The following is a 54,645-nucleotide window of genomic DNA, read 5'->3' as shown; positions in this document are numbered from 1 at the left end:
CAGGCGAGATACGAGCGGGCGGTCGACCTCGGCCCGCTCGGGTCCCAGCGCGCCGCAGTGTTCGTCACCTTCGCCAGCCCGGAGGTCAACGTCGTGGGCCAGACCTTCAACCCCATCTCGGACATGTCCACGCGGGAGGTCCTCCGGCAGTTCGAGTCCCAGTACGAGGGCCTAACTGTCGGCGACCGCGTCGAGAACCGCAGCGTCCGGGCGCTCGGGAGCCAACGCACCCTCCAGAAGTTCGAGGGCACCGCCACCCTGGCCGGCAGCGAGGTCGACGTGTACGTCCACGCCACGAAGTTCCAGCACGGCGAGGACTACCTCGTCGCGGTCGGGATCTATCCCCAGCAGATCGACGGCGAGGAGGAGAACGTCGTCGCGCTCGTAGAGGGGATGGAGCACGACACCGGGGAGTGACTTTCGGCCGGATCGTGCCGCCGTCGCCGAGCGACTCAGAGGAGTACTGACAGCACGACGAGCGCGGCGATCAACAGCAGTAATCCAAGCAACAGTCCGCCGCCGCTGACAGAGTTGGGCCTGGGATTCTGCGTGGTTTCGGTGGAGAGCGGGCCGTTGGAACCGGGGTCCATGTGATAAGTGTGCGTGCGAATACAGATAAGCTTTCCTCGGGGGTGCCGCGTTGGGTCGACAGCGTCACCGTCATACCGCCTACCGCGACGGCAACGCCATCACCGTCATACCGCTTACCGCGACAGCAACGCCATCACCGCCCCGCCACCGCCGACGCTCACTCACGACGGCGCTGGCGGTCACCGCCTACCGCGACAGCAACGCCATCACCGCCCCGCCACCGCCGACGCTCATCCCCACCACGCCGTAGTCGTGGTCCTCCCGGACCATCGCGTGGGCGATCGTCGTCGCCAGGATACCCCCGCTGGCGCCGATGGGATGGCCGAGCGCCACCGCGCCGCCGAGTGGATTGAGCCGCTCCTCCGGAATGTCGAGTCTCTCGCGGACGTAGACCGTCTGGGCGGCGAAGGCCTCGTTGACCTCGTAGTGGTCCACGTCGTCGACGGCCAGATCGTTCCGGTCGAGGAGTCGCTCGATGGCGTCGCCGACGGCCTGCGAGAACTCGGCAGGGTCCCGGTAGGCGACGGCGTAGTCCTCGACGTGGACCATCGGCCCCAGCCCGCGTTCCTCCGCGGCCTCGGCGCTGGCGAGCAAGACGCCGCCGGCACCGTCCGCGAGTTTCGACGCGTTCCCGGGCGTGATCGTCCCGTCCTCGCGGAACGCCGCCGGGAGCTGGGCGAGCCTGTCGAGGGAGGTGTCGGCGCGCGGGCCCTCGTCTTCGGTGACGAGGTGATCGTCCACTTCGACGGGGACGAGCTCCTCGCCGAATCGCCCCTCCGCGATGGACTCGGCGGCCCGGCGGTTGCTCCTGAGCGCGTACCGGTCCTGGGCCTCGCGGGAGACGCCGTGCTCGTCGACCAGCGCCTCGGTGAGTTCGCCCATGTGCGCGTCGTAGCCCACGTCCCAGAGCGCGTCGAAGATCATCGAGTCGACCAGTTCCGTGTTGCCGTGGCGTCGCCCCTCGCGCAGCTCCCGGACGAGGTACGGCGCGTTGGACATCGACTCCATGCCGCCCGCGACGGCGAGGTCGACCCGGCCGGCGTCGATGCGGTCCGCCGCGAGCATGATCGCCCGCAGTCCGGAGCCAGAAGCCTCGTTGACGGTCGTCGCGGGCGTGTCGTCTGGCAACCCGGCCTCGACGACGGCCTGGCGCGCCGGGACCTGTCCCACGCCCGCCTGGACGGCGTTGCCCAGGCCGACCCAGTCCAGTTCGTCGGGGTCGACTCCCGAGCGGTCGACGAGGTCTTCGAGTACCGTCGCGCCGAGTTCCGGTGCGCGCACGTCCGAGAGCGACCCGAGCATCGCCCCGTGAGCGGTCCGCGCCCCGTCGACTATCACAACGTCTGTCATGTGTCGAGCGGTTCGGCCGCCCGCACTATCGGTCTTCCCCCGGAATGGCGGGGGTCACTCCTCGGCGGCGTCGCGCAGGTCCGAGATGTGGTCGCGCAACACGGTCAGCGTCGCGTCAGCGTCGGCGTAGCCCTGGTCGTACTCCCCGAGCGTCGTGTCGGTCTTGTCGAGGAACTGCTCCACCGCCGTCTGCAGGTCGTCGGTCATACGCCTCCGTCGGCGCTCCGCCGGTAAAATACCCCCGCGTCGATGGATACTGCGACGGGGCCTCACCCCCGACAACGGGTCTCACGGACGGGAAAGCGCTTTTCCGCTGGCCCGTGCGGGTATGCGTATGTCCGATCTCTTCCCCGACCGCATCGAGACCGACCGTCTCGTCCTCGAAGCGGCGACGACGGAGACGCTCGACCCGCTCGAACTGTACGAACACGTCCGTGAGGGCGCACCGCACATCGACGAGGTGACGGAGTACGTCACGTGGGACCCCCACGAGACGCCCAGAGAGACGGAGGAGTTCCTCGAACTGATCACCGAAAATCGCGAGGCCGGCGAGGGTGCGACCTACGCGATCCGTCCCAAGCCGGGCGAAGACAGCGAGGCGCGGAGCGCCTCGGAAGATTCGAGCGGTGACCAGCGGGAACCGCGAGACGGCGCTGGCGAATTCGCCGGCCTCGCCGGGATGAGCGTCGACTGGGACCGGCAGACGGCGACGTTCGGCGCGTGGCTCCGCAAACGTTTCTGGGGCCGCGGCTACTCCGGCGAGCGCGCGGCGGCGTTCATGGAGGTGGCCTTCGACCGACTCGACCTCGACGCCGTCGTCGTCACCGTCCACGAGGGCAACGAGAAATCCCGCAAAGCGGTCTCGCGGTACGTCGAAGCCCACGGCGGCCACCGCGAGGGGCTCCTCCGGAACTTCGAGGTGAACATGGACGGCTCGGTCGTCGACGTCCATCGGTTCACCGTCACGGAAGAAGAGTATCGCGACGCAACCGGGGAGTGATCCGGTACGGCGCAGGTCGGTACCCCGACGAACTCGCCCGCCGTCGGTCGACGACGCCGGCGGGTGCGTCAGGTCTTTGCCCGACCGTCTCCGAGTGACGCTCGATGGACCCCGAGTACCGGGACCGAGCGGTGTACATCGATGGGACGCTCGTCCTCGCGGATCTCCACTTCGGCAAAGCCGCGGCCTCGACGGTCGAGTTCCCCATCGGCGCCGGCGAGGACTGCGTAGACCGACTGGAGGGGCTGCTCGACCACTTCGACCCCGAGGAGGTCGTCCTCGCCGGCGACGTGTTCCACTCGTTTCGCACCGTCCCGGACAGCGCCGACGCCGCGCTCTCGGGGATCTCCCGCGCGGTCCGCGACTCGGGGGCTCGCCTCGTCGTCGTCGAGGGGAACCACGACACGATGCTCGGCGACGCGTACGCGGGCGACCTGCGCGACGAGTACGTCCTCGACACCGACGGCGACGAGACCGTCGTCGTGTGTCACGGTCACGAGGAACCCGAGACGCCTGCGGACGCCTACGTCGTCGGCCACGACCACCCCGCGATCGAGATCCAGGGACAGAAGCGACCCTGTTTCCTCGTCGGCGACGGCGCCTATCGCCGCTCGGACGTGCTCGTGGTCCCCCCGTTCAACCGACTGGTCGAAGGCATGTCCGTGAACGGCCGTATCGGCACCTCTCGCCCGGAGCTATCGCCGATGGTCACTCGCGTCGCGCAGTTCCGCCCCGTCGTGTTCGACGCCGAGAGCGAGGAAGTGCTGACGTTCCCCCCGCTCGGCCAGTTCTCGCGGATGTTGTAGGTTTGGTGTCAGAAGTTCAGGTTCGCGTCACATCTGCTGGAGCGATCGCTCGTTGCAAGCCCTCGGCCCGCTCGCTAGCAATCGGAGCAACCGCAGGTAACAGCAGGTGATGAAAGCCCTCGGCCCGCTCGCGGTCGTTGAGCGACATACCCTCGCTTCGCTCGGGTAGTGGTCGCTCAGGCGACTCCGTTCGCTTCGCTCACCGCGAGCACGCCTCGCCCTTTCAGTCCGCCAGGACAACAACAGCACCGCCCCGTACAGCACCGCAGACGCCCTCACACCTCCCCAGCCGATTCCCTCGGTCGCTCCGCTCCCTCGGTCATCCCTCGCACGACTACTGTCGCGGCATAAACGCCGCGACAGCGCGCGCCTGCTTCGGTTGCCGGTGAGTCGCAGGACCTCAAATATCGTCCGAGACGGCATCAGCGGCGACCTGTCCGCTCTCCATGGCGCCTTGAATCGACGACCACTGCGTGTAGTCGCCGGCGAGGAAGACTGGGCCCTCGGGGGCGTCGACGGGGGGCAGGTCGTCCCTGAAGCCCGGGGGCTGGTCGAACTGGGCGAACTCGATCCGGTCGGTCGCGACGAGTTCGAGGTCGTCGAAGCGGTGTTCGGGGTACCAGGTGACGAGCGCGTCCCGGACCGCGGTCGCGAGTTCCTCGTCGCTCCGGTCGGGGACGCCGAGCGTCGTGGCCGAAAGCAGCGCCTTTCCGTCCGGGGCGTACTCCGGTGTGACGGTCGACAGCGGCGCGACCGTGTTCGGACAGCTGTCGACGGCGTTGAGGAGGAGCCGGTGGCCGGTGTCGAGCGAGCGGTGTTCGCGCGTCGAGAAGTACTGGGTGACACAGCTCCGCGCGTCGGTGGGAATGGCTTCGATCCCGGTCAGTTCCTTCGCACTCTCGGGGTCAGTGGCGACGACGACCGCGTCCGCGTCGACAGCTTCGCCGTCCACCTCGACGCTGGCACCGCCCTTCCGGCCCTCGACCGCCGAGACGTCGCTGTCGGTCTCTATCGTCGCACCGGCCGCTCGGGCGCGGTCGGCCAGTTGCGCCGGGATTGCGCCCATGCCACGCGCCGGGACAGCAGTGTTCCCGCGCGAGAGCATCGAGAAGGTGTAGCGGAAGACGCCGGCATCCGTCGATAGCGAGCGGTCGAGCGTGATGCCGCCGTAGAAGGGCGCGGCGAAGTTCTCGACGAACCGGTCGGAGAATCCCTTGCGGTCGAGGTACTCGCGGATGCTCTCCTCGGGGCCCTCGAAGAGCACGTCGGGGTCTGCGTTCCCGAGTTCGCGGCGCAACTGCAGCACGCGGAACTTGTCACCCAGGGTCACGTCGGGGTTCATCGCCGATTCGATGGCCGCCAGGGGCGCCCGGAACGGGTCGGCGAGGACCGACCGGTGGTCGGGACGGGCGATAGTCGCGCCGGGGGCGAACGTCCGCAGGTCCAGCGCGTCGAGGTCGAGTTCCTCGCGGACGGCCGGGTATTCGGTGAAGAGGACCTGGAATCCCCGGTCGAGAGTGAACCCGTCGACCCGTCGCGAGCGCACGCGACCGCCCACCTCCTCGCGACGTTCGAACAGCGTCACGTTCGCGCCCCTGTCGGCCAGCCGCCGCGCGGCAACGAGACCGGCGAGTCCTCCGCCGACGATGACGACGTCGCTCATATCCCACCCTCGGACCGGCCACACAAAACGCCCCTGTCTCCGTCGCGCGGCGCTCTGGGGCCGGCCTGCGGCCGCGAACGGACAGTGATTAGTCGGTGGCATCCCCCGGTTCGAGTATGGACACTTCCACGTCGCTCGACGGCCTCGCCTGTGTCGACTGCGGGGCCTCCCACGACCCGGCGGACGCCCCGCGGCACTGCCCGGACTGCGGAGGGATCCTCCGCCCGACCTACGACCACGAGGCGGTCGACGTGACGCGCGAATCCCTGGCCGACGAGCGCTTCGACGGCGTCGCACGATTCGCCGACCTGCTCCCGTTCCCGGCCGACTCGCTCGTCACCCTCGACGAAGGGACCACTCCGCTGATCCCCTGTCCAGATTTCGCCGACGACCTCGGCGTCGGCGCCGTCTACGTGAAAGACGAGGGCGCCAATCCGACCGGTGTCACCGAGGACCGCGGGGCCGGGCTGGCCGTCACTGCCGCCCGGGAACACGGTGCAACGAAGGTCGCGCTCCCGACGACCGGTGACGCCGGCCAGAGCGTCGCCGCCTACGCCGCCAGAGCAGGCATCGACTCCGAGGCGTTCGTCCCGACGCGCTCGACGTTCGTCGCCAAGGCCATGACGAACGTCCACGGAGGCGACATGAGCGTCGTCGAGGGCCGCTACCCCGACGCCGTCGAGGCCTTCGAGACCGCGATGGCCGATGACGGCAACGCCGACTGGCACTCGCTGGCTGCCTTCGACTCCCCCTACCGCCACGAGGGGGCGAAGACGCTCCTGTTCGAAGTCGTCGAGCAACTCGACTGGGACGTCCCGGACGCCGTCGTCCACCCGACCGGCCACGGCCTCGGCGTCGTCGGTAGCCACCTCGCCGCGGACCAGCTCCGGGAGACCGGGCTCGTCGACGAGGCGCCCGCGCTCCACGTCGCCCAGCCCGAGGACTGCGCGCCCGTCGTCGCCGCCGACGACGCGGGCGACGACGACACCGAACCGTGGGAGCGCCCGGACACGCTCGTCGGCTCGCTGGAAGTCCCCGACCCCGCGGGCGGCGCGCTCGCGCTCGACGCCGTGCGCGACACCGGCGGGTGGGCCGTCGGCGCCAGCGACGACGACGCGCTGGAGGCGGCCGAGCGACTCAACAAGGAGGGGGTCGAGGTGAGCGCCACCGGCGGCGTCGGCGCGGCCGCCGCCCAGGAACTCGCCGCGGGCGGACACCTCGACAGCGACGACGTCGTCGTCCTCGTCAACCCCGTCGCCGGCAACAAGGAGAACGACGTCCTCCGGAGTCACCTGATGCGGAAGGGGATCTGAGCGGACGTAGACGGACTGGTTTTCCGGATGGCGCGTGCTGCCGAACGTGCCCGAGCGTCGCGAGGGCCGTGAGACGAAGCCGTGCGAGGTCTGCTCACGGGCACGAAGCGCCCGTTCGCACGGCCCGAGGGACCTTCGGTCCCTCGCTGTCTTCGTGAACGGAGTGAACGAAGGCTTGTCAGCGCTTGCTCTGACAGTGGATGACTGAGCGAGCGGAGCGAGCGAAGGAATCGGCTGGGGAGGCGAGAGGCGGTCGGCGGTGCCGTGCAGTGCGGTTTGCTGTGTCGTCCTGGCGGACTGAAAGGGCGAGGCCCGGTCGCGGGGCGGAACCCCGTGGTCGACTGCGGCGGCACTATCGGAGCGACCGAAGGGAGCGACGATATCCGCCGCAGCGACCGCGAGCGGGCCGAGGGCTTTCGGCGCCGGCTATCGAGCATAATCGAAACGACTGCTAGCGAGCGGTCTGAGGATTTCCGTCACTCGCTGTAGTCGGCGGTACCAGAATCGCAAGAACGTGCGACAGTTACGACCCCAGCGTCGCGTTGGCGAGGGTCACCGACTGCGTATCGCCGCGCATCGCGCCGGTCCACACTACGCGCACAGTATCACCGTCCTCCAGATAGAAGCCGACGCTGCGCTCGGCGTCGAGGTAGTTCTCGTCGCCGTCCGAATCCACCGAGGGATCGTCGACGGTCAGCGAGTCGCCCGGCGCGACGGGATACCCGGGCCCACGTTTCGTCGGCCCCGCCGAATCGCTCGCCCACACCACTTCCTGGCTGTTCCCGGTGCTCTCGTCGACGGCGACCACCGATAGCCGTTCGGTCGTCCGGTCGGCGATCGAATCGCCGCCGTCGTGCTGGACGGTCAGCGCCCCGACTTCGCTGTCGAACGACACCGAGAAGTCGGCGTCGGGGCTGTCGCGGCGGAATTCGTCGCCGAAGTAGACGACGGACCCGACGACTGCGACCGTTATCGCGAGTACGACGAGCCAGATCACCCACCGCTCGACCGCGACCGCCCGGTCGTCGCCGGCAAACGCGAACGAACTCCTGACCATTACCGAGAGCCACTCACGCCGGGTAGTTAGCTGTCGGGGATCGACCTGACGGAGTCTCGACTCGTCAGAAAGCATTTACCTCGACGAACCGATCACGGAGCGATGGCCCTCCACACGAGACGATACGCGACAGCCGCGTTGTTGCTCCTCTCCCTGGCGGGACTCAGTGCGGTCGCGGCCGTCGACGGGCAGTCACTGGCAGAGCGCGGTGACGGATCGGGCGGGAACGTGACGGTACTCGCTTCGCAGGGGGTCGTCGCCGACGATCTCGCAGACGACGAGGCTGTTCGTGAGTTCCGTGCCGACGGGACGCTCGACGCGGTCGGAGAGCGGAAACCGGTGGTCACTGGGGACACGGTAGTGCTCCGGATACGCTCCGAACAGGTGAACGACACCTTCGCGGTGACCGGGGGGTCGAACACGACCGACCGGTTCTACCGGATGCTCGACGGACCCGAGACGAACGTGTCGGTCCGGGCGCTCGTCGGTCCGAATCGCCAGCCGTACGACGTCGCGCTCGAACGGAGCGAGACCCACGTCGTCCGCGACGGCGCGAACGCGACGCTCTCGGTCGTCGTCGACACCAGAGACCTCGTGCTGGTGGAACGGGACACTCGCGACCCGATCTCGTTCGAGCCCTCGGTCGACCAGTTCGTCGTCGAAGTCGAGACGCGCGACGACTCCCAGACCGACGCGTTCGACGACGAATTTACCGTCGCCTTCCCGGACGCGACGGTCGATTCGATCACCACGGACCTTCGGTTCGCCGGGAGCGGCCCTGCTCGGGCGTACGCCAACACGACGACCCTCGGACTGTCCGGACAGACGAACCTCCTCCCGGAGACGTCGGTGACTGTCGAAGCGGTCGGCCCGAACGGGACGATACTCGCGACCGACACGATCACGACGACCGAGAACCGTTCCGAGCGAGCACCCCGCGACGAGGTCCAGTCGGAGTTCGCCGCCGCGCTCCGCGGCGTGGCGAGCGACGAGTACGAGTGGTTCACGCTCCGGGCGACGGGACAGAACCGGACGGTCTGGCAGCGAGACGTGGTCGTCGGCCCCGAACCACGCTGGTCGAACCTCTCGGCGACGGCACTCGGGACAGACGGCGACGACTGGACGCTCCGCGTCGACGCCTCGCTTCGGCTCCCCGACCAGGGGATCCTCGAGGTCGAACTGCGGACAGAGGACGGACTCGTGACTCGTGAAGTCGCCGTCCCCGAGGGCCGCAGTCACCAGACCGTTCACCTCAGAAACGTCTCCAGTCTTCCGGACGGCCCGATAGAACTGGAAGCCCACTGGGACCGTCGAGGCGACGGACGACTCGTGTTCCAGGAGGACCCGACGTTCGCCACCGGCGCGAACGTCACTCGTGGGATGTACGACGAACTCTACACTCGCCTGCAGATAGACGGGACCGACGGCCTCCGGGACGCGCGGACGACGACCACTTCCCCCTCGACGGCGACCGCTCCGGTGGCTACCACCGCACCGCCGACCACGACGACTCCCGGGACGGTGACGCTTTCTCCGTCCCCGCATCCGCCCACGACGCCGACTGCGACGGACGCGAACTCGCCGACCGACAGCGCCGTAGTGACCGGAACGACCGCGGACGGCGGTCCCGGTTTCGGCCTCGGCATCGCACTGCTCGCCGTCGGATTCGCCGTCATCCCGACCGTCCGGCAGTCCTGACGGTCAATCGGCGACCCCCTCGTGGATCGTCTCGCCACGCTTCAGTCGGTGGGGCGACGGTGGACGTCTGCTCGGCCTCGCGGCGCGTCGGGAGGTGGGCCGCCATCGACGGTCAGGTGAGCAGCAACACGAGGAAGAACACGAGGACGACCTCGTTGACGATCCAGGAGTTGTCGTTCATCCAGTCGCGGACGCGGGGGAGCAGCGTCTCGGCGCGCGCACCCAGCATGACCACGCCGAGCGATGGCAGCGCCAGCAGCGAGAGCGTGAGGGCGACGAACGGGGCAGCGTCGACCAGCGGGAGGTCGTTCGCGACGAGGTACGACCCGACGGCGACGGAGGTGATGATGTCGGTCGGAAACACCCCGAGCAAGAGGAAGCCGAGCCTGAAGGAAAACCGCGGCGTTGCCGACTCCAGTTTCCCCATCCACTTCGGCGGCTCGGAGTCCTCGCGCCCGAGGAACGTGGATATCATCGCCGCGACGATCAGCACGAGGACCACCGTCGAGAGGGGCCCGTTCGACTCCCCACCCCCGCCCACTGACACGCCACCGAGGAGATAGGTCAGCGTGACCACCGTCGAGATAGAGAGCGCGGCGCCGATCACGTACAGTGCGGAGTTGCGCCGCCAGTCGCGACTCGTCGCCAGAAAGATGGCGCTGAGCAACTGGGGCCCGGCGACCATCACGATCGCGAGCGGGAGTATCGTGAGGAAGCTCATCCGCGTGCCCACTGCGGGCTCGCCGCTCGCTCATCGATCGCCGGTCTCCCCACGGACCCGAGAACGTGTGATTTCACGCACACATCTGGGTCTGTGACCGGAATCAGGCTACTGCATGCCATCTCAAGGCCGGAACTGGTTGGCGAGAGCGACGGAGGAGTCGATCGCCGTCGTCAGTCGGCCGTTCCCTCGTGAATCGCCTCGCCGCGGTAGAGTCGCTCGGCGATCCTGAACGTCTGTTCGGCCTCGCGGCGCGTCGGGAAGTGTGCCGCCATGTACCGCGCCGGGGCGACCAGCGCCAACCGGCGCTCGCTCTCGCTCTCGGCCGCTTCGAACTGCGCGAACCCGCCTTCGACGTTCTGGAGGGTGTGGAACCCGGCGTCCTCCCGCAGCAGTCCTCCGGCCATCGTCCGCTTGAGCGCGTCGGGGTCGCCGCCGGCGTCGAAGTGCTGACTCACGATCCGACCGGCCTCGTCGACGCGACCCTGTTCGTCGAAGGTCGAGAGCAGTCGCTCGCGCAACTCGGCCGGGTCCTCGTCGCCGCCCGCGCCGGGGTCGGGCAGCGGCGCCCTGGGCTGGTTGAGGAAGCGGTCGAGATACACCGACATCGCGCCCTGCCAGCACGCCCGGTAGAGGTCGTCGGCGTCGGTCCGCCCAGCGAGTTGCTCTACTGCGTTCGCAAAGGAGAACGTGTGATGCACCGTGTTCCAGTCGCTGAACTCGTTACTGGTCGCGAAGTGGGCCACCCGACGGAGGGCGGCGACGGCGACCGCGTGGGCCAGTTCCTCGGTCGTCGCGCCCGCCCGGATCGCGTCGCGCAGCGCCGCGTCGATGGCGTGTGGGTCGTCGCCGAGCAGCGTCTCGACGGTGTCCTCGGGCCGGTCCCAGGACTTCTCGTCGCCCGCGGCGGACAGTTCCGAGATGTCCTCGTCGGCGTCGAAGCAGAGCTCGGCCACGTCGATGGGCTGGCGCCAGGCGTTGGTCTCCTCGGCGCGCGATCCGCCGGTGATGGTGTCGACCGTCGACGCGAGCACGTCCTCGGCCCGGTCCCAGCCGACGTGGTCCAGCGTCTCGAACGCCTTGTTGACGAAGTCGACCGTGTGGCTGGAGTTCATGTAGAGGTGGTCCGTCGCGGCGGCGACGAGGATCTCGGCGAGGTCTTCCGGGGGCAGGGTCGCCGTCGCGGCCCGCAAGCAGCGCTCGGCGCCGTCGGCGTCGCGGACCTCGCAGGTCTCGCGGAACCACGACTTCAGGCGCGCTTTCGAGAGGTCCTCGTTGCCGAGCGCGTACTGGTCGAACCGCGGGGGTTCGCCGGCGCAGTTGCTCGCCACCTCGCGCACGCCGACGAACATCGCCCGCTGTTTCTCGTCGTGGTCGACCTGGTCGTAGAGGTTCGCCATCGCGCCGAGCGTCGTCAGTCCGCGCCCCCAGCCGTCGGCGCGGTACTTCGTGCCGAAGTCGACGGCCGTCTCCAGCGGCGTCGTGAACCCCTCACCGTGGTGGTCGAGGTGGATGGCGGCCTTCGCCAGCACCAGCGAGAGGTTCTCGCGCATGCCGTCGACCAGGCGATTGCGCCAGTGGACCTCCGGTGCGACGTCCGTCTCGGGGTCGGGGTCGACGTACACCTCGCCGTCCCGGACTGCCGTCGGGAACGTCTGCACGTCGTCGGCCCAGATGTCGAACGTGTCCCCGCAGGAGAGTTCGAACCGGGCGTGGTGCCAGTGGCAGGTCAACAGGCCGTCCTCGACGGTCCCCTTCGAGAGCGGGAATCCCATGTGCGGACAGCGATTGTCGACGCCGTACACCTCGCCCTCGTGGTGGAACAGCGCGACGGCATGGCCGCCGACCGTCGTCACCGCGCGCCCGTCTTCCCGCAACGCGTCGAGGTCGGCCGCCCGCTCGTACCCGTCCGGGACGTCCGTGGGTTCCGTTGCCATACCACAGACCACGGACGCCGATTGTAAAGGCGTTCGCTGAAGCGCGTTTTTGAAACCCATTGAACAGGTCCCTTCGGGGCGGCGTCCGGCGACGGCCGGAACCGACCACAGGGTTATCCGCCGCGAACTCCAAATTCACGGGATGCCAGACAACAGAGAGGGGAGAGACAAACAGGCGCTCGACGAGGAGAACCGCCAGCGGATGCGGGCGATGCTCGAGGAACTCGAGCGCGGCGACGAGACCGAACCGCCCGTCGAGGAGCGCGAACTCGACGTCCTCGACGAGGAACTCGAAACCGTCGAGTTCCCGGCGACGGGACTCGAAGTCGTCGAAGCCGTCGGCTATCACGAGGTCGAGACGCCCGAGGGGTCCTACGACGTCGCGGAACTCGTTCCGAGCACGGAGGAGGAGACCTTCGACTCACCCGAGGCTGTCCGCATGCGTGTCCAGCGACCGACGGTGGCCGCCGCGATGAAGCGGGTCGTGGAGGCGACTGGGACGCTCGACGACGCCGGGGTCTGGGGCTCACAGCGCGAGGCCTACGAGCGGACGTTCCGGGAGCTCAAAGCGATCGACGCCGTCGACGACGACGAGGGGATCGCCGTCATGGCAGACTGGATCGTCGAACGCATCGAGGAGAAGGAAAAACTCCCCGGATCCCGGGACGTTCGCCGACAGGCCGCGAAGTACTGTCGGCAGAACGGCTACGAGGTCCGCAACGACGAGTGGCTCGGAGTCTGACGCGGTCGGCGCCTGAACCCCGACGAGCTGTCGCCGTCGACCGCAGACACGACCCACAAAGATTTCTCGCCCCCGACCGAGCGTCCGGGCATGGAATGTGTCGTCATCGACGACCTGCCGTCGAGTAGCGCCCTCGACGTCGACCGACGCGGCCTCTCCGGACCGCTCGAGACGAGCGACGTCGCGATCAACCGCTATCGGATTCCGCCCGGCGAGGGGTTTCCGAGCGGACTCCACGCGCACGTCGACCAGGAAGAGATCTTCGTCGTCCTCGACGGGACCGCCGTCTTCGAGACGCTGCCGGCGTCCGACCGGCCGAGCGCGCCCGCCGAACCGCCGCGCACCGGCCGGGAGATTACCGTCGAAGCGGGCGAAGCGATCCGGTTCGCCCCCGGCGAGTACCAGTCCGGCTACAACGCGGGGGAGAGCGACCTCGTCGCGTTCGCCATCGGCGCCCCGCGAGAGAGCACGGACGTCCGCGTCCCCGTCCGGTGCCCCGAGTGCGCCTCCGTCGACCTCCGACTGGACACGAGCGGCGACGCCCTCTCGTTCGTCTGTCCCGACTGCGGCGCCGAGCGGGTCCCGGCGCCGTGCCCCGACTGCGGCGCGAACGCGATGACGTTCACCCTCGACGACGAGGAGAGGGTCGTCAGCGCCTGCGAGGGCTGTGGGGCCGAATTCGACACGCCCCCCTATCGGGACTGACGGCGAGGGCGAGACCAGACCCGTTCTATTGAAGTAGCTCAATCTTCTACACCGCGACAAGCGATGAGCGAGGACTTCTACGAAGTGCTCGGGGTCTCCCGGGACGCCAGCGAGGACGAGATCCAGGAGGCTTACCGGGAGAAGGCACGCGAGTACCACCCCGACGTGAGCGACGACCCCGACGCCGAGGAGAAGTTCAAGAAGGCGAAGAAGGCCAAGGAGGTCCTCACGGACGAAGAACAGCGCCAGATGTACGACCAGCTGGGCCACGACCGCTACGTCGAGGCCGACAAGCACGGCGCCACCGACAACGGGGGACGGGGCGCCGGCGGCATGGGCGGCATGGGCGGCGGCATGGGCGGCGGCCAGGGCCCCTTCGGCGACATGTCCGACATCTTCGAGACGTTCTTCGGCGGCGGAGGCGGCGGCTCTAACCGCCCGCGCCAGGGTCGGGACCTCCGCACCGGCCTGACGATCGACCTCGAAGACGCCTACCACGGCGTCGAGAAGGAACTCAACGTCACGCGCCCGGACACCTGCCCGGACTGCAACGGCGAGGGCCACCCACCGGGCACCGACTCCCACCAGTGCCCCGAGTGCAACGGCCGCGGGCAGACCACGACCGTCCAGCAGACGCCGATGGGCCGCGTCCAGCAGCGCCAGACCTGCCGCCGCTGCGAGGGCGAGGGCACCATCTACGACGAGACCTGCTCGACCTGCCGCGGCGACGGCGTCGTCCGCGAAGACGCCTCCCTCTCCGTCGAGATCCCCGCCGGCATCGAGGACGGCCAGACCCTCCGCATGGAACGGGAAGGCGCCCCCGGCGAACGCGGCGGCCCGAAGGGCGACCTCCTCATCGAGGTCTCCGTCCGCGACCACCCCGACTTCGAACGCGACGGCGCGGACCTGCACCACCAGGAGCCCATCTCCTTCCCGCAGGCCGTCTTCGGCGACACCATCGAGGTCCCCACCGTCGACGGCGCCGTCGAACTCGACGTGCCCGGCGGCACCCAGAGCGGCGAGACCTTCCGCCTCTCCGGGAAGGGCATGCCGCGCCTGCGCCGCCGCGGCAACGGCGACCTCTACGTCCAGGTGCAGGTCGTCACCCCCGACTCCCTCAACGAAGAGCAGCGCGACGCGCTGGAAGCCTTCGCCGAGGCCGGTGGCGAGGAAGTCGAAGTCGAACAGGGCTTTTTCGAGAAAATCAAGAGCTCCTTCTAAACCACCTTTTTCCCGGTCGGGTTTCCTCGGTCGCTTCGCTCCCTGCGGGAACCCGTCCGCAAAAAACGTGGGCGAAAAAGCAGGTCGCTCCCTTCGGTCGCGACCTGTGAAACCGCGCCTCACGTCCGTTCGGCGCGGTACGCTTCCCTACGGATGTTGGTCACACATCCGTAATCGAAAATCGTTCCCACCTACCTGCGGGGTACCCCTCGAAGGGGACAAGTGGCCGTGGCCCCTGACTAGAGTCGATGTGTGCGTCCGCGGAGTTCACGCCGCTCGACGACGTCGACCGGGCGATCATCCAGTTGTTACAGCGAGACGCCCGGCACAAGACGGCCGTGGAGATCGCAGAGGCCGTGGGCGTCACCGACGGGACCGTCAGAAACCGGATCGCCGACCTCGAAGATCGCGGTATCCTCGAAGGGTACGTCCCGGTCATCGACTACGAACGGGCGGGCTACCAGCTCGAGATCCAGTTCACCTGCTCGGCCCCGATCGTCGCCCGGGAGGAACTCGCACGCGAGGCGCTCCAGGTCGAGGGCGTCGTCGAGGTCACCGAACTCATGGCCGGCAAGGAGAACGTCGAGATCATGGGCGTCGCACCGCGGAACGAGGACGTCACCCGCATCGCGAAGGAACTCGACCGGCTCGGCCTGCAGATCGAAAACGAAGAGCTGATCCGCCACAGGTACGTCCGACCGTTCGACCACTTCGGGACCGGGGACGTCTCCGAAGTCGAGAGCGGGACCTACGAGCCGTAGCCCGTTCCGCGCCGACGCCGGGCCTCTCCGAGGCCGACTGTGGTGCAGCGTGACGCCCGAGACGGGACCGCCGACGCGCCGCGTGCGAAGCGAGATTGAGGGAATCGAAATGTAGTCGCCACGGGGCAGTTCGACCATCCCGCTGGCTCGGGTTGGTTTCGGTAAACGGAAGGCACAGGCGAATAGTTGCTAATTTCCGCCATTCCGCTCTGCGAAACCAATATACGTATACGGGACCGAAAGAGGGTAATGACCTCCACCGACGGCACGCTCCGGCACAGCAACAAATCGCTCGCGTACGACGCGCTCTCGAGTCCGCGTCGGCGCCACGTGATACGCCTGCTAGACGAGGCCGAGGGCGCGCTGGACCTGAATGACCTCGCCGAGGCGGTCGCCGAGGACGAACAGGACGGTGACGCCGACGACAGCCAGGTCGTTCGAGTATACGCGTCGCTGTACCACGTTCACGTGCCGAAACTCGCGGACGCGGGTATCGTCCGGTACAGGGGAGAGGACGACCGAGTCAGACTCACCCACGCGATCTCGCTCGACGCTATCGACGTGCTCGGCGAGTGACCCGTCTGCGGCCTCTCTCTATCGTGGATTCGCGGCCCGAGCGCGGAACCCGTTCTCCAGGTCGCTCGTGATTCCAGATCGAGCCTGGCGCCGTAAACGCCCACGATAGCGGGTCGGGTTCCTTTTGCCGACACCGACCGAAGCGCTCCTATGGACGTCATCGGGGATCTTGTCGCGCGCGAGCGGCGCACCGACGACATCGCGGTTCGGACTGACAGCCGCGCCGGCTCGTACAGCTACGAGAAGTTCTGTACGAACGCCTGGAAGACGGGAAACATTCTGCGACACTACGGCGTCCGCGGCGGCGCGACCGTGGCCGTCGACGCGGGCGAGGCGCCGAGCCCTCCCCCGCTGCTCGCGTTCTTCGGCGCCGCCCTGCTGGGTGCGACCGTCCAGTTCGACCCGCAGGCGTCGCCCGACGCCAAGGCGCTCGTCGCCCCCGCATCGCGGGCCGACTCGTACGATCCCGGCCCGGGGACGAAACTGCTCGTCTACGGCGACGTGTCCGAGGACCCGGAAGTCGCTCACTTCGAGGCCGAGATGTGGAGCGAGAACCCGACGAGTCCGCCGGACGCGGTCGAACCGGCCGATACCGCACTCGCCGCGGACGACCGGCGGTTCACCCACGAGCGACTGCTGGAGCGGAGCGAGCGCGTGGTAGGGACCTACGACCTCGACGAGACGGACGAGGTGGCGATCCGCGCGCCGCTCTCCCGCCCGGGGACCGTCGTCGCGGGTGTGCTCGCGCCGATCCGGGTCGGTGGAACAGTGCTGGTGGATCGCGCCCGGAGCGGCTCCGTGGCGGTCGCCGAAGCGGGCGAAGATGCGCCGGAAGAAACGGTTATCGACCCCTCGGACGCCCTGTGAGGCCCGGTCCTCACTCGCCGGTCGGGCGGATGAAGTCGGCCAGCGCGACGGTGATGCCGAGCAGCCACCCGAGCGGCACGGAGACGCCGATCCAGATGAGGACGTAGGCGAACTCCGTCATGTCGAACCGCTGGGCGACGTCGTCCCTGAGCCCCACCGGTTCGAGGACTTCCGTGCGAGCGAGTTCGGCGATCTGTTCGGCGTAGACGATGCTGAACTGGGCGACGTCGTCGGAGACGAGCGCGGCCACGACCGGCGGCAGGAAGATGGCCGTCATCCCGAACGGGTAGGCGAAGACGATGGTCGTGATCCGGCCCCCGACGCTCCGGAAGAGCACGGCGAGCGCCGACGACAGGATAGCCACGACGCTGGCGGCGATGATCGCGTTGGCCTCCTGGCTGGAGAACTGCGCCTGGAGTCGGAACTCGACGAGCGCGGAGAGGCCGCCCCAGACGAGGATCGTCAGCAACACGACGCCGACAGCGCCGAGTTTCTCGACGGAGACGTCGATTTTGCGGGCGTGGAAACGGACGATGACGCCGAACAGCGCGAGCGGATAGAGGACGGCCACGACGAGCGCGCCCAGCGCCGACCACGCGGTGTACGATACCTTCTCGCGGGAGGTCTGCGGCTGCCACTTCCCGAGGACGGTGTCGCTCGCCCCCCGCTGGCGCGGATAGAGCAACCCCATCCACGTCTCGTGGAACTTGTTCAGGTCGAAGCGAATCGCTTCGACAACCCCCTGACTATTCCCGACGGACATACCCGATGGGTTCGACAGCCCGCTGTATACCTCTTCTGTTGCTCGCCGACGGCCTCCACTGTTCCGTACCAACAGGTCCGCTGAGAGATAGGATCGGGACATCAGTGACGCCCCAGACGTCGTCCGGACGACAGCCCGACCCACCCCCTCGTCGCCTCGACCTCGAGGTCGACCTGGATCAGTCCCAGGCGTCGGGGCCGAAGCCAGGGTTGATCTGGCGGTCGGTCCGGTCGATGGCGTCGATGGCCGCCACGTCCTCGTCGTCGAGGTCGAGCGCCACGCTCTCCCAGTTGTCGCGGATGTGGGCCTCGCTCGTCGCCTTCGGGATCGCCGTCACGCCCTTCTCGCGGACCCACGCCAGCGACACCTGTGCCTCGCTGACCTCGTGCTTCTCGGCGATCTCCGACAGCTCGGGGACGTCGAAGACCCGTCCGCGGATCAGGGGCGAGTACGCGACGAGTTCGATGTCCGCCTCCGCGGTGTACTCCCGGAGCTCCTCCTGGCGGAGGAGCGGATGCATCTCCACCTGATTGGCGAAGATCGGTTCGTCGAGCACGTCGCGGGCCTCGTCGAGGTGGTGCGGTTCGAAGTTCGAGACGCCGATACGGTCGATCAGACCGCGTTCTTTCAGCGATTCGAGCGCCGGAAGCGTCTCCGCGGCGTCGTAGGTACGCGACGGCCAGTGGACGTACAGCAGGTCCAGCGAGTCGACGCCGAGTTTCGCCAGGCTCTCCTCCGTCGACTCGATCACGCCGTCGCGGTCGAGGTGGTCGATCCACACCTTCGTGGCCAGGAATATCTCCTCGCGGGGGACGTCGGCCGCGGCGATGCCGTCGCCGACGGCCGACTCGTTCCCGTAGGCCTGCGCCGTGTCGACGTGACGGTAGCCCATCTCCAGGGCCGTCCGGACGCTCTCGGCGCACTCGCCCGGGTCCTCGTTCTGCCAGGTACCGAGGCCGAACGTCGGCATCCCGTCGACCCGCGCCACGCTCTCCGGAGTCAGTGAATCCTGTGACATACCCGATATGGGGACGAGCCAACGAAAGGGGTTGCGACCGAGGAATTCTGTTCCGGGGGCCCTACTGGTCGCTCGACTCGTCGTCCGCGGACGACGCTTCTGTCTCGTCCTGCTCGGCAGACGCGTCCGCTGCGTCGGCGTCCGCTTCGGCCGCTCCGTCGCCGTCCGAATCCGCCTCCGCGTCCGTCGCTCCGTCGGCGGCGGAACCGGTCTCTGACTCCGCCTCCGCGTCCGACTCGCCCGTGTCGTCAGCATCGGACCCGTCGTCCGCGTCAGCAGCATCGTCCGATCCGTCGGCCGCTTCGCTGGTATCGTCGGACCCCTCGACCACCGTCTGTGCGGACTGGACCTCCTCGTTCTCGTCGGTCGCCGGTTCGGTCGGCTCCGCGCCGCCGGCGCCTCCGTCACCGCCGTCGCCGGTGTCGAGCGGTGCGGCGCCACCGGTCCCCTCGCCGGGACCCGCGACGTCCTCGTCGTCGCCGCCGGCGAGGAATCGGTTGTAGAGTACCCCGCCCCCGCCGAGCGCGAGGATCACCGCGCCGATGCCGATCGTCGTCGGCGAGAGGCCGCCGCCGTCTCCCGTGGCCGCGGTCGTCCCCGTGTCGCCGTCACCCGGGGCGGCGGTCCCGTCACCGCTGCCCGGTGTTCCCGTCGGCGTGGGAGCGCTCGTGTCCGTCCCGTCACCGCCGCCCGCCGCGACGGTTCCGTCCGACCCGTCCGTCGGCGTGGGGGAGAAGGTCGGCGAAGGCGAGTCCGTCGGATCGCCGGCGGGCGTCGGCGTCGGACTCTGCGTGGGCGAAGGGGTGACCACGTCGTCGCCGCCGATCTGCACGCCCCAGCCGCGCTCGGTCGCGCCGGCCGAGTCCGCGCTGGCACCGACGGCGACGACTCCGGTAGCGTCTGTCAGGTGGAACCCGGTGAACTCGCTGGAGCCCGCGCCCCAGGTCCCCGACCACTTCATCTGCCCGTCGATCCCGAGGCTGGCGGCGTACCCGCGCGAGTCGACGCCGTCCCCGTCCGTCGCCGTCTCGCCGACGACGTAGTACTCCAGGTTCCGGTACGTGACGTCGTAGAGCGCGGTGTAGTTGTTCTCGGTGTAGCGCTTGTCCCAGAGCTTGCCGCCGTTGACGTTGAACTCCAGCACCCAGCCGCGCTGGTCGTTCGTCTTCGGGTCGAACGCGTTGGCGCCCGCCGCGACGAACCCGCTTCGGGTCTCGGTCACGTCGTAGAAGACGTTGTAGTCGTCTTTCGGGTTGGTCGAGCTACTGGAGTTCTTCTTGAACTGCTGGGAGAACTGCTGGACGCCGTCGCCGTCGAGCTTGTTCGCCCAGCCCGCCGTGTCGCCGGACGTGTCGACGTTCTCACCGACGACGACGTATCCGCCGTCCGAGTCCACGGCGACGCCGTGATAGCGACTGCGCGAGCCCGGCCCGTAGCGCTCCGCCCAGTCGATCTTGTTCTCGTCGGTCAGGCGCGCGACCCAGCCGTCGTCGAACCGGCTCGTCCACCCCGCGAAGACGAACCGACCCTCCCCGTCGACTGCCACCGCGCGCATGGTATCCGTCGTGCTGTCGCGCACGTGGAACACTCGCCTCCACTGCTCGACGCCCTCGGCGTCGACCCGGAGCGCGATCGCGTCCTGGGCGTTCGAGCCCTTCTCGTGGGTGTGACCGGCGACGACGAACCCGTCGTCGGTCGCGGCGACGTCGAACCCTTCCGTGACCGCTCGTTCAGCGAACGTCCGCTCCCAGACGACACGGCCCGCGACGGATATCCTGGAGAGCCAGATCACGCGCTCGTTCTCGCCCTCCGAGGGGTCGGCCGTCCCCACGACGACGTACCCGTCGTCGCTCGCGGGCGCGACCGCCTCCACCCTGCCGCCGTCTCCCATCTCGTACGTCTGATCCCAGCGAGTCTCTGGCGGCGCGGCCCGCTCGGCCCCCTCGGCCGCTGCACCGCCCGCGAGTCCACCGGCCGCCAGCGCCCCTGCACCGGCGACGCAACAGCCCGTGATGAATCGCCGTCTACTCGGTTCCCGTTCCATGCCATGGGAGGTGACCGGAGAGGGTAAAATCTTGTTGGGTCCCCGATGGGTTGTCGCAGTCCATCCCGACGGGACGTCCTCAGGCGTTCAGTCGTTCGCGCGCGAACCGCACGAGCAGCGGGACGTCGCTCAGGTGCATCAGGTTGCGCATCGCCAGCCGGTCGCCCTGGTTGACCTTCGCGAGGGTGTCGCCCTCCGCCCGTTGCAGGTCCGCCATCAGCCTGTCGTAGCGCTCGTTGGGCGCCAGGTAGAGCAGTTCCGTCATCAGCAGCCGCGTCTTCATCTTCGGCGCGACGTCGTCGTGCCAGAGTCGGTTGTAGACCCGCATCTCCTCGGCCGAGGTGTCGACCTCGCCGGTCAGCGCGCGGTCGGCGGTCGCCGCTGCCGCCCGTGCCGAAAGCATCCCCTTGTGGATGCCCTCGCCCCACAGCGGGTCGATCGTCGGCACCGTATCCCCGATCGCGATGAAACTGTCCGTGGTCATCTGCCCCGGTTCCTGGATGTGCGCCGAGCCGCGGTGTTGCTTGCCGTCGAGACGCTGTGCGTTCTCGAAGCGAGGGTCAGACTCCAGCCAGTACTCCAGGTAGTCGTCGATGCCCATGCCCTCTTTGGCGTACTCGCGGTGGCTGTCGTTCTGGATATAGCAGAGCCCGACCTTCGCCGTGTCCTCGCCGGTGTGGAAGATCCACGAGTAGCCGCCCGGGGCGAGGTCGTGGTCGAGCCTGAGCATCATCGCGTCGCGGCAGTCGGCGAAGTCGGGGTGGTCGACCTGCACGCCCTCGAACTCGTACTCGACGCCGATGGCCTGGCGCTCGCGGTCGAGGTCGGTGACGCCCAGGTCCTTGGCGAGCGGCGCCGCCGGCCCCGTCGCGTCGACCACGACGTCCGCGTATACCTCTTTCTGCCCGTCGTATCGGACGCCGACCACGTCGCCGTCCTCGGTGATCGGCTTCGAGACGCGGGAGTCGAAGCGGTACTCCGCGCCCTCCTCGCGACCCTCGGCGACGAGCCAGCGCTTGAAGTCGGCGAACTCCAGGACCGCGCCGGGCTGGTGGCGCACGAAGTGGTCGTTCGGGGACTCCAGCACGACGGTCTCGGTGTAGTTCATCACCACGTCGTCCGGGACGTTGAACGCCGTCATCATGGAGGGGAAGGTGCCGGCAGTCGACTTGTTGCTCTGACGCGGGAAGTCGGCCTCGGGCTCGGTCTCCAGCACGAGTACGTCGTACTCTCTCGCCGCCAGGTCGCGCGCGCACTGCGCTCCGGCGGGACCGGCACCCGCGATCACCACGTCAAAGCGGTCGCTCATAGGCATTGGTCCGGCGTCTGCGTAATTAACGTTCCTGAACGGATCGACCCCGTGCGACACGTTTCCGCCCTGCGCAAGCCGGCTCACTCCCGCAGCAGCCAGGCCAGAACCACACCACCCAGCAGGAGCGCGACCACGCCCAGCGACCCGCCGCTCGGGACCGTCTCGAAGAGCGCGTACCCGACGCCGGCCGTGAGTATCGCGACCGTCACGCTGCCGACGGCGTGGAGCAGTTCGACCCTGGTCGTCGCGACCGCCGCGTCGGCGTCGCGCTCGATCCCGATGGCGAACGTCCCCAGGTCCGCCGCGACCACGGCGCCGAAGGCGGCGAGCAACACCGACTCTGCGTCCGCCCGGCCAGTCGCGGCCAGTATCGTCGCGGCGAACAGCGTCGCGCCGGCGAACACGACCGACGACTCCGACCGGCCGATCAATCCGGCGACGAGCGCGAGCGCCCCCGCGACGCCGATCATGACGGCGATCGTCGATCCGCGGACCGCCGACAGCACCGCCAGCGTCGCGACGACCGCGAGGGCGTGACTCGCCCGCGGCCGACGCCGGTCGCGCTCGCGACTCACCGCCATCGGGGGCCACCCCCGTCCGTCGCGACCGCTCGCTCGGGCGTACCGTCCCGGGGCCCGACCGAACTCCCGTCGACCGGCCGCGCCGTCCACTCGACGACGGAGACGCCGGCGCGACGGCACTCGTCGAGCGCGAGTCGGCGCTCGGTCGCGGCCAGCCGCCGGTACGCGGAGTCGCTCGCCGTCACGTCCGGGCTCGCGACTGTCACGTCGTGGCCCCGCGCGTCGAGCGCGCGTGCCACCTCGACGGCTCGCTCGTCGACGAAGGGCGAACAGAAGACCACCTGCGCGTCGCCGGGCAACTGGGCGAGCAGGCGGTCGAACCCGTCGTCGACCGGCGCAGATCCGGCCACCCCATCCCCAGTCTGCGACGCGTCTGGTGGCCGCCAGCCGAACGCGTCGTGGGTCGTGAGCGCGTCGTGGAGTCGCTCGCGGTGCGTTCGGCCGGACGCCGGCGGGACCCAGCAGTTCCGTGGCGAGAGGGCCGCCAACCCGACGTGACAGCCGGCGTTCGCCAACCCGCCCGCGAGTGCGCCGGCAGCGTGAGCGCAGACGTCGACGGCAGGCCGGCGGTTCTCGCCCGCCGTCACGTAGGCTTTCCGCCGCGCGTCCACGAGCAGGACGACTTTGACGGTGCGGGGCTGGTCGAACTGTCGCGTCGCCAGTTCGCCCTCCTTCGCGTAGCGGTTCCAGTCGACGCTCGACAGCGAGTCGCCGGTCCGGTACTCGCGCACGGAGTGGAAGGCGATCCCCTCGCCAGTGGCCGAGACGGGCTGGTTGCCGGTGAGTCGAGTCGCCAGGTCGCCTAGCGGGGCCGACCGCGCCTCGTAGCGCGGGCGGCAGACGACAGTCGAACGGTCCGTGGCCTGCCGAGCGGTTCGCCGGCTCGCGCCGCTCACGTCCCGCGTCACGACGGTGAGGCTGTCGAACTCGTGGCGGCCGCGCACCGCCTCGAACTCGTAGGCGATCGACGCGCGCTTGCCCGGTCGCAGCGCGGTCGTGTGCCGTGCCGTCCCCTCGACGACTTCCAGCCCTGCGGGCACGTCGTCGCAGAATCGCAGGTCCGGGAGCGTGCGACCGCTCTCGTTCTCGACGGTGAGCGTGACGCGCACCGTGTCGCCCGGATCGGGGTCGGTGTCGCTGACGTGGCGCTCGACGGCGAGCGCGGGGTCGGGCGCCTCCGCGAGGCGGCTGTAGGCGGCGAACCCGACGCCCGCGAGGCCGGCGAGGATGGTGACTGGCGTTCCGACGAGGATGCCGACCGCCGTCGCCGCGAGCGCGAGCGCGTGGATCCCCTCCCAGCGACCGGTCCGTTCCAGTCGCTGTTCGCCCCGTGCGAGCCCGCTCCCGAGCGTCGCCGCCTCAGTCATCGGCGATCCTCCCGGCTCGTCCGGAATCGCCGGCGGGGTCGCTCTCATCACCGTCCCCCAGTCGGGCGATGGCTGCGGCCGCTCGCTCGGCGTGCCGGTCGAACGCCGGTTCGACGCCGGCGTGGACCGAGTCGTCGCCGTCGGCGAACAGCGCCGCGGCGTCCGGATCTCCGGTCCACGTCCCCTCGGCGAGTCGGGTCTCGGCTTCGGCCGGTGGTTCGCCTTCGAACCGGTCGAGGGCGTCGATCGCTGCCGTTCGCAGTCGCCGGCGGATCCGGTCGCGTTCGGCGGCGTCGCGCTCGCTCGCCCCGACGGTCCCCACCGCCGCCGCGAGGTCGTCGCCCGGGACGTCGTAGTCCGGGCGCTCGCCCGCTCGCGGGAGCGCTCCGGTGGCGTCGTCTTCGCCGTCGAATCGCTCGAAGGCCGCCAGCCCGACGCCGACCAGCGCGACGGCCCAGATGCCGAGCGTCAGCACCGTCGCGAAGTCGAAGCTGACGAGTCCCGGTCGGAGCGTCAGCGCGACGCCCGCGACGACGGCGACAGCGCCGAGCGCCAGCAGGAGCGTGCGCCGGTTCACGACCCGTCACCTCCGGACGAGCCGCCGTTGCGGTCCGCGCCAGCGTCGAGACGGTCCGCGAGTTCGCTGGCGCGTCGTTCCTGCTCGCCGCTGGGGACATCCCGCCCGTACCTGACCGTCTCGAACTGTCCGGTTATCCCCTCGACGGCGTCGGTGGGGAGGCCGCGGTCACGGGCAGCTCTGGCGGCCTCGCCGGGAGTCGTCGAGTCGTCGACGCCGTCGAGTCGGTCGGTGAGCCGACGCCAGGCCCTGACGACCGCGTTGTCGGTCGGCGAGTCGTAGGCAGGATCGACGGCGGGAGTCGGGGGATCTGATTTCCCGCCGTCGGCGCCGTCGTCATCCCGCGGCGGCGCTCGGGTGTCGTCGTCGGTCAGTATCACAGCGAGGGCGGCGGCGACGAGCAGTGCGCCGACCAGACCGGCGACGATCAGCGACGAGACGCCTCCGTCGTCACCGGCGTCGGGCGGGGCCGCTCGCGTCTCGCCGTCGACGGCCGTGGACTGGGAGGTCCCGTCCCCGGTGCCATTTACCTGAACGGGTGGTGCAGGGGTCCCGGTCGGCATCGGTTGAGTCGGCGTCGTCCCGGAGTAGAGCGTCGGCTGGCCGACGCCGCCGCCGAGCGACCCGGCGGCGGTGACGAGCGCGACCAGCGCGAGAAGGGCGATCAGGGCGGTCGCGAAACGCTTCACGAGCGAGACTGTTCGCCCCATCTACAAGTTTTTATCGACCGTCGGTCTGCGCCGACCCGGCTTGCCCGTCGTCGTCCGATACGCCGTTCGCCCCGGGTAACTCCTCGGCCGCGGTTTCCGCGCCCGCGACCTGCTCCTCGGTCGGCTGTTCGTCCCCGTACCGGAACTCCCTGAACCGGTCAGTGACGGTCGAAACGGGGTCGACCGGGAGACCGCAGTCGAGCGCCCGCGCGGCGACTTCCCCGGGCGTCGCTGTGTCGTCGGCCTCAGTTTGCTCGGCAAGTCGACGCCACGCCCGCAGGATGGCGCTCCTGTCGGGCGAGCGGTAGTCAAGGTCGACGCTCGGCACGGGATCCTCGTCCGCGGTATCGTCGCCGGCGGGAGCGTCTGGAACCCGCTCGTCGTCGCCGGTCAGGAAGACGACGAACAGGCCGCTGGCGAACAGCGACCCGACGACGGCGGGGACGAACAGCGGTGAGATGCCGCCACCGTCACTGCTCGCACCCGCGGGCGTCTCGGTCGGTGCCCGCTGAACGCTCGACTCGTCGTCGCCCGCGGGCACGTTCGTCGGCGGCGGCGCGTCGGTGAGCGTCGGTCGTCCGGTCGGCGTCTCGTCCCCACTGATCGACGGCCCTTCGACGGCGTCGAAGGTGCCCGCGGCTCCGGCGAACGCGACTAACGCGAGGAGCGCGACCAGTGCGGCTCCGAGACGCTGCACGTCGAGAACTGAGGACGGGATCTGTCAAGTGATTTCCGGCTGAAAAGACGCGGGTCTCCGTCGTGAGTGGTGGCGGTACGGTCGCGGTGACGGTGCGGTCGCGGGAGCGGGGCTGTGTGGTCGCGGCCGCGGTCGCGGTACGGTCGCGGTACGGTCGCGGAAACGGTTCGGTCGCGGTCGCGATAGCGGTATGGACGCGGTGGCGGTAACGGTGCGGTCGCGGTACGGTCGCGGTGGTGGTAGGTGCAGTCGCGGGAGCGGGGCTGTGTGGTCGCGGTAGCGTACGGTCGCGGGGGCGAAACGTACGGCGAGCGGAGCGAGCCGTTTCACCGGTCGCGACCGCAGGGAGCGACCGGCCTTTTTCACCCATGTTTTTGCGTGCGGGGTTCCCGCAGCGCGCCGCAGGCGCGCGAGGAAACCCCGCGCGCAAAAAGATGGTTTAGTAGAACTCTCGGACGAGGTCCATCGCGTCTTCGGGGGCGCCGTCGGGGATGTCCGACATGTCCTGGTCGATGCCCTCGCGTTTCTCCCAGGGGACCGAGTCGTCGTCCTGGTAGATGACGCCCATGTACTCCTTGTCGCCTTCGAGGATCTTGTCCTTGGCGTCGGCGCGGTCGTTGGGGTCGTGGTCGGTCTCCGCGAGGTCGACGAGGGAGTCGCGGAAGTAGTCGTAGGTGTCGACGTCGTTGAACGTGACGCAGGGCGAGTAGACGTTGACGAAGCCGAAGCCGTCGTGCTCGATGGCTTCCTGGACGATCTGGGCGTGGCGCTGGGCGTCCGAAGAGAACGACTGGGCGATGAAGGTGGCGCCCGCGGCCAGGGCGAGGGCGAGCGGGTTGACCGGGGGCATCTGCGGGCCCTCGGGGGTGGTGGCCGTCTCGAAGTCCTGGCGCGAGGTGGGCGACGCCTGGCCCTTGGTGAGGCCGTAGATGCGGTTGTCCATGACGACGTAGGACATGTCGACGTTGCGGCGGACGGCGTGGACGAAGTGACCGGCGCCGATGGAGTAGCCGTCGCCGTCGCCGCCCGCGACCATCACTTCGAGGTCGGGGTTGGCGAGTTTGACGCCGGTGCCGACGGGCAGGGCGCGGCCGTGAACGCCGTGGAGCGCGTAGCTGTGCATGTAGGTGCCGATCTTGCCGGAACACCCGATGCCGGCGACCACGAACGTGTTGTCGGGGTCGTTGCCCGTCTCGGCGAGGGCTTTCATCATGCCGTTCATCGTCCCGAAGTCGCCGCAGCCGGGACACCACGTCGGTTGCTTGTCGGATTTGAAGTCTGTGAATCGAACGTCTGAGCTCATTCTGCCTCGACCTCCTGTGAGCCGGCGTCGGTGCCAGCGAGTGTGTTCTCGATGTCGGTCGCGAGTTCGTCCGCCTTGAAGCGGACGCCGTTGTACTTGTTGACGCGCTGGACGCGTTCGAGGACGTCGTGTTCGATGACGTCGGCGAACTGCCCGGTGGCGTTACACTCGACGACGATGACGTCGTCGGCGGCCGCGATCTCCTCCGACAGGTCGGGCCGCGGGAAGATGTACGGCACCGAGATGAAGCGCACGTCGATGCCCCGGTCCTCGAGGAACCCGAGGGCCTCGCGCATGGCGCCCTCGTTGGAGCCCCAGGAGATGACGAGGGTGTCGGCGTCCGGATCGCCGAACTCGCGGTAGTCCCAGTCCTCCTGTTCCTTGGCGGTCTCGACCTTCTGGGTGCGCTTGTCGACCTGTTCGATGCGGACCTCCTCTTCCTCGGTCCGGCGACCGAGTTCGTCGTGTTCGAGGCCGGTGGTCATGTGGGCGCCGCCGGTCGTGCCCGGGAACGCGCGCGGGCTGATGCCGTCGGCGGACGGGAAGTGCGGCTGGAACTGGTCTTTCTCGTTGAGCCAGCCGTCGATCTCCTCCTCGTCGACGACCTTGCCGCGGTCGATCTCCACCTCGTCCATGTCGAAGGCCTCGGGCGGGAACGTCTGCTCGGTGACCGCGAGGGCCAGGTCCGAGACCAGGTAGACCGGCGTCTGGTACTTCTCGGCGTAGTTGAACGCCTCGACGGTCTTCCAGAAACACTCCGAGACCGAGGTCGGCGCGACGACGAACCGCGGGATCTCGCCGTGGCCGCCGTACAGGGTCATGTTGAGGTCGCCCTGCTCCTGTTTGGTCGGCATCCCGGTCGAGGGACCGGAGCGCATCACGTCGCAGATGACCAGCGGCGTCTCGGTGGTCGCGACGAGGCCGAACGTCTCGGTCATGAGGTCGATGCCGGGGCCCGAGGTAGCCGTCATCGCGCGTGCGCCGGCGCGGGCGGCGCCGAGCGCCATGTTGATCGCGGAGAGTTCGTCTTCGGCCTGGACGACCTTGCCGCCGTAGCGGTCGATGCGACCGGTGAGATACTCCATGACGTCCGTCGCGGGCGTGATGGGATACCCCGAGTAGAAGCGACAGCCCGCGGCGATGGCGCCCATGCCGATGGCCTCGTCGCCGTTGAGCAGGACGTAGTCCGCGTCGGTGGTCTCGATGTCGTAGTCGAAGTCGTGGTCGTACTCCTCCTGGACGTGTTGCTGGCCCAGGCGGGCGGCCTCCTTGTTGTTCTCGACGATGGCCTCGCCCTTGTCGCCGAAGCGCTTCTCCAGGGACTCGTCGAGGTTCTCGATGGGGAAGTTCGCCACTTCGCAGGCCGCGCCGAGCGCGACGACGTTCGCCATGATGGCGCCGCCGGCGTCCTCGGCCAGGCGCTGGAGTGGGACGGACAGGCCGATCATCCCTTCGGGAACTTCGACGTCCTGCATCGTGGAGCGCTCACCGTCGTAGATGATGACGCTGCCGTCGTGCAGTTCGTCCATGTTCTCGTCGATAGTGCGCTCGGTGAGCGCGATGAGGATGTCGAGCCTGTCGACGACGCTCTCGACGCGGTCGACCGACGTCCGGACCTTGTAGGCGGTGTACCCGCCCCGGATCCGTGACGCGAAGTCCTTCGAGGTGAAGACGTGACGGCCGGCACGCGAGAGTGCCTGAGCGAATATCTTCCCGGTAGAGTCGATCCCGTCACCGGCTTCACCGCCGATGGCCCAGTTCAGGTCCTCGGGCATATTGCACTTTAGTATCTTCTGCCCGGCAAAAAGACTTCTGTAATGGCCGCGAAATCCGACCCCCGCTTTCGTCGCAGAACTGGACACGCGGGCGAAAACAGGCGGTTTCGAACAATCGGTAACACTGTCCTGTATTGATGAACGCCGTTTCGGTCGACGAACGTCCAACGAGTCGAGACGCCACCGACAGTCGGGAACGAAAGGACCTTGCGCCGGGGCGTGCGAACGGCGAGCATGGAAGATACCGAGGTCTCAGTCGTCGCCGTCGAATCGGTCGGCGACGACGCCATCGCGATCGACTTCGAGACGCCTGACGGGTTCGACGCCCGTCCGGGGCAGTTCGTGAAAGTCGCGCTCGCGGGCGTCGACGAGTCGCGTTTTTACACCATCTCGTCACCAGACGTGCGCGAGACCTTCGAGATCACCGTCGGCATCGATCCCGACGGCGAGGTGGGGCCGCGGCTGGAGGAGCTCGAAGCCGGGGACACCGTCGAGGTGTCGGGCCCGTTCGGGAACGCCTACTACGAGGACGAGGAACGCGTGTTGATCCTCGCCGGCGGACCCGGCGTCGGGCCGGCGATCGGCATCGCCGAACGGGCGCTGGACGACGGCGGCGAAGCGGCCATCGTCTACCGCGACGCGGCGCCGATCCACGACGACAGACTGACCGACCTGAACCAGCGCGGCGCGTCGATCGCGGTCCTCGCGCCCGAGTCGCCGCTCGAATCGTCCGTCGCGGACGCGCTCACCGACGACACGCAGGTGTTCGTCTACGGCTTCGCGGAGTTCCTCGACGACGCGACGGCCGCCATCGCCACCGCCGGGGGCGAACCGGACGCCGCGAAGGTCGAGAACTTCGGGTAGCGGACGGCGAGACCGCGGACCGGCCCGTCTACTCGCCCCGGCCGACTGCACTTGGCAACGGTTAAAAACCGTGAGAGGATACGCAGTGGTATGAGCGAGAGCCAACAGAAACGCAAGCAAAAGTGCGTCTCGTGTGGCATCAACATCGCCGGCACGAACGCCGCCGCGTTCAAGTGCCCGGACTGCGGGCAGCAGATCTACCGCTGCGCGAAGTGCCGCAAGCAGAGCAACCTCTACGAGTGCCCGGACTGCGGGTTCATGGGGCCGTAACGATGGGGAAGGTCGCCGCGCAGATCAAGGTCATGCCGCAGAGCCCGGACGTCGACCTGGACGCGCTCCAGGAGCGTCTCGAACAGTCACTCCCCGAGGGCGCGAAGATCAACGGGTTCGAACGCGACGACGTGGCGTTCGGCCTCGTCGCGCTGCTCCCGACCGTCGTCGTCCCCGACGAGGCCGGCGGCACCGAAGCCGTCGAAGAGGCCTTCACCGAGGTCGAAGGCGTCGAGTCCGTCGAAGTCGGCGACGTCGGCCGGCTCTAAACGACACCGACCTCGCTTCTCTCAGTCACCGTCCGCCGCCAGCCACTGGTTCGCCCTCGGTCGAATCGGCCGTCGCTCCGAATCAGCAGTGATATCGGTCCAGAAAACGGGGATACATTCCAGTACTGCTACTTATCACATCTGAGATTGCGCAGGAATACTTAACTCAACATGTACTGTCGGAAAATCTATGGACCGTCGGATATCGAGGTTCCTGCCGGACAGGATTCGTCGCAGTTATGTACGACAGTTTGCGACCGCCGTCGCGGTCATCCTCCTCGTGCTGGTGTTCGTGCTCGGCGGCGTCTACGCAGCGGAGCAACAGCGACAGAGCAGCACGGTGCAGGACACGCTCGCGTCGTCGACAGACCGGAACGCGGAGGAAGCGGCGAGTTGGTACCGAGAGCACTCCGCGTCGGCCCAACTCGTCTCCCAGTCGGGGAAGCTCAAGCCGGAGCGAGCCGACAGGGTCGGAACCGATCTCCGGAGTATGCGCAATTCGCTCCCCAATGAAGTCGTCGGCGTTCACTACATCAACTGGCAAGAGGGGACGGTGCTGGCCAGTTCCGAGGCGCTGCCCGACGACCGCGCAACCAGGCTTCCGTGGCTCGACGAGATCGATCTCGACGGCGTCGGCGTGACGCTCGTCGGGACGACCGAACCGTACGTGATCGACAACGACACGCGGATCGCCTTCTACAGTCAGACCCAGTACGGGATCGGGTACGCGTCCGTCCTCGAAGTGTCCGTCTCGGAGTCGTTCGACTTCCAGGAGCCGGTCGACGGGAGTCGGACGCAACTGCTCTACCGGAACGCGACGCTCCTCTACGACGAGGACAACGAGACGCGCGTCGGCGAGACCTACGACGGCCCCGGCGCGGAGACGCTGTACAATCGCACGGAGTACATCCCGGCGCTGTCGAGCCTCGGCATCGACAACACGATGGCCAACGCGACGCTCGTGGAGCAGGACGGACGGGTCGTCACCTACCAGGGAGTCGCGGACGCACGGATGGCCGTCGTGACGACCGCGTCGACCGACGTGTACGGCGTCGCCACGCAGACCAAGCTCTACCTGGCCTTCGTCTTCCTCTTCGTCGCGCTGAGTCTCGGGACGGTCGGCGTCGTCGTCGAACGCCCGGTCTCGCGCTCGATCAGTCGACTCGCCGACCGGACGGAAGCGATCGAGAACGGCGACCTCGACGTGGACCTCGAAACGCACCGGAAGGACGAGATCGGGACGCTCTACCGGCGGTTCGCCTCGATGCGCGACTCGCTGGCCGAGCGCATCGACCAGATCGAGACCGCCCGCGAGGAGGCCAGGGCAGAGGCCGACGAGGCCAGACGCGAGGCCGAGCGCGAGCGCGAGGCCGCCGAGCAGTTCACGGAGCACCTCGAAGAGACCGCCGACGACTACGGCGAGACCATCCGTGCCTGCGCCGACGGCGACCTGACGCGCCGGCTCGATCCGGACGAGGAGAGCGAGGCGATGGCGGAGATCGCCCGCTCGTTCAACGACATGATGAGCGACCTCCACGAGACGGTCGGGCGCGTCCTGTCGTTCACCGACGAGGTCGCCAACTCGACCGCGCGGGCGACAGAGGCGACCAGGGAGGTCCGGTCCACGAGTCAGGAAGTGAACGAGTCCGTGTCGGGGATCGCCGCCGACGCGAGCGAGCAGGACGAGTACCTCGGCGAGGTCACCGAGGAGATGAACGACCTCTCGGCCACCGTCGAAGAGGTCGCCGCGACGACCGATACCGTCGCGGACCTGGCCGAGGAGACGAAGTCGCTCGCCAACGACGGCTCGACGGCCGCGAACGAGGCGATGACCGAGATGGAGACCATCGAGTCGCGGACCGACGAGACCGCGGCGGAGATCCGCGCGCTCGACGAAGAGGTCGAGCAGGTCGCCGAGATCGTCGACCTCATCGACGACATCGCGAGCCAGACGAACACGCTCGCGCTGAACGCATCGATCGAGGCCGCCCGCGCCGGCGAGTCCGGGTCCGGGTTCGCCGTGGTCGCCGCGGAAGTGAAGGAACTCGCGGAGGAGACCAGCGAGGCGACCCAGGAGATCGACGAGCTCCTGACCCAGCTCACCGAACGGACCGGCGAGGCCGTCTCCGACATCGAGTCGATGCAGTCGGACGTCGAGAGCGGCGTCGAGACCACCCAGCACGCGCTCGACGCGCTCGACGAGATCGCCGAGCAGGTGCGCGAGACCAACGACGGCGTCCAGGAGATCAGCGACGCGACGGCCGACCAGGCCGACTCCGCCCAGGAGGTCGTCTCGCTGGCCGACCGCGTCGCCGAGATCAGCGCCCGGACGGCGACGAGCGCCGAGAGCGTCGCCGAACGGACCGACGAACAGGCGGCGAGCATCGACGAAGTGAGCGACACCGCCGAAGCCATCGAATCCCAGGTCGACGAACTGCGCGACCTGCTGGCCAGCTTCACGGTCCAGGTCGACGACGCCGTGTCGCCGGACGACTCGGAGACGCTCACCGAACCCGCCGTCGACGAGGTCGACGCGGACGGCGATATCGTCGCAGCAGACGAGACTGACGCGGACGGCGAGATTGTCACACCCGACGAGACTGACGCGGACGGCGATATCGTCGCGGCCGACGAGCCGGTCGGCTCCGACGACGACTGAGCCGCGACCGGGGGCGGCGCCCGGTCAGGGCGGCCGAGCTACCCGCCGCGTCCCACTCATTTTATAAGCGTGACCGGGTTGACGGCAGCGTAACGCACGTTTTATAAGCGTGACCGGATAACGGAACCGCACGAATGCCCAACTCCAACGGACCCCAGAAGAAGACGCGCAAGAAGCTCCGAAACAAGCCCCGAGAGAGCGGGACCTCCCCGCCCCAGCGAGCGGTCGCGGAGTACGAGGTCGGCGAGAAAGTCCACCTGAAGATCGACCCGAGCGTTCCGGAAGGTCGCTACCACCCGCGCTTCGACGGTCGGACCGGTGAGGTCGTCGGCGAGCAGGGCGCCGCGTACAAGGTCGCTATCGTCGACGGCGGCACGGAGAAGACGCTCATCGTCAAGCCGGCCCACATCCGCAGCCAGGCATGACGATCTTCAAAGAGAAGGTCGACGAAGAGTTCCTCACGGTCGCCGAGACCAAGGACATCCTCGCGGAGCTCGAACGCGAGCGGGCGGCCGACGAGGACCGCGAGATGCGCTACGAGCTCGCGCGCGCCATCGAGCACGTCAACCGCTTCGCCGTGCTCGACGCCGAGGAGTCGCTGGAGTTCGTCGACGAACTGCTCGAACTCGAGAAGGTCGACGAGCCGACGGCCTACAAGATCGCGAACCTGCGACCGCAGGACCGCGACGAACTGCGGGCCATCTACGCCCAGGAGCGGTTCACGCTCTCGGGCGACGAACTCGACGCCATCCTCGAAGTCGTCGCCAAGTACGTCTGACTCCGACCGCGATTTTCCCGCGACCACCCGACTGCGGGGGTTTAAGTTCCGTCTCGCCCTATTCGTCTGTCATGAGCGACACCGAGCGCGGCGACGACGCGTCGGGGGGACCCACGGCCGTCGTCCTCGACTTTCTCGCACACGGCCGCACCGAGGACGACCGCCCGCAGTACCAGAAACAGCCCCTGGCCTACGCGCTCGGGCGCGAGGACTTCCGCCTGTACGAGGTCGTCCTCGCACCCGACGCCGACGTCTCCATCGGCGACGATCTGGTCGTCGACAGGGCGGCCGACCACATCGAGCGCGCGGGCGAGGCCGAGTACGAGGACCTCCCCGGTGGCGCCCAGTCCGAACTCGACTACGCCGTCGAGGACCTGGTCTCCGAGGAGGAGCGCCGTTTCGTCGACTTCTACAACGACGCCCAGCCCATCACGCTCCGGCTCCACCAGCTGAACCTCCTGCCGGGCATCGGGAAGAAGCTCCGCAACGCCATCCTCGACGAGCGCAAGCGCGGCCCCTTCGAGAGCTTCGACGACCTCGAAGCGCGGGTCGACGGCCTGCACAACCCCCGCGAGGTCGTCGTCGAGCGCATCCTCGAAGAGATCCGCGAGGACGACCTGAAGTACCAGACCTTCGCCCGCCGGAACGACGAGGAATGAACGGCGAGAACGCGACCGACGGGAGCGGAGACGGGGGGACCGCCCCGACCGGAGGGCCGGAGCCGGAACCGGCGACCGGGTCCCGCGACCCCGACGCCCTCCTGCGGCGGGCCGGCGTCCGCGGCGACCCCGACCACGACCAGCACTTCCTGGTCGACGACCGCGTGCTCGACCGCCTGCCCGGATACGCCGAGGAAGCCGACGTCGACCTCTCGCACGTCCTGGAGATCGGCGCCGGGACGGGCGCGCTGACCGACCGCCTGCTCGCAGTCGCCGACCGCGTGACCGCGATTGAGCGCGACCCCGACCTGGCGGCCTTCCTCCGCGAGGAGTTCGCCGCGGAAGTCGAGGAGGGCCGGCTCACCGTGATCGAAGGCGACGCACTGGAAGTCGACCTCCCGGACTTTACGGCCTCGATCTCGAACCTGCCCTACGGCCCCTCAAGTGAGCTGGCCTTCCGGCTGTTGCCGGAGAAGCGACCGCTCGTCCTGATGTTCCAGCGGGAGTTCGCCGAGCGGATGGCCGCGGAACCGGACACCGAGGACTACGGCCGCCTCTCCGTGACAGCGGGCCACTACGCCGACGTGGAAGTCGTCGAGCCCGTCCCGAAAGAGGCGTTCTCGCCGCCGCCGGCCGTCCAGAGCGCCGTCGTGCGGACGACGCCCAGGGACCCGGACTACGAGGCCCCGGACGTCGACTTCTTCATGGACTTCCTGAAGGCCGTGTTCACCCAGCGCCGCAAGACGATGCGCAACGCCGTCCGGAACACGGCGCACATCTCCGGACTGGGCGACCCCGACGCCGTGGTCGAGGCCGCCGACGAGAACCTGATGAGTCGCCGCGCCGGGAACGTGACGCCCGCGGAGTTCGCCGACCTGGCGACGATCGCCCGCGAGGTCGGGGAACCGGGCGAGCACCCGTCGGCATGACCGACGAGCGCGGAGCCGGCGGATCAGACGGGACGCCGAGCCTCGCCGACCAGCGAGACGTCGAGCAGGTGTACCAGCCCGCCGAGGACTCGAAACTGCTCGCCGATGCGGTGGTCGAGCGGGTCGAAGCCGGCGACCGGGCGCTGGACGTGGGCACCGGGTCGGGATACGTCGCCGCGCGCATGCGAGACGCGGGCGCCGAGGCGGTGGGCGCGGACCTCAACCCCCACGCCTGCCGCCAGGCCGCCGACAGCGGGATTCCCGCCGTACGGGCGGACCTCACGACGGCGTTCCGCGACGGCGCGTTCGACGTGGTGACGTTCAACCCGCCGTATCTGCCGACAGAGCCCGAGCAGGAGTGGGACGACTGGATGGAGCGGGCGCTGTCGGGCGGCGAAGACGGCCGCGCGGCCATCGAGCCCTTCCTCGACGACGTGGCGCGAGTGCTGGCGTCCGACGGCGCGGCCTACCTGCTCGTGAGTTCGCTCACCGACCCCGACGCCGTGCGCGAACTAGCGGCGGAGAACGGCCTCGAATCCGAGCAGGTGGCGAGCGAGTCTCACCCATTCGAGACGCTGCTGGTGATGCGATTCGCTCGCGACGACGGCTGAACGCGGGCCGCGCCCGCGCTTCCCGCGTCGACCGCGTCAGTTCCAGCGCGTCCTGCGGTCGCGCCGACCGAGTCGACCGCGTTGGTTCGAGCGCGATCCAGATCGCGAGGCCCGCGCTTTGATGATAACTGGTCTCGAATTCGTCCATAATGAGTGACGGAAACAGATCGTCTCCGGTCGCGTTCGGCGTCTTCCTCGTCCTCGCGTTCGGCTGGTCGTGGGCCTTCTGGGGACCGCAGGCGCTCGTCGAGACCGGCTACCTCGGCAGTTCCCCGACTCTCCCCGCGCTGGGCGCCTTCGGCCCGTCCGTCGCCGGAATCGTCGTCGTCGCGTGGCGACGCGGGCGCGCGGGGCTCTCCGACCTCGCTCGCAGGGCCGTCGACGTCGGGTTCGCCCGGTGGCTCTGGGTGCCGATACTCGGCCTGTTTCCGCTCGTCGCCGCCGTCGCCGCGGGCTACGCTCGCTTCGCCGGTGCGGGGCTCCCGACGCCGCCCTGGGCGGGAGCGCCGGTGGCCCTCCCCGTCGCGTTCGGGTACATCCTGCTCCTCGGCGGGCCGCTCCAGGAGGAGTTCGGCTGGCGCGGGTACGCCCTCGAACCACTGGTCGACCGGGCCGGACGCCTGGGTGGGAGCGTCGTCCTCGGGCTGCTGTGGGGGCTGTGGCACCTCCCGCTGTTCTATATCCCCGGGCGGACGATCTACTACCAGAAACCGATCTGGGGCTTCGTCGCCTCGATCGTCATGGTGGCCGTCGTGATGACCTGGCTCTACGACCTGACCGGCGGGAGCCTCCTCGCGATGCTCCTCGTCCATACGTCGTTCAACTGGACCACGTGGGCGATCCCGGTACTCGATATCGATCCCGGCTCGCTCGCGTTCGTGATCGGGCAGTTCGTCGTCGTCGCCGCTATAGTCGCCCGATGGCGGTCGAACGGATCGGGGCTCCGTTCCCGAGTTCGCCCCGGTTCCGAGGGGTAACTGCGCGGCACCGACCACCGTCTGGGACCAGCCCTCGCGGGACCGCTGCTCAGTCGACCGTGACCGTCCCGTCCGCCTCGACGCGGCCGTCCGTCCCGGTCCGGTACCACTCCTCGGCCGGCCGGCCGTCCGAACCGAGTCGACCGACCGTCACCGTCGGGCCGCGGACCAGCAGTTCGCCGTCCTCGGAGTGGGCGAACTCCAGGCCGGCCACGGGGCGGCCGGCGGTGCCCGCGAACGACGATTCGGGGGTCGCCATCGCGCCCACGCCGGCGGTCCCCACCGTGCCATAGAGGTTCCTGACGGGGACGCCGAACCCGGCGAACAGCGACAGGAGGTGCTCGTCCAGGCGGCCGGCGCCACAGAGGGCGTACTCCAGGTCCGCGAGTCCGAACTCCTCGCGGAGCGGTCCGTAGACGAGGCGGTCCGCGGCGGCGTATTTCAGTGGCGTCCCGCTGCCGTCCAGTTTGTCCCGGCCGTAAGAGGCGACGCGTCCGCCGACCTTGCGTTTCATCCAGTTCATCGACCCGATGCGGTCCTGGAGCGCGCCGTAGACGCGCTGATAGACCACCGGAGTGCCCACGAGGACCGACGGGCCGACCGCCGCGAGACTTTCGACGAGCCCCTCGGGCCTGGCGTACGCGACGGCGCTGCCCGTCGACCAGAGGTAGTACGCCGCGACGCGCTGGTAGACGTGCGCCAGCGGGAGGAAACACGTCCCCGTTGCGCCCGGGGCGAGCGGCAGTTCGGCTTCGAGCGCCGCCGCGGCGGCCAACAGCGACCGATGGGCGAGCGCGTGTCCCTCGGGGTCGGCGGCGGCGGGGTCGAACACGACCGTCGCCACCTCGCCCCCACCGACCGAGCGGCCCGGTAACTGCCCCGGGTCCGCAGTCGGGAGGTCGTCGATGTCGGTCCGGACGGGCACGTCGGACAGCGGCCCGTCTCCCGGCGTCTCAGCGCTCACGACGCCGGCGAGACCGACGCGCTCGACGGCGTGACCCGTCTGGTCGGCGTCGAAGGATGGGAACAGCGGGACCGAGACGAGTCCGGCGTACTGGCAGGCCAGGTCGGCAACCGACCACTCGTAACTGGGATCGGCGGCGATCCCCACACGGTCGCCGGGGTCGAGGTCAGTCGCCAGCAGGCCCGCCGCGACACGGCGAGCGCGCCGGTCGAGGTCCGCGAACGTGCGCTCCTCGTAGCCGTCGTCCGCGAGGACCAGCGCGGCGGTCCGGTCCCCGTGGGTTTCGGCGACCGACGCGAACCAGTTCGCGACGGAGCCGTCGGGGACCTCCAGGGGGTCCCCCTCGCTGGTCGGACCAGCGGGGGAGACGGCCTCGTCCGCTGGACCGGCGTCCGCCGGGTTCGCGGCGTCCGCGCCGGGACTGTCTGCCACCGCCGAGCGGCGCTCCGTCCGGAGTGCACCGGGGGCGTACTCGTAGTCGTCGTCGACCTCCGAGCGGTAGTAGTCGGCGTAGTTCTGGTCCTCGTCGAGGGCGGCGATGTGGGAGTCCAGCCAGTCCCGGAGGAAGGTCAGCACCTCCATCGTGACGTACTCGCCGTTCTCGTGTTTCTCGCGGAACTCGGCGACCTTGGTGGCGAAGCCCTCGTGCATCTCGCGGTGGTCGTAGAAGCAGTCGGCGCAGTCCATGGCGTACCCGCAGTCCTGCATGAACTCCTCCTCGTCCCCGAAGTGGTACTCGGTGTAGCGTTCGAGTTCCCGCAGGATGTCGCCGATCTCCTCCTCGGAGTGGCCCTCGTCCATGGCCGCGTGGAGGTCGTTGAGCAGTCCGAACAGGCGTCTGTGCTGCTCGTCGAACCGGTCGATGTGGGTGCTGTATCGCTCGTCGTCCCAGTCGGCGAACTGTTCGTCCGAGGGCGCTTGCATACCCACCGATCGCGGGCGATCCTTGAAAACGCCGTACCGCGTTCCCGATCGCTGGGAACGGGCCCCCACTCACAACTCCGGGCGGGTGCTACGGTCGGACGGATGAACCCCCTCAGCGATGACGAGATCACCGACCTGCTCGCCCGCAACGGGGTCGGCGTGATCGCGTTTCGCGGCCCCGTGGCTCCGTACCCGATCCCCGTCTCGTTCGGATACGGCACCGCCTCTGACGTGCTCGCCGTGCAACTCGAAGGTTCGGAGTCGGACCGCAAGTTCGACTGTCTGGACCGCTCGCCAGCCGTCGGATTCACCGTCTACGAACACGACGAGAACGAGCGCGTCTGGCGCAGCGTCGTCGTCACCGGCCGCCTGTTGGAGACGGCCTACGACGACGCCGAACCAGCGTTCGCCGCGCTCGCCCGGAACAGCCAGTCCGCACCGAACCCCGTCCGGTGGAGCGACGCGACCGACGTGACCCCGTTCGAACTCGCCGTCGACCGCTGGAGCGGCCGGTCGTTCGACGTCTGAGAGCGAACGACGGTACTCGTCTGATGACCGAACACCGGCTGATCCCCAGTCCAGCGACTCTGCGAAATAACTACTGAACATCAAAGTAGATGAGAAATATTATAGGGCGTCATGTCGTACCTCGGTTCAATGACGGAGGTAGTTTCCACGACGCCCGGTCTGTTCCCGCTGCCGGACTGGGCCAAGGACGAACTCGCGGATCTGAAGGGACGACAGAAGGGCGGTCTGGTCTCCGGCGACGAGAGCCCGGCGATCACCGACGCCTACGACCGCGCACGTGAGGAGATCGTCGGCCTGCAGACCGAGGCCGGCCTCGACCTGCCGGTCGAGGGCCAGCTCCGGTGGGACGACATGCTCACTCACCCCCTCTCGGTGGCCGACGCCGTCGAGACGCGCGGCATCGTCCGCTACTTCGACAACAACAACTTCTACCGGGAGCCGGTGGTGACCGACGACCTCGCCGCGACCGGTGACGTCGCGCACGAACTGGAAGCCGCCGCCGACCTCACCGACGACGGCCTGAACGCCGTCCTCCCCGGCCCGTACACGCTCTCGCGACTGGCGACGGACAAGCACTACGACGACGACGCCGCCTTCCTCTCGGCGCTCGCCGACTTCCTCGCCGCCGAGGCCGAGCAGTTCCCCGACGTCGAGACGCTGTTCCTGCTCGAACCCTCGCTGCTGGAGTCGCCGCCCGGCGACGACGCCGACGAGCGCGCCAGCGAGGCCATCGACACCGTGGCACAGGCCGCGGACGCCGACGTGGTCGCCCACACCTACTGGGAGTCCCACGGTGGCGACGGCGGCATCGACGAGAAGGTGTACGCCCACCTGCTCGACGCGGATATCGACGCAGTCGGCTTCGACTTCGTCGCCAACCACGATGACAACGCGTACGTCATCAGCGAGTACGGCTGCACGGACGACGTCGCGCTGGGCGTCGTCGACGGGCAGAACACGCTCGTCGAAGACCCCGACGAGATCAGAGAGCGCGTCGAGTGGACCCTCGACAACACGCCGGGCACCGACTTCGAGACCGCCTACGCGACGATCAACACCCCGACGTTCTACCTGCCGTCGGGCAAGTTCGAGGACAAGCTCGCGGCGCTGGGCGCCGTCGAGCGCACGGAGGTGAAAGCATGAGTGACCGACCCGCAGACAACAGAGAGCAGTTCCGACCCGAGGGCCACGACAACGACCACTTCCTGCTGACGACGGTCGTCGGCAGCTACAAGAAGCCCAAGTGGCTCGACCACGCTCGCGAACTCTTCGAGGACGAGGACACCAACTTCGGCACCGAGGAGTGGGAAGAGGCCAAGGACGACGCAGCCCGCCTCATCACCAGGGAGCACGAGCGTTCCGGCCTCGACGTCGTCGTCGACGGCGAGATGCGCCGCAACGAGATGGTCGAGTACTTCGCCGAGCGCATCGACGGCTACGAGTTCAACGGTCGCGTAAAGGTGTGGGGCCACAACTACTTCAACAAGCCCAGCGTCGCCGACGAGGTCGAGTACGGCGAGCAGTGGCTCGTCGACGAGTTCGAGTTCACCGACGCCGTCGCCGACCGCCCCGTCAAGGTGCCCATCACCGGCCCGTACACGCTCGCCAACTGGACGTTCAACGAGGCCTACGAGGACGACGAGGCCCTCGCCTACGACCTCGCCGAACTGGTCAACACGGAGATCGAGCAGCTCGTCGACGCGGGGGCGCGCTACATCCAGATCGACGAGCCCGCGCTGGCGACGACGCCCGACGACCACGCCATCGTCGGCGAGTGTCTCGAACGCATCGTCGAGGGCATCCCCGAGGACGTCCGCATCGGCGTCCACGTCTGCTACGGCGATTACTCCCGGATCTATCCCGAGATCCTCGACTACCCCATCGACGAGGTCGACCTCGAACTCGCGAACGACAACTACGAGCAGATCGACGTGTTCACCGACCCCGAGTTCACGCTCGATCTGGCCCTCGGCGTCGTCGACAACCACACCGCGGAAGTCGAGACGGTCGAGGAGATCAAGGAGAACATCAAACAGGGTTTCAAGGTCGTCCCTCCGGAGCAACTGACCATCTCCCCGGACTGCGGGCTGAAGCTCCTGCCGCGCGAGATCGCCTACCAGAAGATGGAGAACATGGTCACGGCCGCCCGCGAGATCGAGGCCGAACTCGACGCCGGCGAGCTCGACGTGCCCGTCGCCGGCGAGACCGCTAGCGCCGACGACTGACGCCGTCCGTTCTTTTCACCCGGCGCGCGCTATCGTGCGTGTAGTGAGTTTCTGATGCCCTCCGTTCGACTCCAGGAGTGCCAGCCGAAAGCGGTCTCCGCCCGGCCGCAGTGACTGGACTGGCACACCCGATCAGTAATACGCCAGCAAACCGACGGAGATGGGCCCAAACACCACATTAGGGACCTAGAAGCCCTCGAAGGAATACGGCGGAAAGGGTTTTCAGGGGTCCACCCGAGGAATCGATCAAGTGAGAGACACCATGACCAGCACAGCTGACTATCGCGTCGAACTGTACCTCCGCGGAGACACGTACGGCAGCTACGACCGCCAGAGTCGAATCCTCGAACGCGTCGAGGCCCTCGACTCGGAGGGCGTCGTCGCCGACAGCGAGGTCGACGCGTCCTGGCAACGCATCCGAACGCCCGAACAGGACAGCCGGGACGAGGCCCTGCGGACCTACGAGGACCTGCGCGAGTGGGCGACGGAGAACGGCTACCGACTCGAACCGGCGTTCCAGCGGCGACAGCGCTCGTACATCGGGACGGACGCGGTCCACGACGTGGTCGTGTTCCCGATGGCGTCGCTGGCGGTCTACGCGGACGCCGACCTGCAAGCGGTGTTCCCCTGTGCGGACGAGTCTGGCGAGATCCACTACTCGGTGCAGGACTGCCTCGACGCGTTCGAGGGCGGCGAGACGGGCTGGCTCGACCAGTTCGCGCCGGTGACGGTCGACCGGGCGGCGCCGCGGCTGACCGTCAGCGCGGACTGAGGGGAGTCGGTGGCCGGCGGCGAGTACTCGAACGGCGAACGGATTTTCCGAGCGGGAATCGGCGAGGGGAGTCAGCTCCTGAGCGCCTCGACCGGTCGTTCGTTGGCGGCCTTCCACGCCGGGTAGAGGCCGCTGAGGAGACTGGTGCCGACGCCGAAGGCGAACGCGAGGCCGATGTAGAGGAAGTTCCCCGGGCGGAAGGCGAGCAGCGCGTCGCCGACGATGAAGTGGTTGATGACCATCCCGGCCAGGACGCTGAAGCCGACGCCGGCGAGGCCTCCCATGACCCCGAGGAGGACCGCCTCCGAGAGCATGATCTTCAGCACGTCCCGTTTCTGGAATCCGACCGCGCGGAGGACGCCGATCTCTTGGCGGCGCTCGACCGTGCTCATGAGCATGACGTTGAGGATGCTCACGCCGGCGACCAGCAGGGAGATGGAGCCGATGCCGATCAGGAAGAGGTTCAGCGCCTGGAACGTCTGGCCGATCTGGTCGGCGACGCTGGAGAAGTCCTGGACGGAGACGCGCTCGCGGCGGTCGTTCAGCCGCGAGCGGACGGCCATCGCGGTGGCGTTGGCCGCGGTGCTGTCTGTTTCGGTGATCGTGATAGCGTTGTACCCGCGCTGGTCGAAGCTACGCGTCGGCAGGACGATCTGGTCGCTCGGGTTCGTGAAGCCGAATCCCTGACTCGGGGAGAGGACCGCGGCGATGCGTTCCGTCGATCCGTTGACGGTGATCGTGTCGCCGGGCGAGAGGTCGTACTGGTCGGCGAGTTCCGGCCCGACGAGCGCGCCGCTCCGGTAGGGCTCCGGGATCGTCCCCTCGCGGGCCTCGAACAGTTGTCTGGGTCGGTCGATGCCGGTCACCATCCGGGTCTCAGGTGGCCCCCTGCCGTAGGAGACCCTCGTGAAGCGGGATTTCGTCGGGGCCACCGTGGCCTCCGCGCTCGTCAGTGACTCGATCTGGCGGAGGTCGCGCTCGGAGAGCAGTTCCGGGGCGCCCTCGGAGTTCGCCGGCTGGACCATCACCTGGTTGCCGATGCTCCCGAGGTTCTCCGTGAGCTGATAGCGCAGGGTCAGCCCGAACATGCCCAGCGACGCGATGGCGATGACGCCGATGACGATCCCGAGCGCCGCCAGCACGGACCTGACCTTCGTCCGGCCGATGTTGCGCCGGGCCATCAGCAGAGCGGGGAACCGCCGGCGCAGCCAGCCCATCACGGTGGATCACCTCCGGCCGGGTCGCCGTCCCAGACCCCGCCGCTGCCCGCGGGCGTCTCCTCGCCGGCGTCCGCGGGCGGTTCCGGAGCCGGTCGCCCGCCGTCGGTGGGCGCGTCCTCGCCCATGAGCCCGTCGACGAGTTGCACTGTCCGGTCGACGTATTCGTTGACGAGTTCGTCGTGCGTGACGGCGATGACGGCCACGTCGCGCTCGGTGATCGCGACGAACTCGTCGAGGATCTGGCGACCCGTCTCGCGGTCGAGGTTCCCGGTCGGCTCGTCCGCGAGCAGGACGCGGGGTTCGTTGATGAGCGACCGGGCGATCGCGACCCGCTGTTTCTGCCCGCCGGAGAGCTCGTCGGGCTTGTGGTCGAGGCGGTCGCCCAGCCCCATCCGTTCGAGCAGGTCGACCGACCGCTCCTCGACGGTCGGGTCGTGGTCGAACAGCGCCGGCACCTCGACGTTCTCCTTCGCCGTCAGCGTGGGGATGAGGTAGAAGTTCTGGAAGACGAACCCGATTGTGCGCTTTCGCGCCTGCGTCTGCTCGCGGTCGGAGAGGCCGGTCACGTCCTCGCCGTCGAGGAGCACCTGCCCCTCGCTGGGATCGTCGAGCAGACCCAGCAGGTTCAGCAGGGTGGTCTTGCCACTGCCGCTGGGGCCCATGATGGAGACGAACTCGCCGGGTTCGACGGCGAAGTCGATCCCCTTCAGGGCCGTCAGCGTCTGCCCGCCGGTCCGGTACCGTTTGACGACGTTCCGCGTCTCAATCACCGCCACGGCTGTTCCTCCAGGCGCGGACGACGACTGCGACGACGCCCAGTACGACGATCCCGGCGACGACCGCGGGCAGGAGGAAGCCCCCACTGGAGTTGCTCGGGTCGGGTCGTGGGCCGGCGGCGAGCGCGCGACTGGCGCCCGCAGCGTCGGCCTCGACGGTGCGCGTGTGTCGCTCGCCGTCCACGAGGTACTCGACTTCGAGCGGGACCGTCGAGACGTTGCCCTGTACGGTCGCGTACACGTCGAACGAGACGAAGTCGCTCGCGGGGACGGTCCCCACGAAGAACTCCTGGTTGGGCGCGGAGGGCGTCACTCGCTCGGTGTCGACGACGCTGACGAGGACGCTCTGGGCGTCGGTCGTCCCGAGGTTGCTCGCGCTGCCGGAGATGCGAAGTCGCCCGCCGTCGGGAACGACTTCGATCCCGGTCAGTCCGATGGTCCCCGGCGTCTGCGTGAGCGCCGTCGAACCGCTCGTCCGCCCGCGCTGGTCGCCAACGTCGTAGGTTGTCTCCACCTCGACGGTCGCGCTATCGCCCGACAGCGAGGCGTTCAGCCGGACCGTCCGGGACTCGCCGGGCGCCACGCGGTCGAGGAGCGCCTGGCCGACGGTCGCGTTCGGCGAACGCCCGCGGACGCTGACGTTCGAGAGCGGCGCGTTCCCCTGGTTGAGTACCGAGACTTTCACCGCCTGGGCGTTGCCACCCTCGACCGAACTCAGGTCGATCGCGACCCGGTCGCGGAGCGGGTCGGTCTCCACGGTGACCGTCTCGGTGACCGTGCGAGTCGCCCCGCCACGCGTCGAGTAGCGCAGCGTCGCGGTCAGTTCCTGTTCGCCCGCCTCCGCGGGCCGGAAGTCGAAGTTCGCCGTCGCCGACTCGCCGTCCGCGACGCGCGTGAACACCGTCCGGTCGTTGCGGACGGTCACGCCCTCGCCAGACACCGTCACCTCCGCGTTGGTCAGCGCTGCGCCGAGGCCGTTGGCGATCGTGACCGTCCCGTCGGTCTCGATTCCGGCGGTCGAGCCGTTCGTGTCGATGTCGAGTTGCGGCCGCTGTTCGGTCGTCCGGACGGTCACCGTGTCGGTCACCGTGTCGGTCACGCCGCCGGAGGTGGTGTACGTCAGCGTCGCCGTCATCCGGTGGGTGCCCGGCTCGTCGGCGCGGTAGTCGAACTCGACGGTGCGCGAGGCGTTGCTCTCGACCGTCGCGAGGACCGCCCGGCGATTGGCGATCGTCACGGTCTCGCCGTCGACGGTGAGTTCGACGTTCTCGATCGGGCTCCCGAGGCTGTTGGCGACCGTCACTTCCCCGTCGGCGCGGACGCCGGCCGCGGAGTCGTTCGCGTTCACGTCGAGCTGGGGCGTCCGGTCCTCGACGGTGATCGACAGCGGGTAGCTCAACTGCGTCCGCTGGTCGTTCGCGGTCTCCCGGCCGGACACGCGGACCCGGAGGTCGTAGGTGCCGGGCTCCTCGAAGGTGGCCGAGAGGGGTACCGTCTTCGTCCCGCCGACCGGGATCGTCCCGAGGTCTTTCACGTCGGCGTACTCGTCGGGGTCGTTGCCGCCCGCCTCCACGACCCGGACTCTGTCGACGAAGTAGCCGGCGGAGCTGCTGTCGAAGTTCTCGATCGTCGGCTCGATCGTCACCTCGTCGCCCGGGACGGGATCCGAGGGGCTCACCTCGACGTTCGAGATGGTCACGTCGATGCTGGTCGCGGCCGAGACGGCCGGGAGCGATGCGACTGCGAGCAGTACCAGGAAGGCTACCGTCTTGTTGCGGTTCATTGGTGGAGGGGTGTCGTCTGTCGAACGTACGAACGGGCTGTCGAGCGGGTGATTCGGCGAGACACGATCAGAGCACCTCGAGGGCGACCAGCAGCGTCCGGACCGTCCAGAGCAGTCCCAGCCCGACGGGGACCGCTATCGTGATCACGGCCTGGCGCAGGGTCAGATCCCGGGCGTGCTTCAGCGCGAACGTCCAGAGGAAGGCGCTCCAGAGCGTGAAGACGATCGACAACACCGCGGACAACGCGACGAGCGGCCCCGTCTGGAGCGACTGGGAGAACTGTTGGTAGGCCTCCATCGTCATCTCGGTCGGGACGTCGATCCCACGGACGTTGAATCGATAGTAGTTGACCGCCGCGCCCGCGATCGTCCCGAGAACGTTCGGGACGTATCCCCAGCCGACCAGCGAGAGGATCGTCGAGAACTCGCCGTCGCCGTCTAGCAGCGCCGAGATTCCGTGGAAGAGACCGGCGTACAGCAGCCAGAACACAAACGGGAGCACGAACGCGGCCCCGATCGACACCGCTCGGATCGCCATCACGAAACCACTACCCGCGCCGCCGCTCTCGAACACCTGCGACAAGAACCGGAACTGGAGGATAGATGCCAGCACACTCACTACCGCGACGACAGCGACCACCGCCGCGGGGCCCTTCAGCGATGGGTCCGGCAGCCGTCTCCGGAAGAACTCGTCCGGATCGGTCAGGAGGGCAAGTACGGAGGGCATGACGCCGGGCGATCCGTACAGTTGCGACTTAAGTACTTCGTTTCTCTCGACACATTTCCTGTCGGACAGGTCCGCCGGAGCGACGCGTGAGCGGTAACGGGACCGGGGACGGTCGTCACGCGGGACCGATTCACCGCGGAACGGCGTCGAGGAGGCGGTCGAACTGCTGGCGGTACTGGAACTCCGCTCGGGCGCGGCCGAGGTCGTCCTCGGCGAACGCGTCGTCGAAGCCGGTCATCCGCCACAGCAGCGTCGAGAGCTGGTAGATCGGCTTGCACCGCTCGTACCGCTCGTCGGCCTCGAACTCGTGGTGAGTCCGGTATCCCTCGTAGAGCTTCTGGCGCAGGCGCTCGCGGACGTCGGGGTCGTCGAACGTCGAGTCGATGTAGAGGAACTCCGCCTGAGCGAGCTGGTAGTCCCGGTGGGCGGCGAGCGTGTCCTGCCAGTCCAGAACGGCCGTGATCGGGTCCGGTTCGTCGAGCATGCAGAGCAGGTTCGTCGGCTGCATATCGTCGTGGACCAGTCGCGGCATCCCGTCCTCGGGCACCAGCGAGATGCTGTCCTCCAGCGCCGCCTCGGCGCGCGACTGGACCCCGTCGAAGGGAGTCGCGTCTATCTGGCCGATGTGCGAGCGGGTGAGGTCTGCGAAGTACTCCCGCCAGTTGCCGCGCCAGTTGCGGATCGTGATCCGCCCGTCGTAGAGCATCAGCCGTCCGAACGCCTCGAAGGCGATCTCCGAGTGCAGGTCGCCCATGATCGACCCCACCTGTTCGATCACCCGCTCCCAGCGGTCGTCGGTCATCGAGCCGTACTGGTCGGCGAGGTTGTCACCGCGGACTCGTTCGGTGACGAAGTACGGTGGCACGTTGCGTTCGGGTTCCTCCTTGAACACGAGGATCCGCGGGATCGGGATTTCGGTCCGGTCGGCGACGTAATCGTGGAGCTTCGGCTCGACCGCGAACCGGTCGTCGTCCGGCGGCTGGAACTTCACGACGACCTCGTACTCGGTCCCGCGGTAGACGAGCGTGACCATGTACACGTCGGCGCGCGTCCCACCCGTGGCCGGTTCGAAGCTGAATTCCTCGTAGTCCGGCCCGGACTCGTCGAGGACGGCTTCGATGTCGGCGGCCGATGTCGTCTGCACGGACCCCTATTCGACAGGGGGTGCCAAAAATGTATCAGTCCTGTCGGTGCCGGTCGGCCGCCTTCTGTTGTTTCAGCGATCTATACAGCTGCCACCACCCGGCGGGAGCGTCACGACTCCGCCGACTCGGCGAGGTACCGGGGGAGACAGTCGCGGTGGACCCACCGCTTGGACACGACGCCCGGACGCTCGGGGTCGACGGCCCGGAAGACCGCGTACTCCGTGCCGTCGGCCTGGGCCACGTCCTCGTCGATCGTGATCGCCCCGCCGCAGACGGCACAGGCCTCCTCAGTGTCTGGCGGCGTCGCCAGCGCGTCGTCTCGGTCTCGTCCACGGGAGCGGGCCGTCGCCCCGACCGGCCGTCGGAAAACGAGACGGTCGAACGCAGTGTGAGAGCCGCGGCTCGCTGGCGAGCGTGCGAGTCGACCGGAGTCCGGTCGACGTGCGCAGCGACGGCGGAAAAGCGGGGCGGCAGAGCCTCAGTGGGACTCGTCTTCGTAGACCCAGGGCTCGTCGGAACGGCTGTAGTCGACGAGTTCGGCCTCGTCGAAGAACAGTTCGATCTCGCGTTCGTTGGCGCCCTCGTCCTCGTGGTCCGAGCCGTGGATGACGTTCTGGCTCAGGTCGAGGCCGTAGTCGCCGCGGATGGTGCCCGGGGCGGCTTCGGCGGGGTCGGTAGCGCCCATCATCCGGCGAACCTGCCGGGTCGCGTCGGCGCCTTCCCAGACCATCGCCATGACCGGACCGGACGTGATGAACGCGACCAGGTCGTCGAAGAAGGGCTTGCCCTCGTGCTCGCCGTAGTGCTGCTGGGCGAGGTCCTCGTCGATCTGCATGAACTTCGCGGCCACGAGCTTCAGGCCACGCTCTTCGAGGCGGGAGATGATCTCGCCGGTCAGGTTACGCTGGACCCCGTCGGGCTTGACCATCACGAACGTGCGCTCGTCGTGGTGGCTCACGCTTCGGCCTCCTCCTCTTCGGTTTCCTCGGCGTCCTCGTCGGCGTCAGCTTCGTCGGCGTCGGCCTCGTCGGACTCCTCGTCCTCGGCGGTTTCGGTCTCCTCGGCGTCCTCGTCAGCTTCGGCCTCGTCGGCCTCGGCGTCTTCGTCTGCCTCGGCGTCCGCTTCCTCGGCTTCCTCGGATTCGGCCGCTGCTTCGGGTTCCGGCTCCGGTTCCGCTTCCGGTTCGGCTTCGGCTTCAGCTTCAGCTTCAGCTTCTTCGCCGGCCCACTCGAGGTCGCGGGACTCGCGACCGAGGTTGGCGTTCTTCTCGCACTTCGAGGAGCAGTAGTGGATGGTCGAGCCGTTGACGCGGACGAACATGGTGCCCGTGCCGGGCTCGATGTCGGTGCCACAGTAGTCACATTCGCGCGTTCGTGGCATTATTGGCCTCCGATCTGGTCGGCCTCGCGGGCGGTCTCGCGGAGCTGGAGCACGTCACCCTCGCGGACCGGCCCGAGGACGTTTCGCGTGATGATGCGGCCCTGGTTCTCGCCGCTGCGGATCCGGCACTTGACCTGCATGGCCTCGCCGTGCATCCCCGTGCGGCCCACGACTTCGATGACTTCGGCGGCCGTGGAACCGCCGTCTCCGTCGTTTTCTTCAGCTGACATCGTCGCTCACCTACCGGAGTTCCTCGACCTTGGAGGCGATGTCGTCGACGTCGTCCTGGGCGTCACCGGCGTCGACGATGGCGGCGGCCGCGCTGCCGACCTCGAGGCCGGCCGCGTGACCGACGTCGTCCTGCGTCGCGATGAAGACGAACGGGATTTCCTTCTCGTCGGAAAGTTCCGGGAGGTGCATGACGATCTCCTCGGGCTGGACGTCCTCGGCGACGAAGACGAGTTCGGCGTTGCCGCGCTCGACTGCCTTGGTCGTCTCGTTGGTTCCTTTCTTCACGGTCCCTGTGTCTCGTGCGACCTCGAGGGCCTCGAGAGCGTCGTCCTCGAGGTCCGCGGGTACGTCGAAATCTACGTATACTGGCATTTGTGGATCACCTCCTGCGCGTGGGCTCGCGCTCCCCCGCCAGTCCGGGTCGTCGCCCGGGCACCGCGAGAAATCGCGGCGAGATATCCTGAGAGGCTAGGAGCATCATCAACCCCGCGCAGGCTGTACAGCAAACTGATAGAGGAGTACTAAAAGCCCTTTCGAAGACGAAACGGCGTGTGAGGGGCCTGCACACGCCGCGACCGGTCGCTTCAGACTCCGGGAAACCGCCGGCGCGAACCCGGCTCGTCGGCGGTGCGACGGGCGGTCTCAGGGACGGTCGTCGCGGCGTCGTTCGAGGGATTCGATCGTCGCGGCCGCGCCGTCGACCAGTCGCTCCACGACCGCGGCCGCAGGTGCCACCTCGTCCACGCCGCCGACGCTCTGGCCGGCGTAGTGTGGCAACTCCTCGACACGCCCTTCGACCCCCGACAGCGGCGGCAGGTCGACGTACCGTTCGAGCGACTCGCCCGCACCCGTCTCGGCCACCACCTCGTCTGCGTCGTCGCGTTCGTCGAGCGGCGGTCGTCCCGCGGCGACCCACCGTTCGGTGGCGCGTGATTCGAGCGTTCGATGGGGCTGGCCGCGCCAGCCCCTCGGGAACGGCGTCCCGCGGACCGTCTCGTCTGCCGCGCCGTCGACCACGGCCGAGCGGTAGCGCTCGTGTGCGTCCGCCTCTTCCGTCGCGACGAAGCGCGTCCCGAGCCAGACGCCGTCCGCCCCGAGCGCGAGCGCCGCCGCCAGGCCGCGCCCTTCGGCGATGCCCCCCGCCGCGACGACCGGCACGTCCTCCGGCGTCTCGTCCGCCACCCCCGGGACGAGCGCCATCGTCGACACCTCGCTCTGGACGTGCCCACCGGCCTCCCAGCCCTGTGCGACGACCGCGTCGACGCCCGCCCGGACTGCCGCCCGGGCTTCGGCCGCGCTCCCCACCGTCGCGAGCACGTCGGCGCCCGCGTCGTGGACTCGGTCGACGTACGGTTCGGGGTCTCCGAACGAGAACGAGACGAGCGGGGCACCGGCGTCGAGGCACACGTCGAGGTGGTCGTCGGTCGGGAACTCCGTCGCCTCGTCGTCGAGAACGAGGTTGACCGCGAACGCCGCGTCGGTGCGGTCGCCGACCGCCTCGATCGCCGCGCGGGTCGCCTCGAAGTCCCGCCAGGTCACGGCGAGCGTCCCGAGCGCGCCGGCGTTCGAGACGGCCGCGGCGAGTTCGGGCGTCGAGACGCTCCCGATGGGCGCCTGCACGACGGGGTGGTCGACGTCGAAGCGGTCACAGAGCGGCGTGTGGAGGGACACGGGTGATCGTGGGAGTCCGGCGAACTTGAATCCGATCGGCGGTTCTTTGCCGCTCGCCGGCGGACCCACAGCCATGACCGTCGGTCGCGTCGCGAGCGCGCTCCGCGAGGAAGCCCGCGCCACCGACGAGCGCCGCCTCCTCGTCCTCGCCGGCGAGGGGCCCGCCACCCGCGAAGCCGCCGCCGCCGCCCTGAATGCCGCCGACGTCGACGCCCCGGCCGTGACGTACGTCGGCGAGTCCGACGACACGCCCTGGGAGCGAGTTCCACAGGCCCGTGCCGGGGACCTCCTCGGCACCACCCACGCCGCGCTCGTGCTGGACTGCCACGAGGAGTGTCGCCCGAACGCTCTCGGCCGCGCCGTCGGCGCCGTGGACGGCGGCGGCCTGCTGGTCCTCTGCGTCCCGCCGCTCGATTCGTGGCCCGAGCGCCGCGACGCCTTCGACGAGACCCTCGCCGTCCCGCCGTTCGACGCGGCGGACGTGGCCGGCAACTTCCGGACGCGACTGGTCGAGCTCCTTCGCGTCCACCCGGGGATCGCGATCGTGGACGTCGGCGAGGGAACCGACGACCCGACCGTCCGGCGAGACGGTCGCACCGACCCGGCACCGCGGCTCCCGCCGGATCCACCGACCGTCCCCGACGCCCCCGCCTTCCCCGTCGACGTGTACGAGCGGTGTCTCACTGACGACCAGGTCGCGGCCGTGGAGGGGCTCGAAGCCCTCCGCGACCCGGAGAACGCGGTCGTCGTCGAGGCCGACCGGGGTCGCGGGAAGTCCAGCGCCGCCGGCCTCGCCGCGGGCGCACTCGCGCTCGAGGGCCGCGACGTGCTCGTCACCGCGCCGCAGTACCGGGGCGCGGCCGAAGTGTTCGCGCGAGCGCAGGAGGTGCTCGCGGCCGCCGACGCGCTCGCCGGAGACACCGAGGAGTCCGACCCCGAACTGCTGGAAACCACCGATGGCGCGGGCGGCCGCGTCCGGTTCGAGAAACCCGCGAAAGCCGCCGAACTCCCCGACGGCCCCGACGCCGTCGTCGTGGACGAGGCGGCCGCGCTCCCGGTCCGCCTCCTCGAACGGTTCCTCGACGCGCCCGCGGTGGCGTTCACGACGACCGTCCACGGCTACGAGGGCGCGGGCCGCGGCTTCTCCGTCCGGTTCCGCGACCGCCTCGCCGAGAGCGACGTCGCGGTCCGCGACGTCTCGATGACGGACCCGATCCGCTACGCCGCCGGGGACCCCGTCGAGGTGTGGGCGTTCCGCGCGCTCCTGCTCGACGCCGGACCAGCCGTCGACCCGCTCGTCGCCGATGCCGACCCCGACGCGGACCCGGACTCGATCGCCTACCGCGCGTTCGACGCCGCCGACCTGCTCGCCGACGAACACCTGCTCCGCGAGGTGTTCGGGCTGCTCGTCGCCGCCCACTACCGGACCGAACCCGACGACCTCGCCCGCCTGCTCGACGCGCCGAACGTCGCCGTCCGGGCGCTCACGTTCGAGGGACACGTCGTCTCCGTGGCCCTGCTCGCACGCGAGGGGAACCTCCCCGCCGACCTGCGGTCGCACATGTACGAGGGCGGCCGCGTCCGGGGGAACATGATCCCGGACGTGCTGACCAGCCAGTTGCGCGACGAGGAGGCGGCCGTCCCCGAGGGACTGCGCGTCCTCCGCATCGCCACGCACCACGCCGTCCGTTCGCGCGGGCTGGGCTCGCGCCTGCTCTCGGAGGTCCGCGACGAGTTCGCCGACGACGTCGACTGGCTGGGCACCGGCTACGGGGCGACGCCCGAACTCCTGCGGTTCTGGCGGGCGAGCGACTTCTCGACGGTCCACCTCTCGACGACGCGCAACGAGTCGAGCGGCGAGTACTCCGCGGTGATGCTCGTCCCGACCAGCGACGCCGGGCGGGACCTCGCCGCGCGGCACGGCCGGTGGTTCGCCGACCGCGTCGGCGCGATGCTGTCGGACCCGCTCGACGACGCGGACCCCGACGTGGTCCGCGCCGCGCTCCGGAGCGCCGACGTGGCCCCCGCCCTCGACCTCTCGGCGTGGGAGTGGCGCCTCCTCGTCGGCATGACGGCCGGCGCGGGCATCTTCGACACCTCGCCGCGGCCGCTCCGCCGGCTGACCGTCCGGTACCTGGTCGACGCCGGAGCCGGGGGCGACGACGAGCCCCTGTTGAACCCGCGACAGGAGCGCCTGCTCGTCCGGAAAGCCCTCCAGGGTCACACCTGGGAGGCGGTCGCCGACGAACTGGGCTTTCACTCGCTCGGGCAGTGCATGCGGGCGCTGGGGGAGGCGGTGCGACCGCTGCTTTCACGGTTCGGGGACGCCAACGTGGAGGCGGAACTGGAGCGATTCGAATGATGCAACTCCCCGCAGTCGGCGCCCTCCCCGTCGACCTGCTCGTGATCGTCGCGTTCGTCCTGCTGATCGCCGGCGTCGTCGGCAGCGTCACGCCGCTGGTCCCCGGCGGGATCCTCTCGCTGTCCGGCGTCCTCGTCTACTGGTGGGGGTCGGGGTTCTCCGAGCCGAACCTCCTCGTCCTCTCGGGCGTGATCTTCGTCGCCCTCGTCGCCGTCCTGACGGACTGGCTGGCGGGCGCCGTCTCCGCGAAGGCCGGGGGCGCGTCGCTCCGAACGACCGTCATCGCCACGCTCGTGGGCCTCGTCGGCCTCGCGTTCGGCCCGGTGGGCTTCCTGCTCGGGACCGCGGGGACGGTCTTCCTGCTCGAACTCGCCGACGGCGGCGAACTCGAACCGAGCGCCCGCGCGGCGGGCGTGACGCTCCTCGGCATGCTCACCTCCAGCGTCCTCCAGGTGCTGCTCACGGCCGGCGTCCTCGTCGCGATGGTCGGCGTCTTCCTCCTGTGAGCGGACCGCCTGCACACCGTCGGCGGGAAAGACTCTCCTCGCGGCGCCCGTAAGTGACGCATGGTCGAGTGCGCGGAGGACGACTGCGACGCCGAGGCTGTCGTCGAGTTGCACGTCCCGTGGGCGGACAACCGCCTCGTCTGTGCGGGACACGCGAGAGTGATCGCCAGACAGGACGGCGTCGTCGCCGACCCGCTCGACGGGCACGAGGACGCCTGGCCCTGAGAGGGCCGGGCAGAAAGGTCGGCCCGAGCGGTCGG

Annotated in this window: 58 protein-coding genes (1 of these 58 cut by a window edge); 28 read left to right on the top strand and 30 right to left on the bottom strand. The window is 68.9% G+C overall.

Translation table 11 applies throughout. The features are described 5' to 3' along the window. Positions 1-417 carry the 3' portion of a DUF6517 family protein gene (locus ACMGFE_RS04585; protein WP_436923904.1) on the top strand. It extends 231 nt beyond the left edge of the window, so 417 of the gene's 648 nt are visible here — the last part of the coding sequence; its start codon lies beyond the left edge, outside the window; its stop codon occupies positions 415-417. A gap of 35 nt (positions 418-452) precedes the next feature. Here the strand turns inward: ACMGFE_RS04585 and ACMGFE_RS04580 are convergent, their stop codons facing one another. The 3 genes from ACMGFE_RS04580 to ACMGFE_RS04570 all read right to left on the bottom strand — a co-directional run bounded on the left by ACMGFE_RS04580 (position 453) and on the right by ACMGFE_RS04570 (position 2,148). Next, a complete protein-coding gene (locus ACMGFE_RS04580) occupies positions 453-590 on the bottom strand; it encodes a hypothetical protein (protein ID WP_436923903.1) in 138 nt (45 codons plus the stop codon). 187 nt (positions 591-777) lie between these two features. After that, positions 778-1,941 carry a thiolase family protein gene (locus ACMGFE_RS04575; protein ID WP_436923902.1) on the bottom strand — a complete coding sequence of 388 codons (1,164 nt, stop codon included), beginning with the start codon at positions 1,939-1,941 and terminating at the stop codon, positions 778-780. 54 nt (positions 1,942-1,995) lie between these two features. Further along, complete coding sequence (locus tag ACMGFE_RS04570; RefSeq protein ID WP_436923901.1) at positions 1,996-2,148, bottom strand: hypothetical protein; 153 nt, start codon at positions 2,146-2,148, stop codon at positions 1,996-1,998. Positions 2,149-2,275: 127 nt separating this feature from the next. Here ACMGFE_RS04570 and ACMGFE_RS04565 point away from each other — a divergent pair, with 127 nt between their 5' ends. Further along, complete coding sequence (locus ACMGFE_RS04565) at positions 2,276-2,941, top strand: GNAT family N-acetyltransferase (RefSeq protein WP_436923900.1); 666 nt, start codon at positions 2,276-2,278, stop codon at positions 2,939-2,941. A 104-nt stretch (positions 2,942-3,045) separates the two neighbouring features. Then, the gene (locus ACMGFE_RS04560) at positions 3,046-3,747 is read left to right on the top strand and encodes a metallophosphoesterase (protein WP_436923899.1); all 702 of its coding nucleotides are present in this window, start codon (positions 3,046-3,048) and stop codon (positions 3,745-3,747) included. A 400-nt stretch (positions 3,748-4,147) separates the two neighbouring features. Here ACMGFE_RS04560 and ACMGFE_RS04555 read toward each other — a convergent pair whose 3' ends face one another. Beyond that, positions 4,148-5,410, bottom strand: a complete 1,263-nt coding sequence (locus ACMGFE_RS04555; protein ID WP_436923898.1) for an NAD(P)/FAD-dependent oxidoreductase — start codon at positions 5,408-5,410, stop codon at positions 4,148-4,150. A gap of 116 nt (positions 5,411-5,526) precedes the next feature. Here ACMGFE_RS04555 and ACMGFE_RS04550 point away from each other — a divergent pair, with 116 nt between their 5' ends. Continuing rightward, a complete protein-coding gene (locus tag ACMGFE_RS04550) occupies positions 5,527-6,723 on the top strand; it encodes a pyridoxal-phosphate dependent enzyme (RefSeq protein WP_436923897.1) in 1,197 nt (398 codons plus the stop codon). 523 nt (positions 6,724-7,246) lie between these two features. On the opposite strand, the gene ACMGFE_RS04545 is transcribed toward ACMGFE_RS04550, so the two are convergent. Beyond that, positions 7,247-7,780: a type IV pilin domain-containing protein gene (locus ACMGFE_RS04545; protein ID WP_436923896.1), complete on the bottom strand. Its 534-nt coding sequence runs from the start codon at positions 7,778-7,780 to the stop codon at positions 7,247-7,249. A gap of 102 nt (positions 7,781-7,882) precedes the next feature. Between ACMGFE_RS04545 and ACMGFE_RS04540 the strand changes: the two genes are divergently transcribed. Further along, positions 7,883-9,478 (top strand): hypothetical protein, encoded by a 1,596-nt coding sequence (locus ACMGFE_RS04540; RefSeq protein WP_436923895.1) that lies wholly within the window; start codon positions 7,883-7,885, stop codon positions 9,476-9,478. Positions 9,479-9,590: 112 nt separating this feature from the next. Here the strand turns inward: ACMGFE_RS04540 and ACMGFE_RS04535 are convergent, their stop codons facing one another. Together ACMGFE_RS04535 and ACMGFE_RS04530 are read right to left on the bottom strand one after the other, a co-directional pair. Beyond that, positions 9,591-10,199: a GAP family protein gene (locus ACMGFE_RS04535; protein WP_436923894.1), complete on the bottom strand. Its 609-nt coding sequence runs from the start codon at positions 10,197-10,199 to the stop codon at positions 9,591-9,593. A gap of 173 nt (positions 10,200-10,372) precedes the next feature. Further along, positions 10,373-12,136, bottom strand: coding sequence for a Rieske (2Fe-2S) protein (locus tag ACMGFE_RS04530; RefSeq protein WP_436923893.1), 1,764 nt, complete (start codon positions 12,134-12,136; stop codon positions 10,373-10,375). Between the two features lie 142 nt (positions 12,137-12,278). On the opposite strand from ACMGFE_RS04530, the gene ACMGFE_RS04525 reads away from it, so the two are divergent. The 6 genes from ACMGFE_RS04525 (at position 12,279) to ACMGFE_RS04500 (ending at position 17,008) form a co-directional block, all read left to right on the top strand. Further along, positions 12,279-12,878 (top strand): DUF5789 family protein, encoded by a 600-nt coding sequence (locus ACMGFE_RS04525; RefSeq protein WP_436923892.1) that lies wholly within the window; start codon positions 12,279-12,281, stop codon positions 12,876-12,878. 90 nt (positions 12,879-12,968) lie between these two features. Then, positions 12,969-13,583 carry a cupin domain-containing protein gene (locus ACMGFE_RS04520; RefSeq protein ID WP_436923891.1) on the top strand — a complete coding sequence of 205 codons (615 nt, stop codon included), beginning with the start codon at positions 12,969-12,971 and terminating at the stop codon, positions 13,581-13,583. A gap of 63 nt (positions 13,584-13,646) precedes the next feature. After that, positions 13,647-14,804 carry a molecular chaperone DnaJ gene (gene dnaJ / locus ACMGFE_RS04515; RefSeq protein WP_436923890.1) on the top strand — a complete coding sequence of 386 codons (1,158 nt, stop codon included), beginning with the start codon at positions 13,647-13,649 and terminating at the stop codon, positions 14,802-14,804. Between the two features lie 248 nt (positions 14,805-15,052). Beyond that, positions 15,053-15,565: an Lrp/AsnC family transcriptional regulator gene (locus tag ACMGFE_RS04510; protein ID WP_436923889.1), complete on the top strand. Its 513-nt coding sequence runs from the start codon at positions 15,053-15,055 to the stop codon at positions 15,563-15,565. 249 nt (positions 15,566-15,814) lie between these two features. Beyond that, a complete protein-coding gene (locus ACMGFE_RS04505) occupies positions 15,815-16,141 on the top strand; it encodes a DUF7344 domain-containing protein (RefSeq protein ID WP_436923888.1) in 327 nt (108 codons plus the stop codon). A 150-nt stretch (positions 16,142-16,291) separates the two neighbouring features. Next, positions 16,292-17,008: an acetate--CoA ligase family protein gene (locus ACMGFE_RS04500; protein ID WP_436923887.1), complete on the top strand. Its 717-nt coding sequence runs from the start codon at positions 16,292-16,294 to the stop codon at positions 17,006-17,008. 10 nt (positions 17,009-17,018) lie between these two features. On the opposite strand, the gene ACMGFE_RS04495 is transcribed toward ACMGFE_RS04500, so the two are convergent. From ACMGFE_RS04495 to ACMGFE_RS04445, 11 genes are all read right to left on the bottom strand, one after another. Further along, positions 17,019-17,771 carry a hypothetical protein gene (locus tag ACMGFE_RS04495; RefSeq protein WP_436923886.1) on the bottom strand — a complete coding sequence of 251 codons (753 nt, stop codon included), beginning with the start codon at positions 17,769-17,771 and terminating at the stop codon, positions 17,019-17,021. 178 nt (positions 17,772-17,949) lie between these two features. Further along, positions 17,950-18,789, bottom strand: a complete 840-nt coding sequence (locus ACMGFE_RS04490) for an aldo/keto reductase (protein WP_436923885.1) — start codon at positions 18,787-18,789, stop codon at positions 17,950-17,952. A gap of 61 nt (positions 18,790-18,850) precedes the next feature. Next, complete coding sequence (locus ACMGFE_RS04485) at positions 18,851-20,833, bottom strand: MSCRAMM family adhesin (RefSeq protein ID WP_436923884.1); 1,983 nt, start codon at positions 20,831-20,833, stop codon at positions 18,851-18,853. A 79-nt stretch (positions 20,834-20,912) separates the two neighbouring features. Continuing rightward, complete coding sequence (locus ACMGFE_RS04480) at positions 20,913-22,142, bottom strand: digeranylgeranylglycerophospholipid reductase (RefSeq protein ID WP_436923883.1); 1,230 nt, start codon at positions 22,140-22,142, stop codon at positions 20,913-20,915. A gap of 83 nt (positions 22,143-22,225) precedes the next feature. Continuing rightward, the gene (locus ACMGFE_RS04475; RefSeq protein ID WP_436923882.1) at positions 22,226-22,726 is read right to left on the bottom strand and encodes a DUF7519 family protein; all 501 of its coding nucleotides are present in this window, start codon (positions 22,724-22,726) and stop codon (positions 22,226-22,228) included. After that, positions 22,717-24,093 (bottom strand): DUF58 domain-containing protein, encoded by a 1,377-nt coding sequence (locus ACMGFE_RS04470; protein ID WP_436923881.1) that lies wholly within the window; start codon positions 24,091-24,093, stop codon positions 22,717-22,719. The genes ACMGFE_RS04475 and ACMGFE_RS04470 overlap by 10 nt, the downstream gene beginning before the upstream one ends. Further along, the gene (locus ACMGFE_RS04465; RefSeq protein ID WP_436923880.1) at positions 24,086-24,670 is read right to left on the bottom strand and encodes a DUF7269 family protein; all 585 of its coding nucleotides are present in this window, start codon (positions 24,668-24,670) and stop codon (positions 24,086-24,088) included. Before ACMGFE_RS04465 ends, ACMGFE_RS04470 begins: the two co-directional genes overlap by 8 nt. Beyond that, positions 24,667-25,380, bottom strand: a complete 714-nt coding sequence (locus ACMGFE_RS04460; RefSeq protein ID WP_436923879.1) for a DUF4129 domain-containing protein — start codon at positions 25,378-25,380, stop codon at positions 24,667-24,669. Before ACMGFE_RS04460 ends, ACMGFE_RS04465 begins: the two co-directional genes overlap by 4 nt. Before the next feature lie 10 nt (positions 25,381-25,390). After that, positions 25,391-26,077, bottom strand: a complete 687-nt coding sequence (locus tag ACMGFE_RS04455; protein WP_436923878.1) for a DUF4129 domain-containing protein — start codon at positions 26,075-26,077, stop codon at positions 25,391-25,393. Positions 26,078-26,516: 439 nt separating this feature from the next. Then, on the bottom strand, positions 26,517-27,380 hold the full coding sequence (locus tag ACMGFE_RS04450; protein WP_436923877.1) for a 2-oxoacid:ferredoxin oxidoreductase subunit beta: 864 nt from the start codon (positions 27,378-27,380) through the stop codon (positions 26,517-26,519). Then, positions 27,377-29,155 (bottom strand): 2-oxoacid:acceptor oxidoreductase subunit alpha, encoded by a 1,779-nt coding sequence (locus ACMGFE_RS04445; protein ID WP_436923876.1) that lies wholly within the window; start codon positions 29,153-29,155, stop codon positions 27,377-27,379. Before ACMGFE_RS04445 ends, ACMGFE_RS04450 begins: the two co-directional genes overlap by 4 nt. Before the next feature lie 234 nt (positions 29,156-29,389). Here ACMGFE_RS04445 and ACMGFE_RS04440 point away from each other — a divergent pair, with 234 nt between their 5' ends. The 10 genes from ACMGFE_RS04440 (at position 29,390) to ACMGFE_RS04395 (ending at position 37,171) form a co-directional block, all read left to right on the top strand. Then, complete coding sequence (locus ACMGFE_RS04440) at positions 29,390-30,019, top strand: FAD-dependent oxidoreductase (protein WP_436923875.1); 630 nt, start codon at positions 29,390-29,392, stop codon at positions 30,017-30,019. Positions 30,020-30,109: 90 nt separating this feature from the next. Next, complete coding sequence (locus tag ACMGFE_RS04435) at positions 30,110-30,289, top strand: HVO_2753 family zinc finger protein (RefSeq protein WP_123537363.1); 180 nt, start codon at positions 30,110-30,112, stop codon at positions 30,287-30,289. A 2-nt stretch (positions 30,290-30,291) separates the two neighbouring features. Then, a complete protein-coding gene (locus ACMGFE_RS04430) occupies positions 30,292-30,558 on the top strand; it encodes an elongation factor 1-beta (protein ID WP_436923874.1) in 267 nt (88 codons plus the stop codon). A gap of 190 nt (positions 30,559-30,748) precedes the next feature. Further along, entirely contained in the window at positions 30,749-33,217 is a 2,469-nt protein-coding gene (locus ACMGFE_RS04425; protein WP_436923873.1) for a methyl-accepting chemotaxis protein, read from the top strand. Positions 33,218-33,351: 134 nt separating this feature from the next. Next, positions 33,352-33,642 (top strand): 50S ribosomal protein L21e, encoded by a 291-nt coding sequence (locus tag ACMGFE_RS04420; RefSeq protein WP_274323476.1) that lies wholly within the window; start codon positions 33,352-33,354, stop codon positions 33,640-33,642. Then, positions 33,639-33,995 (top strand): RNA polymerase Rpb4 family protein, encoded by a 357-nt coding sequence (locus ACMGFE_RS04415; protein ID WP_436923872.1) that lies wholly within the window; start codon positions 33,639-33,641, stop codon positions 33,993-33,995. Before ACMGFE_RS04420 ends, ACMGFE_RS04415 begins: the two co-directional genes overlap by 4 nt. Positions 33,996-34,066: 71 nt before the next feature. Beyond that, positions 34,067-34,654, top strand: coding sequence for a DUF655 domain-containing protein (locus ACMGFE_RS04410; protein WP_436923871.1), 588 nt, complete (start codon positions 34,067-34,069; stop codon positions 34,652-34,654). Then, positions 34,651-35,583: a 16S ribosomal RNA methyltransferase A gene (locus ACMGFE_RS04405; protein ID WP_436923870.1), complete on the top strand. Its 933-nt coding sequence runs from the start codon at positions 34,651-34,653 to the stop codon at positions 35,581-35,583. Before ACMGFE_RS04410 ends, ACMGFE_RS04405 begins: the two co-directional genes overlap by 4 nt. Further along, entirely contained in the window at positions 35,580-36,194 is a 615-nt protein-coding gene (locus ACMGFE_RS04400; protein WP_436923869.1) for a HemK2/MTQ2 family protein methyltransferase, read from the top strand. The genes ACMGFE_RS04405 and ACMGFE_RS04400 overlap by 4 nt, the downstream gene beginning before the upstream one ends. 149 nt (positions 36,195-36,343) lie before the next feature. Further along, positions 36,344-37,171, top strand: coding sequence for a CPBP family glutamic-type intramembrane protease (locus tag ACMGFE_RS04395; protein WP_436923868.1), 828 nt, complete (start codon positions 36,344-36,346; stop codon positions 37,169-37,171). A gap of 49 nt (positions 37,172-37,220) precedes the next feature. Here the strand turns inward: ACMGFE_RS04395 and ACMGFE_RS04390 are convergent, their stop codons facing one another. Beyond that, a complete protein-coding gene (locus ACMGFE_RS04390) occupies positions 37,221-39,059 on the bottom strand; it encodes a bacteriohemerythrin (protein ID WP_436923867.1) in 1,839 nt (612 codons plus the stop codon). 102 nt (positions 39,060-39,161) lie between these two features. Here ACMGFE_RS04390 and ACMGFE_RS04385 point away from each other — a divergent pair, with 102 nt between their 5' ends. From ACMGFE_RS04385 to ACMGFE_RS04370, 4 genes are all read left to right on the top strand, one after another. Beyond that, complete coding sequence (locus tag ACMGFE_RS04385; protein WP_436923866.1) at positions 39,162-39,587, top strand: pyridoxamine 5'-phosphate oxidase family protein; 426 nt, start codon at positions 39,162-39,164, stop codon at positions 39,585-39,587. A gap of 129 nt (positions 39,588-39,716) precedes the next feature. Continuing rightward, positions 39,717-40,730 carry a 5-methyltetrahydropteroyltriglutamate--homocysteine methyltransferase gene (locus tag ACMGFE_RS04380; protein WP_436923865.1) on the top strand — a complete coding sequence of 338 codons (1,014 nt, stop codon included), beginning with the start codon at positions 39,717-39,719 and terminating at the stop codon, positions 40,728-40,730. Further along, positions 40,727-41,812, top strand: coding sequence for a methionine synthase (locus ACMGFE_RS04375; protein WP_436923864.1), 1,086 nt, complete (start codon positions 40,727-40,729; stop codon positions 41,810-41,812). Before ACMGFE_RS04380 ends, ACMGFE_RS04375 begins: the two co-directional genes overlap by 4 nt. A gap of 262 nt (positions 41,813-42,074) precedes the next feature. Beyond that, positions 42,075-42,584, top strand: coding sequence for an HTH domain-containing protein (locus ACMGFE_RS04370; RefSeq protein WP_436923863.1), 510 nt, complete (start codon positions 42,075-42,077; stop codon positions 42,582-42,584). Positions 42,585-42,655: 71 nt separating this feature from the next. Here ACMGFE_RS04370 and ACMGFE_RS04365 read toward each other — a convergent pair whose 3' ends face one another. The 11 genes from ACMGFE_RS04365 to ACMGFE_RS04315 form a co-directional block, all read right to left on the bottom strand. Continuing rightward, positions 42,656-43,801 carry an ABC transporter permease gene (locus ACMGFE_RS04365; protein WP_436923862.1) on the bottom strand — a complete coding sequence of 382 codons (1,146 nt, stop codon included), beginning with the start codon at positions 43,799-43,801 and terminating at the stop codon, positions 42,656-42,658. Next, positions 43,801-44,580, bottom strand: coding sequence for an ABC transporter ATP-binding protein (locus tag ACMGFE_RS04360; protein WP_436923861.1), 780 nt, complete (start codon positions 44,578-44,580; stop codon positions 43,801-43,803). The genes ACMGFE_RS04365 and ACMGFE_RS04360 overlap by 1 nt, the downstream gene beginning before the upstream one ends. After that, on the bottom strand, positions 44,567-46,363 hold the full coding sequence (locus ACMGFE_RS04355) for a COG1361 S-layer family protein (RefSeq protein WP_436923860.1): 1,797 nt from the start codon (positions 46,361-46,363) through the stop codon (positions 44,567-44,569). Before ACMGFE_RS04355 ends, ACMGFE_RS04360 begins: the two co-directional genes overlap by 14 nt. Positions 46,364-46,430: 67 nt before the next feature. Then, the gene (locus tag ACMGFE_RS04350) at positions 46,431-47,090 is read right to left on the bottom strand and encodes a Yip1 family protein (RefSeq protein WP_436923859.1); all 660 of its coding nucleotides are present in this window, start codon (positions 47,088-47,090) and stop codon (positions 46,431-46,433) included. Between the two features lie 130 nt (positions 47,091-47,220). Then, positions 47,221-48,234: a phosphotransferase family protein gene (locus ACMGFE_RS04345; RefSeq protein ID WP_436923858.1), complete on the bottom strand. Its 1,014-nt coding sequence runs from the start codon at positions 48,232-48,234 to the stop codon at positions 47,221-47,223. 110 nt (positions 48,235-48,344) lie between these two features. After that, positions 48,345-48,476, bottom strand: coding sequence for a hypothetical protein (locus ACMGFE_RS04340; RefSeq protein WP_436923857.1), 132 nt, complete (start codon positions 48,474-48,476; stop codon positions 48,345-48,347). Positions 48,477-48,713: 237 nt separating this feature from the next. Further along, entirely contained in the window at positions 48,714-49,193 is a 480-nt protein-coding gene (gene ndk / locus ACMGFE_RS04335) for a nucleoside-diphosphate kinase (protein WP_436923856.1), read from the bottom strand. After that, on the bottom strand, positions 49,190-49,615 hold the full coding sequence (locus ACMGFE_RS04330; RefSeq protein WP_436923855.1) for a 50S ribosomal protein L24e: 426 nt from the start codon (positions 49,613-49,615) through the stop codon (positions 49,190-49,192). The genes ndk and ACMGFE_RS04330 overlap by 4 nt, the downstream gene beginning before the upstream one ends. Further along, positions 49,615-49,845: a 30S ribosomal protein S28e gene (locus ACMGFE_RS04325; RefSeq protein WP_415382619.1), complete on the bottom strand. Its 231-nt coding sequence runs from the start codon at positions 49,843-49,845 to the stop codon at positions 49,615-49,617. Before ACMGFE_RS04325 ends, ACMGFE_RS04330 begins: the two co-directional genes overlap by 1 nt. 10 nt (positions 49,846-49,855) lie before the next feature. Continuing rightward, complete coding sequence (rpl7ae, locus tag ACMGFE_RS04320) at positions 49,856-50,218, bottom strand: 50S ribosomal protein L7Ae (RefSeq protein ID WP_436923854.1); 363 nt, start codon at positions 50,216-50,218, stop codon at positions 49,856-49,858. Between the two features lie 270 nt (positions 50,219-50,488). Then, on the bottom strand, positions 50,489-51,517 hold the full coding sequence (locus ACMGFE_RS04315; protein ID WP_436923853.1) for an NAD(P)H-dependent flavin oxidoreductase: 1,029 nt from the start codon (positions 51,515-51,517) through the stop codon (positions 50,489-50,491). A gap of 73 nt (positions 51,518-51,590) precedes the next feature. Here ACMGFE_RS04315 and tmcA point away from each other — a divergent pair, with 73 nt between their 5' ends. From tmcA to ACMGFE_RS04300, 3 genes are read left to right on the top strand one after another with little or no spacing between them, the layout of a single operon-like run. After that, positions 51,591-53,879 carry a tRNA(Met) cytidine acetyltransferase TmcA gene (tmcA, locus tag ACMGFE_RS04310; protein WP_436923852.1) on the top strand — a complete coding sequence of 763 codons (2,289 nt, stop codon included), beginning with the start codon at positions 51,591-51,593 and terminating at the stop codon, positions 53,877-53,879. Continuing rightward, entirely contained in the window at positions 53,879-54,385 is a 507-nt protein-coding gene (locus tag ACMGFE_RS04305) for a DUF456 domain-containing protein (RefSeq protein WP_436923851.1), read from the top strand. Before tmcA ends, ACMGFE_RS04305 begins: the two co-directional genes overlap by 1 nt. A 60-nt stretch (positions 54,386-54,445) precedes the next feature. Next, the gene (locus ACMGFE_RS04300) at positions 54,446-54,610 is read left to right on the top strand and encodes a DUF8014 family protein (RefSeq protein ID WP_436923850.1); all 165 of its coding nucleotides are present in this window, start codon (positions 54,446-54,448) and stop codon (positions 54,608-54,610) included. Positions 54,611-54,645 lie beyond the last annotated feature (35 nt).

The organism is Halosimplex amylolyticum (genome assembly GCF_051414035.1).
Lineage (GTDB): Archaea > Halobacteriota > Halobacteria > Halobacteriales > Haloarculaceae > Halosimplex > Halosimplex amylolyticum.
The sequence above is the reverse complement of the archived record's forward strand: the minus strand, read 5'-3'. Positions and strand labels throughout refer to the sequence as shown.

Excerpts from the sequence above, each read along its gene's own strand:
- ACMGFE_RS04580 (WP_436923903.1), bottom strand. The coding sequence starts at position 590 with ATGGACCCCGGTTCCAACGGCCCGCTCTCCACCGAAACCACGCAGAAT.
- ACMGFE_RS04575 (WP_436923902.1), bottom strand. The coding sequence starts at position 1,941 with ATGACAGACGTTGTGATAGTCGACGGGGCGCGGACCGCTCACGGGGCG.
- ACMGFE_RS04570 (WP_436923901.1), bottom strand. The coding sequence starts at position 2,148 with ATGACCGACGACCTGCAGACGGCGGTGGAGCAGTTCCTCGACAAGACC.
- ACMGFE_RS04565 (WP_436923900.1), top strand. The coding sequence starts at position 2,276 with ATGTCCGATCTCTTCCCCGACCGCATCGAGACCGACCGTCTCGTCCTC.
- ACMGFE_RS04560 (WP_436923899.1), top strand. The coding sequence starts at position 3,046 with ATGGACCCCGAGTACCGGGACCGAGCGGTGTACATCGATGGGACGCTC.
- ACMGFE_RS04555 (WP_436923898.1), bottom strand. The coding sequence starts at position 5,410 with ATGAGCGACGTCGTCATCGTCGGCGGAGGACTCGCCGGTCTCGTTGCC.
- ACMGFE_RS04550 (WP_436923897.1), top strand. The coding sequence starts at position 5,527 with ATGGACACTTCCACGTCGCTCGACGGCCTCGCCTGTGTCGACTGCGGG.
- ACMGFE_RS04545 (WP_436923896.1), bottom strand. The coding sequence starts at position 7,780 with ATGGTCAGGAGTTCGTTCGCGTTTGCCGGCGACGACCGGGCGGTCGCG.
- ACMGFE_RS04540 (WP_436923895.1), top strand. The coding sequence starts at position 7,883 with ATGGCCCTCCACACGAGACGATACGCGACAGCCGCGTTGTTGCTCCTC.
- ACMGFE_RS04535 (WP_436923894.1), bottom strand. The coding sequence starts at position 10,199 with ATGAGCTTCCTCACGATACTCCCGCTCGCGATCGTGATGGTCGCCGGG.
- ACMGFE_RS04530 (WP_436923893.1), bottom strand. The coding sequence starts at position 12,136 with ATGGCAACGGAACCCACGGACGTCCCGGACGGGTACGAGCGGGCGGCC.
- ACMGFE_RS04525 (WP_436923892.1), top strand. The coding sequence starts at position 12,279 with ATGCCAGACAACAGAGAGGGGAGAGACAAACAGGCGCTCGACGAGGAG.
- ACMGFE_RS04520 (WP_436923891.1), top strand. The coding sequence starts at position 12,969 with ATGGAATGTGTCGTCATCGACGACCTGCCGTCGAGTAGCGCCCTCGAC.
- dnaJ (WP_436923890.1), top strand. The coding sequence starts at position 13,647 with ATGAGCGAGGACTTCTACGAAGTGCTCGGGGTCTCCCGGGACGCCAGC.
- ACMGFE_RS04510 (WP_436923889.1), top strand. The coding sequence starts at position 15,053 with ATGTGTGCGTCCGCGGAGTTCACGCCGCTCGACGACGTCGACCGGGCG.
- ACMGFE_RS04505 (WP_436923888.1), top strand. The coding sequence starts at position 15,815 with ATGACCTCCACCGACGGCACGCTCCGGCACAGCAACAAATCGCTCGCG.
- ACMGFE_RS04500 (WP_436923887.1), top strand. The coding sequence starts at position 16,292 with ATGGACGTCATCGGGGATCTTGTCGCGCGCGAGCGGCGCACCGACGAC.
- ACMGFE_RS04495 (WP_436923886.1), bottom strand. The coding sequence starts at position 17,771 with ATGTCCGTCGGGAATAGTCAGGGGGTTGTCGAAGCGATTCGCTTCGAC.
- ACMGFE_RS04490 (WP_436923885.1), bottom strand. The coding sequence starts at position 18,789 with ATGTCACAGGATTCACTGACTCCGGAGAGCGTGGCGCGGGTCGACGGG.
- ACMGFE_RS04485 (WP_436923884.1), bottom strand. The coding sequence starts at position 20,833 with ATGGAACGGGAACCGAGTAGACGGCGATTCATCACGGGCTGTTGCGTC.
- ACMGFE_RS04480 (WP_436923883.1), bottom strand. The coding sequence starts at position 22,142 with ATGAGCGACCGCTTTGACGTGGTGATCGCGGGTGCCGGTCCCGCCGGA.
- ACMGFE_RS04475 (WP_436923882.1), bottom strand. The coding sequence starts at position 22,726 with ATGGCGGTGAGTCGCGAGCGCGACCGGCGTCGGCCGCGGGCGAGTCAC.
- ACMGFE_RS04470 (WP_436923881.1), bottom strand. The coding sequence starts at position 24,093 with ATGACTGAGGCGGCGACGCTCGGGAGCGGGCTCGCACGGGGCGAACAG.
- ACMGFE_RS04460 (WP_436923879.1), bottom strand. The coding sequence starts at position 25,380 with ATGGGGCGAACAGTCTCGCTCGTGAAGCGTTTCGCGACCGCCCTGATC.
- ACMGFE_RS04450 (WP_436923877.1), bottom strand. The coding sequence starts at position 27,380 with ATGAGCTCAGACGTTCGATTCACAGACTTCAAATCCGACAAGCAACCG.
- ACMGFE_RS04445 (WP_436923876.1), bottom strand. The coding sequence starts at position 29,155 with ATGCCCGAGGACCTGAACTGGGCCATCGGCGGTGAAGCCGGTGACGGG.
- ACMGFE_RS04440 (WP_436923875.1), top strand. The coding sequence starts at position 29,390 with ATGGAAGATACCGAGGTCTCAGTCGTCGCCGTCGAATCGGTCGGCGAC.
- ACMGFE_RS04435 (WP_123537363.1), top strand. The coding sequence starts at position 30,110 with ATGAGCGAGAGCCAACAGAAACGCAAGCAAAAGTGCGTCTCGTGTGGC.
- ACMGFE_RS04430 (WP_436923874.1), top strand. The coding sequence starts at position 30,292 with ATGGGGAAGGTCGCCGCGCAGATCAAGGTCATGCCGCAGAGCCCGGAC.
- ACMGFE_RS04425 (WP_436923873.1), top strand. The coding sequence starts at position 30,749 with ATGGACCGTCGGATATCGAGGTTCCTGCCGGACAGGATTCGTCGCAGT.
- ACMGFE_RS04420 (WP_274323476.1), top strand. The coding sequence starts at position 33,352 with ATGCCCAACTCCAACGGACCCCAGAAGAAGACGCGCAAGAAGCTCCGA.
- ACMGFE_RS04415 (WP_436923872.1), top strand. The coding sequence starts at position 33,639 with ATGACGATCTTCAAAGAGAAGGTCGACGAAGAGTTCCTCACGGTCGCC.
- ACMGFE_RS04410 (WP_436923871.1), top strand. The coding sequence starts at position 34,067 with ATGAGCGACACCGAGCGCGGCGACGACGCGTCGGGGGGACCCACGGCC.
- ACMGFE_RS04405 (WP_436923870.1), top strand. The coding sequence starts at position 34,651 with ATGAACGGCGAGAACGCGACCGACGGGAGCGGAGACGGGGGGACCGCC.
- ACMGFE_RS04400 (WP_436923869.1), top strand. The coding sequence starts at position 35,580 with ATGACCGACGAGCGCGGAGCCGGCGGATCAGACGGGACGCCGAGCCTC.
- ACMGFE_RS04395 (WP_436923868.1), top strand. The coding sequence starts at position 36,344 with ATGAGTGACGGAAACAGATCGTCTCCGGTCGCGTTCGGCGTCTTCCTC.
- ACMGFE_RS04390 (WP_436923867.1), bottom strand. The coding sequence starts at position 39,059 with ATGCAAGCGCCCTCGGACGAACAGTTCGCCGACTGGGACGACGAGCGA.
- ACMGFE_RS04385 (WP_436923866.1), top strand. The coding sequence starts at position 39,162 with ATGAACCCCCTCAGCGATGACGAGATCACCGACCTGCTCGCCCGCAAC.
- ACMGFE_RS04380 (WP_436923865.1), top strand. The coding sequence starts at position 39,717 with ATGACGGAGGTAGTTTCCACGACGCCCGGTCTGTTCCCGCTGCCGGAC.
- ACMGFE_RS04375 (WP_436923864.1), top strand. The coding sequence starts at position 40,727 with ATGAGTGACCGACCCGCAGACAACAGAGAGCAGTTCCGACCCGAGGGC.
- ACMGFE_RS04370 (WP_436923863.1), top strand. The coding sequence starts at position 42,075 with ATGACCAGCACAGCTGACTATCGCGTCGAACTGTACCTCCGCGGAGAC.
- ACMGFE_RS04365 (WP_436923862.1), bottom strand. The coding sequence starts at position 43,801 with ATGGGCTGGCTGCGCCGGCGGTTCCCCGCTCTGCTGATGGCCCGGCGC.
- ACMGFE_RS04355 (WP_436923860.1), bottom strand. The coding sequence starts at position 46,363 with ATGAACCGCAACAAGACGGTAGCCTTCCTGGTACTGCTCGCAGTCGCA.
- ACMGFE_RS04350 (WP_436923859.1), bottom strand. The coding sequence starts at position 47,090 with ATGCCCTCCGTACTTGCCCTCCTGACCGATCCGGACGAGTTCTTCCGG.
- ACMGFE_RS04330 (WP_436923855.1), bottom strand. The coding sequence starts at position 49,615 with ATGCCACGAACGCGCGAATGTGACTACTGTGGCACCGACATCGAGCCC.
- ACMGFE_RS04325 (WP_415382619.1), bottom strand. The coding sequence starts at position 49,845 with ATGTCAGCTGAAGAAAACGACGGAGACGGCGGTTCCACGGCCGCCGAA.
- rpl7ae (WP_436923854.1), bottom strand. The coding sequence starts at position 50,218 with ATGCCAGTATACGTAGATTTCGACGTACCCGCGGACCTCGAGGACGAC.
- tmcA (WP_436923852.1), top strand. The coding sequence starts at position 51,591 with ATGACCGTCGGTCGCGTCGCGAGCGCGCTCCGCGAGGAAGCCCGCGCC.
- ACMGFE_RS04305 (WP_436923851.1), top strand. The coding sequence starts at position 53,879 with ATGCAACTCCCCGCAGTCGGCGCCCTCCCCGTCGACCTGCTCGTGATC.
- ACMGFE_RS04300 (WP_436923850.1), top strand. The coding sequence starts at position 54,446 with ATGGTCGAGTGCGCGGAGGACGACTGCGACGCCGAGGCTGTCGTCGAG.